Genomic DNA, 57,671 nt, shown 5'->3' on the forward strand with positions numbered 1-57,671 from the left:
TTCCGCTAAGCCCTTCTTCTATCTCTGCTTCATCAGCCATTACCAAGCTTTGCCCACAAATTGATATTGAGGGGAAGCCTTACATTGCTATGACTCAGCAAATTGCTGGAATCGACAGGTCTTCGCTTGGTAAAGAAGCATACGACCTTTCAGCTTATCGTTCCGAAATTATCGCAGCCTTGGACTTCGTGATTTCGGGCATATAACGCCTTAGTGAGCTGAACCTTCAGTGCTATTCAAGCCAAATTTCGATAACACACTGATTTAAAATAATTAATAGCAGCTATAGGTTATACATTCATCTGGCAAAAGCCGAAGGTTTCGAGATATCCAAGGACCAAATCACGGAACCTTCGGTATAACCCAAAAGCAAATACCGGAAGTTCCGGTATATCCAAGATTCACTCTCTTTGTTTAAGAGACTCTTGTCTACCGTAAATATACGCGAATTCGGAATCTGGCATTCACCCACTAACCCACCCACCTGCACAGTCTCCCCCTGACGCATCACCAGAATGCTATCGGCCTGGGTAATGGTCCAAAGACGATGGGCGATCACCACCAGGGTGATGTCGCATTTTAGTTGCAGCAGGGATGTTGTATGTGTACTTAGGCGGCGGCTCCGACTTCAACGCAAGGCAACAATCACCCCTTCGGCGCCCGCCTTACCAAAATATCCTTACTCATCTCCTCATTCACCGTGCCTTCTTTAAACGGCGTGCGCCGTTGCAGCGCCGCCTTCGCCACCATATAGGCCGACACCGGCGCGGTGATGAACAGGAACAAGCTGATGACCAGTTCCTGGATGCTTAAGCCCTCCCCCCGTAATGCGTGCAGCATGACCGAGGCCACCAGAATGCAGCCGATGCCCAATGTGGTGGCTTTGGTGGGCGCGTGCAGGCGGGTGTAAAAGTCCGGCAGTTTCACCATGCCCAGGGCGCCGATGAGGATGAACACGCCGCCGGTGAGCAACAGAAAAGATGCGAACGCTTCAAGCCAGAAAATCATGTTGCCTCCGTTGGGTGGGTTGCCTATTCAATGATGTCACCGCGCAGCATGTATTTGGCCAGGGCGGCGGTGCTGACAAAGCCCAGCATGGCGATCAGCAGGGCGGATTCAAAATACATGTCGCTGGCAAAGTACAGGCCGAGTAATACGATCAGGGCGATGCTATTGATATAGAGGGTGTCCAGCGCCAGGATGCGGTCGGCGGTGGAGGGGCCGATCAGCAGGCGGATGGTGTTCAGTACCAGGGCCAGTCCCACCATGACGGAGACGATCATCAATACGGTGGTCAGCATGCGAATATCTCCCTTAAGGGTGCTTCATAGCGGGTTTTGATCCGCTCAATCAGGCTGTGTTCGTCGTCTACGTGCAGGGCGTGGATGTATAGCCATTTCATGTCTTCGGAAAAGTCCACGCTCACGGTGCCCGGTGTCAGCGAGATGGTGCTGGCCAGTACCGCCAGGGGAAAGTGCCCGGTCAGGTCCAGTGGCAGGGCGATCAGGCCGGGTTTTAAATGTTTGTTGGAGCGCAGGATGCGGCCGGCCACTTCAAAGTTGGAGACCACGATGTCCCCCAGCACCATGAGGATGTAGCGCAGGGCGTGCAGGGGTTTTTTGACACGGGCGTGGGGATCACTCAAGGGGGCGGCCACCCAGGGAATGCTGATGGCCAGGATCAGGCCCAGCACCAGGTGGCCAACGCTGAGGTCGTTCAACAGCAACCAAACGATCAACAGCAATACGCTGTGCAATGGCATGGGGAAGAGTTTTTTAAGCACCGCTTTTCACCTCCATCCGCATTTCCTCTGCCGCCAGTTGGGTGAACTCGGTGATGGTGCCCGCCAGCACGACCATCAACGGCAGGCTCAGCATCAGTAACACCACGGCCACCAGTTGGGCGGGGTGGGCCCGGGCCGGGTCGGTGTTCTCGCCCCGGGTGCGCCAGAACAGGGTGCCACCGGCGCGGGACAGCATGATCAGCGCTGCCAGGCTGCCCACCAGGATGGGTGGCCAGATCCAGAGGATCTGGTGGCTGGTCAGGGCGGCCTTCAGCATGAGGGCTTTGCCGATAAAGCCGGAGATGGGCGGCATGCCGATCAGGGCCAATGCCCCCAGAAAAAATAATCCCCCCAGCAGCGCCGGTTGGGCCACCGGGCGCGATTGCACAAAGCGATCTTCGGCTTTGCCCCGTTGCTGCACAACCAAACCCGCCAGCAGGAACATCAGTGCGGTGGCCAGGGTGCTGTGCACCAAGTAATAGAGCGCACCGGCGGTGGCCTCGCGGGTGTTGAGGGCCACCATCAGCAACAGGCTGCCGATGGAGACGATCACCAGGTTGGCCACCAGTTCCCGCAGGGTTTTGCTGGCCAGGGTGGCGATGATGCCCAGCACCAGGGTGAGCCAGGCCAGGGGCCACAGCCAGGGTTGGGCAATGTTGGCCAGTTCACCGGCGCTGTCACCAAAGATGGTGCCGTGCACCCGCCACAGGCTGTAGATGCCCACTTTGGTCATGATGGCGAACAGAGCCGCCACCGGTGCCGGGGCGGCGGCATAAGCGCGGGGCAACCAGAAGTGCAGCGGCATCATGGCGGATTTCAGGCCGAACACCACCAGCAACAGCATGGCGCCGGCTTTGGCCAGTTGCACATCGTTGGCGTCGATCTGGGCGGCACGTTGTTGCATGTCCGCCATGTTGAGGGTGCCGAAGGTGCCGTACATGATGCCCAGTGCAAACAGGAACAAAGCCGACCCGGCCAGGTTGAGGATGACGTAGTGCACGTTGGCCAGGGTTTTTTGCGCGCCGCCGCCGTGGATCAACAGAGCGTACGAGGCAATCAGCAGCACTTCAAAAAACACAAACAGGTTGAAGATGTCGCCGGTAAGAAACGCCCCCTGAATTCCCAGGGCCTGAAACATCAGCAGCGGGTGTAAGAACTTGCCTTTCTGATCCTCGTTGGCGCTGCTGTACAGTTGCACGCACAACAACAGAAAGGCGGTGAGCACGCACATCATGGTGGACAGCCGATCGGCCACCAGCACGATGCCGAAGGGCGGGCGCCATTCCCCCATGGCATACATCAGGCTGCCGTGCTGATGCACTTGCAGCAACAAGGCCACGGCGGCGGCCAGTTGCAGCAGGGCAAACAGGGTGCCCGCCCAGCGTTGCCGCGGCAGCGTGTTGGCCAGGGGTGGCATCAGTAACAGGGTGCCCGCCAGCAGGGGAATCAGCAGCGGCAGAACCGGTAAATGCTGCAGCATCAGTTTCTGTTCCTTTTATTTTTTTTCTGGGCCGCGCTGTTCTTTTCGATCTTGCCGGCCAGGGCTTCTTCCATGGCGCTGCGTTCCGGCGGCAGTTCGCGGCCGTCCACCTGATCGTTGCCCAGGTCCGCCCTGGCCCGCAACGACAGGATCAGCACAAAGGCGGTCATGGCAAAGCCGATCACAATGGCGGTGAGCACCAGGGCTTGCGGCAGCGGGTCGGCGTAGTGTTGGCTCTGCCCCACGATGGCGGCGCCGTTCACGGTCAGGCGGCCGCTGGCGAACAGGAACAGGTTGACGGCGTACGAGAGCAAGGTCAGCCCCAGTATCACCGGAAAGGTCTGCGCCCGCAGCATCAGGTAAATGCCGGCGGTGGTGAGCACGCCAACCCCCAAAGAAAAGGTAAATTCCATCAGTGGCCTCCATCCCGCAGGCGCTCACTGGTGGTGAGCTTGCCCAGGTTCGCCAGAATCAACAGGGTGGCGCCGATCACCGTGAGGTACACGCCAAAATCAAACACCATGGCACTGGCCAGCTCAAACTCGCCGACTAACGGCAGGTGGAAATGATCAAACCAGGTGGTGAGGAAGTTGCGGCCAAAGGCCCAGCTGCCCAAGCCGGACAGGGTGGAAATCAACAGGCCGCTGGCGATCAGCCCCAGGTAGTTGATGGGCATGCGCCCTTTCATCCACACCACGCCGTGGGCCACGTATTGTTGAATCAATGCAATGGCGGTGATCAATCCGGCAATGAAACCGCCGCCGGGCATGTTGTGGCCGCGCAGGAAGATAAAGGCAGATACCAATAACGCCAACGGCAACAGACTTTGCGACACCACCGCCAGCAGGAAGGGGTGGGTTTCCTTCGACCAGCGATAGCCTTTGCTGTCCGCCGAGGGCATGAACACCAGCATCTGCGCCAGTACTTTGTAGATGCCCAGCGCGGCAATGCCCAGCACGGTGATTTCCCCCAGGGTGTCAAACCCGCGGAAGTCCACCAGGATCACGTTGACCACGTTGGTGCCGCCGCCACCGGGTTTGCTGTTCTCCATAAAGAAGTCGGAAATGCTGTCCAGGGGGCGGGTGAGCATGGCGTAGCAGATGGTGCCTATGACGCTGCCGAACAGGGCCGCCACGCTGAAATCGCGCACGATGATGGACAGCGGGCTGTCGATGGTGGGGCTTTTTTGCGGCAGGAAGAACAGCGCCAGCAGGAACAGCAGGATGGTGACCACTTCCACCGACAGTTGGGTGAGCGCCAGATCCGGTGCCGAGAAATAGGTGAACGCGATGGAGACGATCAGGCCCACCACCGACAGGGCGATCAGGGCCACCAGCCGGCGGTGGCTCCACCAGAGGGTGACAAAGGTGGCGGCGATCATCAGGGCGGCGCAGAAGCCCACCACCCAGTTGATGGGCAGCTGCGGGTGGGTGCCGATGGCGTCCACCAGGTTGAACAGGGGCATGGCGCTGACCATCAGGGCCAGCAGGATCATCAGGAACATGGCCCGCTGCAGGGAGCCGTTGTCGATCCAGCTGTGCAGGGTGGAGACCCGGTTGATCATCTGCTGCACCAGGCTTTCAAACACGTACTTGGCATCGTGATCCACAAACTGATCCTGAAAACTGAACAGGTGGCGCCGGTTCAGGTACAGGGTCAGCCCGCCGCCCACCGCCAGGGCGCTCATCAGCAGCGGAAAGTTGAAACCGTGCCACACCGCCAGGCTGTAACCCGGCTCTGCTTTTTGCAGTACCGCCTGTGAGGCGATGCTGAGCATGTCCCCCACCATGAACTGGGGGAAGATCCCCACCAGCAGGCACAGCACCACCAGGATTTCCACCGGCACCCGCATGTAGCGCGGCGGTTCGTGGGGGGTTCTGGGCAGGTCGATGGGCTCGCCGTTGAAGAACACGTCGTGCATAAAACGCAGGGAATAGGCCACGGCAAAGGCGCCGCCGGCGGTGGCCAACAGGGGAATCCACCAGGACAGGGCCCCCAGGGTGTATTGGTGCAGGGTTTCGGTGAACAGCATTTCCTTGGAGAGGAAGCCGTTCAGCAGCGGCACCCCGGCCATGGACGCCGCGGCCACCATGGCCAGGGTGGCGGTCCAGGGCATGTATTTCCACAGGCCGTTGAGTTTGCGCATGTCACGGGTGCCGGATTCGTGGTCGATGATGCCCGCCGCCATAAACAGGGAGGCCTTGAACACCGCGTGGTTGATGATGTGGAACACCGCCGCCACGGCCGCCAGCTCGGTGCCCAGCCCCAGCAGCAGGGTAATGAGCCCCAGGTGGCTGACGGTGGAATAGGCCAGCAGGCCTTTCAGATCGTGCTTGAACAGGGCGATGTAGGCTCCCAGCAGCATGGTGGCCATGCCGGTGAGGGACACCACCACAAACCAGTATTCGGTGCCCGCCAGCACCGGGTAAAAGCGGGCCATCAGGAACACCCCGGCTTTGACCATGGTGGCGGAGTGCAGGTAGGCGGAGACCGGAGTGGGTGCCGCCATGGCGTGGGGCAGCCAGAACTGGAACGGGAACTGGGCGGATTTGGTGAAGGCGCCCAGTAAAAACAGCGCCAGAATGTAGGGGTAGTATTCGCTGGCGCGGACCACGTCCCCCATGGCCAGCACTTCCCGCAGTTCGTAGGTGCCGGTGACGTGGGCAATCAGCATCAGCGCCCCCAACAGGGCCAGCCCCCCCGCCCCGGTGACGGTCAGCGCCATGCGGGCGCCCTTGCGGGCCTCGGTTTTATGCCACCAGAAGCTGATCAGCAGGAAGGAGCTGATGCTGGTGAGTTCCCAGAACAGCCACAGTTGCAGCAGATTGCTGGACAGCACCACCCCCAGCATGGCGGACATGAAAAACAGCAGGTAGCCGTAAAACAGCCCCATGTTGTCGGTATCGGACAGGTAATAGCGGGCATACAGGATCACCAGCAGGCCGATGCCCAGAATCAGCAGGCAGAACAGGAAGGCCAGGCCATCCAGATGCAGGGAGATATTGAGCCCCAGCAGCGGCACCCAGGGTAGGGTGAACATGGGCACCTGGCCGGAAAACACCATGGGGGCCATTTGCAGCAGCATGCCCAGGGCGGCGGCAGGCATGATGGCGGTGAGCCAGGCGGTGGGAGTGCGACCCGATTTGCCGAACAGCACGGGCAGCAAAATGCCCATCATGGGCAACAACAGAATCCATAACACACTCATTCGACCGGAGGCCTCGTCGTAATGAAATTATTCTTATTTATCAAACCGAAAAGATAACATGAATTTATGGCAACCGTCAGATTGCGGCGCTTGCCATTAGTGAAAGTGTAGCTGGGAAATGGGGCGGGACCGGGCTCAGGTTCCGCCATTATGCGCTGCTACCATTAAGTACCACAAAAAGTCCTGTGCACCCGTTGCTCCGGCTGCGGCGGTTCCTGGTAGGCCGCGAACTGGGGCAGTTCCGCATAAGGTTGTGCCAGGGCCGCCAGCAGGTTCTCGAACACGGAATAGTCACCGGCTTCGGCCGCTGCAATGGCTTCGGCCACCCGGTGATTGCGGGGAATGATGGCCGGATTGGCGGCTAGCATGCGGCTTTGCACGACGGTGGGGTCGGGCTCCCGCTGGCGCAACTGCTGTTGCCACTCGTCCAGCCATTCGTGCAGGTTGCGCTCCATGGCGGCGGAGTTGCGGCAATCCGGTAACGTCAGCAGGGCCAGCAGGTCACTGCGATCCTGCTCCGGCTGCGTCACCTTGCACAGGCGGCGGAAGAACAGGGTGTAGTCCAGCCCGCCCTGCTCCAGCAGCTCCAGCAGGGCCGAGATGCGTTGCAAATCCCCTGCTTCCACCCGGCCAAAGCCCAATTTTTGCCCCATGGCCTGCTGCCAGGCCTGGCCGTGCACATCGGCAAAGTCTTTCAGCACTGTGGTGGCCGCCGCCACCGATTCGTCTTCATCTCCGGGGAACAGGGTGAGCATGGCTTCGGCCAGCCGGGCCAGGTTCCACTGACCGATGGCGGACTGGTTCTGGTAGGCGTAGCGCCCCCCCTGGTCGATGGAACTGAACACTTTTCCAGCACTGAAGGCGTCCATAAAGGCACAGGGTCCATAGTCGATGGTCTCGCCGCTGACGGTCATGTTGTCGGTGTTCATCACCCCGTGGATAAAGCCCAATTGCAGCCATTGGGCGATCAGCTGTGCCTGGCGCTGGCAGATGGCGCTGAACAGTTGCAGGTAGCGATCGTCGGCGGTGCGATCGATGGTGGGGTAATGGCGTTCCAGCACGTGGTCCGCCAGGGCCTGCAGGGCCTCGCTATCCTGGCGCAGGGCAAAATACTGGAAGGTGCCCACACGGATGTGGCTGGCGGCCACCCGGGTGAACACCGCGCCGGGCTCGGCCCGTTCCCGCAGTACCGGCTCACCGCTGCTCACCACCGCCAGGGCGCGGGTGGTGGGAACCCCCAGGGCGTGCATGGCTTCGCAGAGAATGTATTCCCGCAGGGCCGGGCCCAGGGGGGAGCGCCCATCACCACCGCGGGAGAACGGGGTGCGGCCACTGCCCTTGAGCTGGATATCGCGCCGTTGCCCGTGCACGTCCACCAGATCCCCCAGCAGAATGGCCCGGCCATCCCCCAATTGAGGATTCAACTGTCCGAACTGATGGCCGCAATAAGCCATGGCCAGGGGGTCGGCCTGGGTGGGGAGACGGTTGCCGCTGAAGATGGCGGCGATGTCGCTGTCGGTGGCGTCGTCAAAACTAATGCGCAACTCGGTGGCCAGCTCGGTGTTGAAGCGGATCAGCCCGGGGGTTTGTACCGGTGTGGGGGCCAGTTTGGCAAAGCAGCTCTCTGGCAGCCGGGCGTAGGCGTTGTCGAAGGGGATGATCAGTGAAGCAGGCGTTTCAGTGGGCGTTGTCATACTGCAGAACCGGTTGCGTGTGCGTTGGCACCAGCATAACAGACTGATCAATAGGGTTGCCATTGCGATCCTTTTGGCCATTGTGGAAACCCCCGGCGTTTTCTAAGGTGCTGTGAGCTGCTGACAACAATATTGAAAAAGGCTGAGGATTAAGGACTGAGGACTATGGAAAACCTGGAACACTTCCGGCGCGACACCGCCGCCTGGTTGGAACAGAACTGCCCTGCTTCCATGCGCACCCCCATGAGCGAGGCCGACACCATTTGGGGTGGGCGCCGCTTTGAGTACCCCAGTGAGGACGCTCGCCTGTGGAAAGAGCGCATGGCCGAGCGGGGCTGGACCGCGCCCACCTGGCCCAAGGCCTATGGCGGTGGCGGATTATCGTCGGCGGAAGCCGCCGTGCTGAAACAGGAAATGCGGCGGTTGAATTGTCGGGTGCCCCTGTTCAGTTTTGGGTTGGGCATGTTGGGCCCTGCCCTGCTGGAATTTGGCAATGAGGCGCAGAAACAACAACACCTGCCCCACATCGTCAACGGGGACATTCGCTGGTGCCAGGGTTACAGCGAGCCCGGTGCCGGTTCCGATCTGGCGGGGCTGCAAACCAGTGCCGTCGACGCCGGCGATCATTTTGTGGTGAACGGCCATAAAGTTTGGACCTCGTACGCGGACAAGTCCGACTGGATTTTCTGCCTGGTGCGCACCGACAAAAACCACAAGCAGGGCGGTATTTCGTTTTTGTTGTTTGATATGGAAAGCGCTGGCGTGTCCACCCGCCCCATTCAATTGATCAGCGGGGCCTCGCCGTTCTGCGAAACCTTTTTTGACAACGTCAAAGTGCCGAAGGCCAATCTGGTGGGTGAACTGAACCAGGGCTGGACCATTGCCAAGCGGTTGCTGCAACACGAACGCGCCATGATTTCAGAAATCGGGTTTGCCGATCCCTCCGGCCAGGCGGCACCGTTGGCGCAACTGGCGCGGGAATATTTGGGGGAATCCCATGGCCGCATTGCGGATCGGGTGTTGCGGGCCGACATCGCGCGTCATGAAATGAAAACCCAGGCCTTTATGGCCACCCTGCAGCGAGCCAGTGCCGAAGCCAAAGCCGGTCAGTCGGTGGGGGCCACCTCTTCCATGTTCAAGTACTACGGTACCGAAAACAACAAAGCCAAGTTCGAGTTGATGATGAAGATCGCCGGGCATCATGGCCTGGGTTGGGAAGGCCCCGGTTTCAGCGAACGGGATCTGACCTCCACCCGCCGTTGGTTGCGTTCCAAAGGCAACTCCATTGAAGGCGGTACCTCCGAGGTGCAATTGAACGTGATTGCGAAACAGGTTTTGGGCCTGCCGGACTAGCACCAGGTTACGGATTAACGGAGCACATTAATATGAGCATGACATTATGAGCATGGTTTTGAATGCAGAGCAGTGCGCCACCCAGGCGGCTGCCAAAAAACTGATTCAGGCGCGGTCGCCGGTGTTGGCACTGCGCAAACTGCGGGATGAAAAAGCCGACCGGGGGTTTGATGAATCCCTCTGGCAGCAGATGGTGGAACTGGGTTGGGCGGGCATCCTCATTCCCGAGGAATACGGTGGCCTGGGATTGAGCCCCGGTTACCTGAGTGTGGTGCTGGAGGAATGCGGCCGCACTCTGGCAGCCTCGCCGTTGTGGAGCAGCAGTTTATTCGCCACCTATTTGCTGGTGCATTGCGCCGACAGTGCGATCCGGCGCGACACCCTGGCGGCATTGGCCGCGGGGCAATGCCAGGTGGCGGTGGCCCTGGAAGAGCGTGCCCGCCATGCCCCCTATGATATCGATACGGTGTTGTCTGCCGGTGAACACAGCACGTTGACCGGTCGCAAACATTTTGTGGTGAACGGCCATGTGGCGGACAAGTTCATTGTGAGCTGTCGCGATGCCCACAACCAATTGCGCCTGGTGTTGGTGGACGCCGCGCACAAGGGTGTGCGGGTGGAACGCAACTGGATGGTGGATTCCCATAATTCCGCCACGGTGTACTTTGATAACGTGACGATCACCTCTGAGCAGTTTCTGGGCTCCGCCGATACGGTGCAATTGTTTGACTCGGCCCTGGATGTGGCGCGCCTGGGTCTGGCGGCGGAAATGCTGGGCTCGGCCAGTGAAGCCTTCGAGCGCACCTTGGCGTATCTGAAAGAACGGGAACAGTTCGGCGTCATCATCGGTTCATTTCAGGGCTTGAAACACCGCGCTGCCAATATGTTTGTGGAATTGGAGCTGGCCCGCTCCTGCGTGCGGGCGGGTTTTTCCTATCTGGATGAAGGTGGCAGCGATGCAACCCAACTGGCGAAGCTGGCGTCCATTGCCAAAATGCAACTGAGCCAGACCTTGAACCTGGTGTCCAATGAATCGGTGCAGATGCACGGTGGCATCGGCATGACCGACGAACATGAGATCGGTTTCTTTCTAAAGCGGGCCCGGGTGTTGGAGCAGCTGTTGGGGGACGATGTTTTTCATGTGGATCGCTATGCGGAGTTGAACGGCTACTAGGTCAGCTCCGACTTGAACTGCAGCGACGCCAGCCGTTGATACAGTTCACTGGAGGCCATCAACTCCCCATGGGAACCGATGGCTTCCACCTGCCCGTGATTCAACACCGCAATGCGGTCGGCGTTTTTGACGGTGGCCAGGCGGTGGGCAATCACCAGGGTGGTGCGGCCCTGCATCAAAACATCCAGTGCCTGTTGCACCAGGAATTCGCTGTGGGCATCCAGGGCGCTGGTGGCTTCGTCCAGCAACAGGATCGGGCTGTTGGCCAACAGTGCCCGGGCAATGGCGATGCGTTGCTTTTGCCCGCCGGACAGGCCGATGCCGCCGTCCCCCAGGTGCGTGTGGTAGCGATCGGGAAACTCCGAAATGAATTCGTGGGCGTGGGCGGCTTTGGCCACCGCCTCCACCTGCTCCAGGCTGGCGTTGGGATTGCCGTAGCGGATGTTCTCCAGAATGCTGCCGTAAAACAGACTCGGGTTTTGGGTGACGATGGCAAAGCAGCTGCGCAGCGCTTGCAGTGACAGTTGCCGGATGTCCACGCCGTCCAGTGTAATGGTGCCGGCGTTGAATTCGTAGAAGCGCAACAGCAAATCGAACAGGGTGGATTTGCCGGCACCGGAGGGTCCCACCAAGGCCAGGGTTTCACCGGGGCGAACCTGCAGTGATAAGTGATCGATGGCCGGTTCATCCGGGCGGCTGGGGTAACTGAAGCACAGATCCTGAATGTCGATGGCCCCTTGCACGGCGCGTGAATATGCGGGAGGTTGGTGTTGGTTGCTGGCCGTGTCCGTTTCAACAATCTCTGAGTCGGATTGCAGCAACTCAAACAGCCGCTGGGTGGCGCCGGCGGCCCGTTGCAATTCTCCGATCACCTCCGAGATGGAGGCCACCGCCGAACCCACAATGACGCTGTAGAACACAAAGGCTGCCAGCTCACCGCCGCTGATGTTGCCGTTGATTACGTCCACTCCGCCCACCCACAGCATCAGCCCCACTGCACTCAGCACCAGGATGATCACCGAGGTGATCAAAAAGCCCCGTTGCACGTTGCGCTGAATAGCCACCTTGAAGGCGGTGTCCACAAAGGCTTTGAAGTTGGCCTTGTCGGTGTTCTGGTGATTGTAGGCCTGCACGGTTTTGATGTTGCCGAGGATCTCGCCGACATAGGAACCCACGTCCGCCACTTTATCCTGGCTGTGCTTGGACAGGCCGCGCACACGCCGGCCGAACAACAGGATGGGGGTGACCACCAGCGGCACCGACACGATGACAATGGCGGTCAGCTTGGCGTTGGTGATGAACAGCCAGATGAGCCCGCCCAGAAACATGATCAGGTTGCGCAATGCCATCGACAGGGAGGACCCAACCACCGACTGGATCAGGGTGGTGTCGGTGGTCAGGCGGGTCTGGATTTCCAGGGCCCGGTTGTGTTCAAAAAAGCCGGGATGCAGGTCGATGAGGTGGTTGAACACCCGCTCCCGCAAATCCGCCACCACCCGCTCCCCCAGCCAGGAGACCCAGTAATAACGGGTGAAGGTGCCGGCCGCCAGAATCACCGCAATGCCCACAAACAGAAAAACATACAGCCGCAGTTGCGTGGTGGAGGCGGTGGCGATGCCCTGGTCGATCAGCAGACGGATGCCCTGGCCGATGGAGAGCATGGCGGTGGAGGTCACCAGCAGGGCCAGCAGGCCGTAGAGGATCTGGCGCCGGTAGGGGCGGAGCACGCTGAGTGCCAGGGAGGCGGGGCTTGCACGGTGAGCCGTCATGGTGGTGGTTCGGATTCCTGTGGGTTGGCAGATTGTGACTGGGATGGCGCCTTATATTAGCGGGAACCGGTTTTGTATGGAATTCGTTACCGCCGTCACGCCCTGACCCTGGGGGACTATAATTGATCGAACTATTCATCCCGAACCGTTGTGGGTCCTGTGTCGACGCCCCATGTTAAGCCTGTTTCCGTCCGCGCGCGCGCCCTGGCGCCCCTGTGGGGGGTGTTGCTGGTTCTGGCCCTGGGCTGGAATCAAGCCGCCGCTGCCGTGGAGGCTGCCGATCATTCCGAGTCGGCGGCCCGGCTGCGCTTGACCGAAGCGCCCCTGCAGGCGGTGTCGGCGGAGTTTGCGTCCTATTGGATTGAAACCGAGCACATGGCGGACGTGCCGCGGGCTTCCCACTGGCAACCGGTGGAGTACGCCACCATCACCGCAGGCCCCCAGTCCCGGCCAGTGTGGTTTCGCGTTCCGGTGGTCAACGCCACCCGGCATACCCTGGAGCGAAAGTTAGAAGTGCGCTGGCTCAACATCGACGGCGTGGATTTTTACCTGCAACGGGCATCCGGCCGGGAACATCAGTTCCTGGGCTTTGATGACCCGCGTGGGCTGGTGCCGGTGCCGGGTTCCAGTTATGAGTTTTCCCTCACCCTGCTGCCTGGCGAACAGGCGGACCTGTTGTTCCGGGTGTCGACTCAGTATTTCAGTTTTCTGCCACTCTACATCTGGGAACCCGATGCTTATGCGACGCAGCAGCGCCAGGTCCACGGCTGGTATTTGCTGGGCTTTGGTGCCCTGCTTTCCCTGCTGTTCTACAACCTGTCCCTGGGCATTCTGGTGCGCGACCGCGCCTATCTTCTGTACTGCGCCTATGTGGTGTCCATCCTGATCTATGAATTGGCCTTCAATGGCATGGGCAACGCCTATCTTTGGCAGGGCAGCGTCTGGTTGCACAAGAATGGCTTGGGGCTGGGCATCTATCTGAGTTTTCTGGCGGGTACCCTGTTCTTCCGCGAATTCCTCAACATCGGTGCCTATAGCCTGTGGTTGCAGCGGATGGTGGATGCCTCCCTGCTGTATTGGGTGGTGGCGCTGCTGGCGCTGTTTGCCTTCGACAGGTTTTTCCAGAGCAGTATCTACATGAGCATGATCGTCTGCGTATTCGCTCTGGGAGGATCTCTGTACCTGTGGTATCTGGGCAACCCCCTGGCCAAGGTCTATCTGTTGGCCTGGGCCGCGCTGCTGTTTTTCACCGTGCTGATGCTGCTGATGATCACCGGCATCGTGTCGCATCACCCGTTGACGGAGCATGGCCAGATGATCGGTTTTGTGACCGAGATGGTGCTGCTGTCGTTTGCCCTGGCCACCCGCATCAAGCTGGAGCGGGATCAGCGGGAGCAGGCCCAGCAACAGGCTTTACGCCTGCAACTGGACATCAACCGGGAGCGGGAAAACACCATTGAGGCGCAGCAACAGGTGCTGCTGCTGGAAAAGCAGAACAATCAGGTGCTGGAACAGCGGGTGGCAGAACGTACCCTGGAGCTGCAGGAAGCGTTGGGCCATCTGTCGGCCGCCAATGAGGAACTGGCCCGGCTCACGGTGACCGACCCTCTGACCGGGGCCGCCAACCGTCGCCACTTTGACGAGGTGCTGGACCAGGAAATCCAGCGGGCGGCCCGTACCCGGCAGCCGTTGTCGCTGATCCTCATCGACATTGATCACTTCAAACAACTCAATGATCAGCATGGTCACATTGCCGGGGATGAATGCCTGAAGCGCTTTGCCGATCTGCTGCAAACCATGATCAACCGGACGACGGATCTGGTGGCCCGCTACGGCGGCGAGGAGTTCGCCATCATCCTGCCACAAACGCACCAGGAGGCGGCGTTCACCGTGGCGGAAAAAGTCCGTCTGGCGGTGGCGGCAATGGGCTTTTCCTTTAAAGGACAGGTGATTCCCATTACGGTAAGCCTGGGGGTGGTAGGACTGCAGCCCCAGCCGGGTATGTCAGTGACGGATTTTGTGGACGCGGCGGATAACGCTCTGTATGCCGCCAAGCACACCGGGCGCAATCGGTCGGTGCTGGCACAGGCGGTGTCTTGATGGGCTACAACTCAGCCAATTGACGCCGCAACAGATCGCAAAACCAGCGATGGGCCGGGTCTTGCTGCAGGGCACGGGGCCACAGCAGATACACCGGAATGGCGGGCACCGCCACCGGGAACGGCAGCACCTGCAATCCCAGGGTGGGTGCCAGCACCTGTGCCATGCGCAGGGGGACCGTGGCGATCAGGTCGCTGCCGGCAGCCACCGGCAACAGATTCCCATAGCTGACCACCTGGGCTCCCACCCGCCGGCGCCAGCCGGGCTTGCCCAGGATCTGATCCAGGGGCAGTACCTGCCGCTCCCGGGCCGGCAGCACCACATGTTCCGCGGCCAGAAACGCCTCCAGGGAAAGGCTGCCCTGAATCCGGGGGTGATCCAGTCGCGCCACCACCGCCAGGGTCTCTTCCATCACCACTTCCGCCTCCAGCCGGTCGTCGCCGGGTAACTGGGAGTCGATGGCGAAGTCCGCTTTGCCGTCCAGCAGCTGGCGCTGCCAGTCTTCCTGCTGAGGTTGCATGCGAACGCTGATGTGGGCACTGACTTCGCGCAGGTTGCGCATCAGGTGCCCCAGTACCAGGAATTCCAGAAAGTCCGGTGCCAGCAGTTGAAAGGCCCGTTCGCTGGTGGCGGGATCGAAGCAATGGGCCGGGTCCAGGGCTTGGGCCACATTTTGCAAGTGTGTACTTACTGCAGTGTAAAGCTCCAGGGCTCTTGGGGTGGGGCTCAGCCCGGAGCGGCTGCGGGTGAACAATGGGGCCTGCACGGTGAGTCGCAGTCGTTGCAGGGCGGCGCTCACCGCGGGCTGGCTCATGCCCAGTCGGTCCGCCGCCAGGGACAGCTTCCCAGCTTCCACCACCGCCACAAAAATCGGCAGCAGGTTCAGATCAACCGCTCGTAAATTCAGCTTCATGGATAATTAATATATGTAATATCGATTGGATGAATATTATAGGCGGGATCAGACTTATCTGCAGGCTTTGTACTGGAGAATAATAATGACATTGAATGATCTGGTTTCCCTTTCCATCGTGGCGTTTGTGGCCCTGGCGGCCATCACGGAATGGCTCAGCGGGCGCAGCGGCAACGGTGCCCGTACGGCTCGGGACTGGCAGATGGCCGGACTCACGGTGGGTATGATGGTGGCGGTACAGCGGCCCCTGGTGTTGCTCCTCATCGGTCTGGCGCTGACGGCGGTGTTTCCCGCCAGTGCCGGGTCCTTGGCCTGGTTGGAGCAATCCTATTTTTGGCCCACGCTGATCGTGTTCTTCTGCCTGGAGGAGCTGATCCATGGGGCCGGTCACTATTTCGCCCATTGCCGCCGACCCAAGGCCCGCTGGGCCCAGAAGATTCAGGCTGTGTTCAAGTTATCCCACCGCCCCCATCACATCAGTGGGGATGATGACCGTGGCCAGCTCAGCGTGGTGCAGACCTTTACCAACGGCTGGCTGTGGTGGTTCATTATGCCGAACTACTGGTTCCAGTTGCTGGCCTTGTATCTGGGGCTGACTGAGGTGTTCCTGTGGGGCACTGTGGTGAAGGGTTTGTGGTCTGCCCACACCCACGCCAACTGGAACTACGATCTGTATTTTCACAATCACCGTTGGGCCTGGGTGCGCAAAACCATGTGGGGCCTGAGCCATATCTTCACCTTTCCCACCCAACATCATCATCACCATGCCCGCGGCAAGAACTCCGCCAAGAATGTGTGTGGGACCCTGGCGTTGTATGACTGGCTGGTGTTCGGCACCCTGGCCATCGAAACCCGGCGCCCGGAGGTGTACGGCTGGCGCCAGTCCGAGCGCGAACAGAAGAGCGCCCTGTATCGCTATTTCAACACGGATCTGAAACCCTATCTGCGTTAAGGCGTGCGCCACTCATTGTATTGACCGCCGATGGTGGACCAGCACAGGGTCTCACCATCGGTTCCGGCTTCACCTGCCCCTTCATCCACACAGATGGCGTGACCGTCGCGGCGCAAATTGCGGGGGTCGACCAACTCCGGTACTTGGGCTGCAGCCTGCCCCTGCCAGCAGGTGACGTCACCCAACGCCAGAGCGCAGCCGTAATAACCGAAGCGCACGGCAATGGCCTCCACCTGTTGCAGGCCGAAATGCGCGCTGGGTTCTGCAAGCATGCGCTCCGGTTTATCCGACCAGCAATGCACACCGCTTTGATCCAGGGCGCAGGCCATATTGCCGGCACCGGATATGGCGGTAGGTTGATTCAACACCGGCGCGGCGGTGCGCTCAAAATGCCGGTAAAGCTCCACGGTGGTTTGCCAGCATTGGGCAATGCCTGGCTGTTGCAGTACACACAGAGCGTCGCTGGCGCGATCCCAATCGATCAATGAATCCTTAAGCACGGTGACCGGACGCAGCTCCAGATCGTTGATGCTGTTGGCCACACAGACCACGGGTATGGGCAGAGAAACGGCGCAGGTCTCCTGCATCACCACTTCGCACACAGGATCATCGTCACAGGGATAATCGAAGGACACCAGATCGCGGTTGGAGGCGAGCCAACCCAGGAACTGGCTGTCCTCCGCGGCACTGGCCTCGGCTGTGAAGTGGCGCGTGTTGCTGACCAGGCTGTTGGTTTCGAGCGTGCTGAACGTGATCAGGTGCTCGCAATCCTCGGTGCATTGCAGGTCCTCACTGTTGACCTGGGCGCTGCCGTTACCCAGGAAGCGGATTGAGAATTTGCCTTCGTCGTCCAGGTCGCTGCTGCCGCAACCTGTAAGCGGTCCAACTATCAGGATCAGATAGAAAAGAGATAGAAACTTGTTCATGGTGAGGCTCCCTGTTCCAGCGTGTGTGACGTCGTGTCTTCGAGGGTTGTAACATGAGGCGTGTGCCGGCAACTCTATAAAATCCGCAAACTGTGAATTGCCGCAAAAACCCCTTTACCGCTGCGGAGCGCGCGGGTTTCAATAAGGCCACTTTGAAAATTGATGGCCTTTTTGGAACGCTATGCCCATGGCTGTAATCATGAATCCTGGCACCCGCGCGGCACTGTGGATGCTGGGCACCTTATGCTCGTTCACCGCCATGGCGATCGCCGGCCGCGAGTTGTCTGCGGATTTTGGTACCTTTCAGATTCTGGCCGTGCGCAGCGCCATTGGCCTGACCTTGATGGTGTTGTTGCTGAGCGCGCTGGGCTGGCATCGAATTACCCATGCCGATGTCACCACTCACCTACTGCGCAACCTGGCTCATTATGCCGGCCAGTTCGGTTGGTTTTTTGCCATCGCTTATCTGCCCCTGGCGGCGGTGTTCGCCATTGAATTTACAGTACCGCTGTGGACTCTGGTGTTTGCTGCCCTGATTCTGAAGGAACGCATTACCCTGGTGCGGGTAACGGCGTTGGCGGTGGGCCTGGCGGGTGTGATGCTGATTCTGCGACCGGGTGGTGACCTTCTGCAAGTGGCTGCGCTCGCCATGTTGGGGGGTGCATTGGCGTATGGCCTGTCCCACACTCTCACCAAAAAGCTGGCGGCCAGGCACTCCGCCCTGAGCATTCTGTTTTACATGATGTTGATACAGCTGCCGCTGGGATTGTTGCCCGCCTGGCAGGATTGGGCGCCACTGCAAACCCGGCACTGGCCCTGGTTTCTGCTGGTGGGGGTGACCGGGTTGACCGCCCACTATTGCATGGTGCGCGCGCTGGCCCTGGCGGATGCCTCGGTGGTGGTGCCCATGGACCTGTTGCGGCTGCCGTTGATTGCGTTAGTGGGTTATCTGCTGTATCAGGAAAGAGTGGACCTGTGGCTGGTGATCGGCTCTGGGTTGATTGTGGCCGGGAATATGCTGAATGTGTTTTGGAATCGGGGTTGAAGAGGTTTAATAGGTTTGTGATGGATGCTAGGTCTACCTTGATCCAAGATCGATAGCGTTATTGTAAAGGAGTCAAGATTACTTCAGCGTTCGCACCACTGAACTCATCTACAAAATAATATCTGAATCCACTGATGGTAATCTCAGTTCCAGAAACGTGCGTAGTTTTACCATTTTCGGTACTAACTCTCCGATCAGAACGAAATTGTTGTCCTTCAAACTCTGCAACAATTCCATTGTGAGTATTGATGCCGTGGTTTCCTTCCCAGAAGAATTCTTCGATCGTGTAGCTGCTAATAAGATGATCTATATCGACGTCACTGGTCGTGAGGTCACTTGTGTAGATGCCTATTGCTTCCTCTTCGTCATTGCTAACCTTTACCCACTTGGTCATTCTCATGTAACTACGATGGCTATCTGAATTTGTGTCACTCTCATTCTGAATGCTTGAAATGAGCGTGATCACTCGATTTTCTTCGATCGATATCTCCAAGTCTTCCGAACTGCGAGAGGATAGGTTTTTTAGATATGTTTTGCCATCTCGCTCCACTACTTCATAGTTCAGAGGTGAGAAGGAATTAGTTGTTGCAAGTATGATGGCGCCGGTATCTTGTGATACACGAACAAAAGACTCACTAAGCCGCCGTGTATTCATGACTTGATAGTAAGGCTTATCATTATCGTAAATAATCAGGCTCACAGATCCTTCAAGTTGTATCCATAAGCCGGTCAGAGAATCTTCGCTCAAATCTTTGGTCGAAGTGATTGCAATCACTTCATTATAACGATCTTGAAGATCAGTGTTCACCAGATCAATGTCTGATTGTCGGACTTCCAAGTCGTCTGTAAATCTAGTCGGCGTCGTCGTGCCTCCGCGATCACTGTCGCTGTTATTGCCACCGCCACCACCACCTCCTCCACAAGCGGTGAGCAGGGTGATGATAAAGATGGTAGTGAGTGTCGATAGTTTTCGATTGTTAGTCATAATGAATTACACCTTGTAGAAACAGAAATTCCCTTTACTCGATGAGCTGGATATTCAAGTAAGCAGCGTTACGTGAACAAAGACATCCGTGGCGAAAAGAAAGCAGAGAAATTTAAGGGGTGAGAAAACAGCGTGGCAAAAACAGTGTTGTGAAAACTGTGTGCCGAACCAGTGCAGGTTTCGGCACACAGTATCCAGTGGTGTTACGATTCCTGCAGCATGGCCTGCAAAATGTAGTGTGCAGCCAACCGCCCACTCTGCGCGGCGCCGTTCATGAAACCATAGTATTCATCACTGGTGTGCTCACCGGCGAACACCAAGTTGTCCAGGGCAAAGTGCTGGGCTTCTTCCGGGTCATCCGCTTCGATGTACAACAACTCCTCCGCCAACTCGGTGTACTGGCCCGGTTTGAAATTGGTGTAGCCGCCGCCGATGTACGGTGTGGTATGCCAGGCGCTGCGCAGGAACTTACCGTTGCTCACGTGCGCCAAACCGGGAATCAGGGGAGTGTACTCACTGAGCAGGGCCTGGCCCTGCTCGACGGCGGTGCCGGAACTGATGGCATCCACTTCACTGGCGCCGGCAAAAAATGTAAGGGCACCTTGCGCCAGTTCCGGTTGCCGTTGGCTGGCGTCCCACAGGAGGGAAACGCTCTGGTCGCTCCAGGCTTCCAGTTGAAAACCGGCTTCACCCAGCCACACCCGCTGGTTGACACCGGCAATCAGTTTCTCGTTGCGGCCCAGGTCCACTTCGTGAATAAAACGCTGCAGGGTCTCGGGCAATTCCAGTGCCATTTCCACTTGGCGCAGGGCGGTGAAGGGCAGCGCCAGGATGACGTAATCCGCCTCCACGTCACGGCCTTTGCTAAAACTGAGGCGATAGCCCGATTCGGTTTTGCGAATCCGGGTGAGGGCCCGCTGGGTGTGCAGTTGCCCTTGCAATACCGAGCGCAAGCTCTCCACCACGGCTTCGGAACCGCCGTTGATGGCGTACATCTCATCACTGGTGCTCAACACTTCCAGGTGGTCGCCGTCCACCACCGGCAGCAGATACAGCAGTTGCAGGGCGGAGGAGTCCATTGGCTCGACACCGTATTCCACCCGCACCGCGCCTTCGATCAGGTCGCGCACGTTGGGATCGGCAGGCAGCTTGTTTTGGTGCTGGTCCAGGTACTGGGCCAGGGAAAGGTGATCAAAGATGGGGGCGTAGGTGTCCCAATCCTCATCCAGTAATTCAGCGTCCTGCATCAATTGGGCGGCCAGTGGTTGCAGTGCAGCCGCCATTTCCGCCTCGCTGCGTTTGCGCCCGCCGTAGTAATAGGCCACTGCGTCCAGCTCGGACGGCACCTTGCGGTTGGTGAGGCCGATGCCGAAGGTCTCTGCCAGGGCCAGCATGTCGTCATGATCGCTGTTCACCAGCTCGGCGCCAAGATCGGTGTAAAGGCCATCCCCTGCGGCGTTATGCACGGTGTGAATCCTTCCGCCGACGCGGCGGCGGGCTTCGTAGACGTTGACCTTGAGGCCGGCCCGCCCCAGATGATAGGCGGCGCTCAAGCCCGCCAGGCCGCCGCCGATGATGGCCACCCGTTCGCTTTTGGCGCCGATGCAACCGGCCAGGCTGCCGGAGGCGACGAGCGCTGTGCCGCCCAGGGCGCTGTTGCGCAAAAAGGCGCGACGATCGGTATCGACGGCCCGTGGTGTCTGGCCGCTGGCCGCCAGGTTGGCGTCGCGGGCCTGGATAAGGAGTTTTCTGAACAGGGTGAAATGGGTGCTGTGGGCCATAGGGAGTACCGCCTTGTTTGATCTAATCGGGTTAGGTTTGCCGATAGAGAGACAGGCCAGGGTTAAACTCGGGCTGGATAAGCTGGATCTATTCTGCCCCCTATTTTACCCACTGGGCCCGTAATTGGTTGGGCGCCAGGCCGGTCCAGCGCTTGAAGCAGCGACGGAAATTGGCGGCATCGTTGATGTGCAGCAGGCGCGCCACATCCTCGTTGCTGAACTGCTTCCATTGGATCAGTTGCAGGGCGGTGAGCTTGCGGACCTGGTCGAGCTGTTGTTGATAGCTGGTATGGTGTTTCTTCAGCAGGCGTTTCAGGCCCGAGGTACTCATCCCCAGTTGCGCCGCGATGCGCTCCTGGCGCGGGTTTTCCACTTTCAGGGTGGTCTCCAGCAGCAGGTACAGGTGTTGCAGAAACCCCTGGATGTGGCTCAGTTGCTGCAGTTGGCCCTGGGCCTGCTGCCGGATCATCTGTGCCGTGAGGCCACTGCCCGGGGTCAGGGGGTGATGCAGGTATTGGCGGGGAATGCGCATCATGTCCATGGCCTGGTCGAAGCGGATCTGTTCCCCCAGGTGCAGCCAGTACTGCTCGATATGGCGGGGCTGGGGGTAGCTGAAGCGGCATTCCCAGGGCAGCTTGCTGGCAAACAGTTGGCGGCTCAGGGCGTACACCGCCGTCATGGCGGCTTCCACCAAAAAACGCCGCTGGTGCCCCGGGCGGCAGGTATCAACCCAGAACAGATACCCGTAATGGTCGTCCAGCACCAGTCGCGGAGCCAGCAACGGACTGAACAGCGCCGCGCCGGTGGTCAGGCATTCCAACGCCTCATGCAGGGTATGGGCCTGCCGCAGTTGCTCGCTGACCGCCCCATAATGGCCGGGCAAAATCCGTTGCCCGAACAGGAACGCGGTGTCCGGGTTGTCCAACAGCCGGATGCCGTTATCCATCAGCTGGTAAAACTGATCCGGCGTAATGCGGCGCCCCGGCTCCAGCAGTTGATCCTGGAACAGGCGGGTGCCCCGCAGCAAGCGGTCCAGGTTGACGCCCCGCGCCAGCGCCAGGTCGATCAGGGCGGCGGGTTGCTGGTGCAGGGGGATGATGGGGGTGTCCAGTTCGTAGACCCGGTGCAGCGCGCTCATGGGCAAAACCTCAGGCCCGCTGCAGGCGGGGTGGCTGCTTGGCGTGGGCCAAGGCCAGGTGCAATCGCTCCATGAGGTGTGCGCTGTTTTCATCCTTGGCGACAACCAGCGCCGAACAGCAGGTTAAGGGAATGCGTTCACCGTTTTGCTGGTTGTGATAGGCAAAGTGGTCGACGGCAGATTTCAGGGCCTGGGCCATGGTGGTGGCTTGTTGTTCGCCGGTGTTGGGCAGCAGCATCACAAAGCGATCCCCCGCCAGGCGGAAAATCAGATCGTGGGTGCGCAGGTTCAACAGCAGGAGTTGGGTCAGTGCCCGCAGCACCGCATCCCCTTCCTGAAACCCGTGCTGGTGATTGATGCGGTTGAAGTCATCGATGTCGAGGATCACCACCGCCAACGGCAGTCGTTGCTGGCGTGCCTCCACCAGGGCCAGGTCGAGATGCTGCTTGAGGTATTCCGCGCCGCCCAGGGGCGTGACCGGGTCGAACAGGCGGTGCTCGCGAAAGGCCTTCTCCCGCTTCACCATTTGCTGGTTGATGGCCAGTTGCTCGTGATGCCAGTGGAAGATGCCCAGGGTCAACAGCAACATGCCCACCGGCATGGGAATGGACTCCAGCCAGTGATCCCACTGCACGGACGCCGGCAGACGGATGAACTCGTCCAGGGTATCCACCCACCAGGAAAAAAACAGGCAGCCCAGGCCCAGGCTCAGCAATTGGGTGACCAGTCCGGCGGGGCGGCTTTTCAGCACCAGAATGATCCAGGCCAGGGCCAGCAGCGCGGTGCCGCCTTCGCCGATGATGTCACTCCACGACCAGAGTTCCAGCGGCTTGAAATCACCGGCACTGAGGAACGCCACCAGCGCAGCGTTGGCCAGCAGGAACAGGGCGCCCAATTTCATGGCATGGAGTTGCAACAGGGTTTTCATCGTCTGACATGAATCTGTAATCCAGTTGGCGCCAGCAAAGCAGAACTCCATGACGGTTTGGTGACAGTTCGTGAATTCGCAGAAAGAACCCAGGCCGGCGCAGCGGGGGTCAAATCAGCTCAGCGTAAATGGAGGAAGAGTACGAATTTTTGCAGCGGTTGACGGAAGGCGCCGGTGGCGTCCGGGTTTGCCGCAAACGGATCAGGTCGAATTAGCTCAAACGCCCGTGTTTTGGCGTTGTATCGTGCCGTTTCCGCCGCGTCTGCCCAGTGGCTGTAACATTTTTGTCACCGGTGAAAACTAGCGTGCCCCACCAATATCGATCAGCCAACGCATCCTGGGGAATCCGTTATGAAATTTCGTCTTGCACTGTTACCGGCCTTGATTGCAGCCCAGACCGCTGCTCAAAGCTCTGCCTGGGCGGAGGCGCCCGCCACAGAACATCTGGATGTGGTGGGTCAGGCCGTGAGTATGGACCGTGCCATCAAAGAACAACGCAATGCGGACAGCATCGAAAGTGTGGTGCACGCCGACGGCATTGCCCAGTTGCCCGACGACAATGCGGCCGAAGCCCTGCAACGGATTCCCGGCGTGTCGGTGGAACGGGATCAGGGTGAAGGTCGTTTTGTACGGGTTCGGGGTCTGGCGCCGGACCTGAACAGCGTCACCATCAACGGCACCCTGGTGCCGGCACCGGAAGCGGACCGGCGTGCCGTGGCACTGGATGTGTTGCCTTCGGAGCTGGTGCAGTCGCTGTCGGTGATCAAAACCCTGACGCCGGATATGGACGCCAATTCACTGGGCGGCACCATTGAGGTGGAGAGCCTGTCGGCGTTCGATCATGACGGCCTGTTTTATACCGCCACCGTGGAAGGCAGTTACGATGACAACACCGGGGAAACCAGCCCCAAACTGTCCGGCGCGGTGAGCAACCGGTTCAGCGTCGGTGCCGGCCAGGACAACCTGGGTGTGGCACTGGCCCTCAGTTGGCAGGATCGGGATTTCGGTTCCGACAACGTGGAAACCGGCGGCGCCTGGGATTTTGCGGACGGCGCCCGCCTGGAAGAGTTTGAACTGCGGGATTACCAGCTGACCCGTGAACGCATGGGTGTGGGTTTGAACTTCGATTACAAAGCGGATAGCACCACCCGTTATTACCTGCGCACCCTGTACAGCGAATTCACCGACACAGAAACCCGCCAGTCCGCCATCATCGGCTTTGATGACGCCATCGCCGAAGGCGATAGCACAGACCTGGAAGCGGAACGGGAGTTGAAGAACCGTAAAGAAACCCAGGAAATCACCAGCATAGTGTTGGGTGGCGAAAAGATGCTGGGCCTGTGGACCCTCTCCGCCCAGGCCGGTTTCAGCGAAGCCAGTGAGGATACGCCGGATCATATCGCCGGTGCGGTGTTCACCCGGGAGGATGTGTTTGCCGATGCGTCGTTCCGCAATACCCGCGAACCCAGCCCCATCGTGGCTGCCGGATTTTATGATGCCGCCGAGTATGCCCTGGACGAAGTGGAAATCGAAAACCAGATTGCCGAGGATGAAGAGCACAACATCAAAGTGGATCTGCTGCGGGATTATGCCTGGGGCAATCATCCTTCCCAATTGAAGTTCGGTGCCAAAATCAGCCGGCGGGAAAAGACCAACGATCTCAACATCGTGACCTACGGCGATTTCACCGATGCCGGCTTTACCGATCAACAACTGAACCTGAGCCAATTCAGCAACGCTAACGTGGATTATGCCCTGGGTCAGTTTGGTCCGGCCATCAGTGCTTCGGCGGTGGAACGCTTCCTGGCCGGTGCTGAAGGAGAAGTGGATGAAGAAGGTTCCCGTTTGGAGGACTACCGCATCCGTGAGGACATCAATGCCGCCTACATCATGAATAGCGTGGACATCGCCGACTGGCGGGTGATGGTGGGCCTGCGTTACGAGGGCACAGAACAGGAATCCAAAGGCACGGGGTTTGAGAACGACGAGTTTGTCGAGCTGAATTCCGACAACGATTACGACAACTGGCTGCCGGGTCTGCACCTGCGTTACCGAATGGGCGAAGACACCCAGTTGCGGTTTGCCTGGACCAACGTGGTGGTGCGCCCCACCTTCGACCAGATCCGACCGGGCGTGTACGACGCCGATGATGAATACGAAGCGGGTAACCCCAACCTGGACCCGTTGGAATCCAGCAATTTGGATCTGGGCATTGAACATTACCTGGGGCGCGCTGGTGTGGTGTCTGCGTTTATCTTCTACAAGGATATCGAAAACTTTATTTATGAAACGGACCTGGCGGGCTCGCCGGCGTTTGCGGATTACGATGAGGCAATCACGTACGCCAACGGAGACAGCGCCAGTCTGTACGGCATCGAGTTGGCCTATTCCCAGAAACTGGAGCAACTGCCGGCACCCTTCAACGGTGTGATTGTGGGTGCCAACCTCACCTTCACTGAATCCGATGCGGACATCAGCGGTTATGCCGACGGCGAGTATCACAAGCGTTCCATCGAACTGCCCAACCAGTCGGACACCGTGGGCAACCTGATGCTGGGCTGGGAAAACGAAAGCCTGAGCATGCGACTGTCGGCCAACTACAAATCCGAATACCTGGATGAAGTCTCCGGCTTCGGTTCGGATCAGAACGATGTGTTTGCGGAAAGCCAGACCATTGTCGATTTCAGTGCCAGCTATTTTGTCACGACCCAGCTGCAGGTGAAGTTTGAAGCGTTGAATATTACTGACGAGCCCTACTACACCTATGTGAATCGCAATCGCTACAACGCGCAATACGAAGAATACGGACCCACCTACAAACTGGGCCTGACCTTCACCCAATTCTGAAACAGGATACGATTCGAACCATGAACATCAGGTACACAGTTTGTAATGGAATGGGTTCTCCGCTGGCATCTTTACGGGTATGGCTGCTGGCGTTGAGCCTGGCGGGTTGTGCCGGTAACGCTGTGTCGCCGTCAGCGCACACCTGGGCGCCGCAATCACCCTGGCCCATCGAAGACATCCGCCTGTTGCCTCAACCGGTGGGGCATGCTGGCGGGGATCGGGTCATGGTCAGTGAGCAGGCCGGGCTGCTGCTGCTGAATCCAGAGGGCGCCGCCGTGGCGCAACTGCCCGGCAGTTTTGAGCGCCTGGATGTGCGGGTGCAGTTAGAGCAACAGGAACAAGTGCAAGTAGCCACCTATGACCGGGATCGTCAACAGGTGATGTTGGTGACTTACCGCGCCGCCGAAAACCAGTGGCAAGCACCGCACTGGATACCGGCCCAGGCGTTCGCCGTGGAGGGATTGTGCCTTTACCAGCGGGAGCAATTGACGTTTGTGTTCGTTTTGGGAACCGAGGGACAGGGAAGTCAACTTTTGGTGGCAGACGCAAATGGTTGGTTGGCAACGCCGCGTTCGGTTCGAGCCATTGGCGTCCCGCCGGGGGCAGAGCATTGTCAGGTGGATGACCGCGGCCAGTGGCTGTACATCAGCGAACCCCATGCCGGTGTCTGGCGTTATCCCGCACACGAAGAAGTGGAAGTGCAACGGCATCCGGTGGCGATGCGGGCACCGTTCGGGCAGTTGAGCCAGGGCGCCGATGCGTTGGCCTTGAGTGCCGAAGGCATGCTGCTGCTGGACGCGGCCGCCGGCAACCTGTACCGGATTACTGGCCAGGATGCGGAGCATTGGCAGGTACAACAATCCTGGCAGGTGCAACAACAGTCCTCCCTGCAGGCGGAGATTGCCATGGCCGAGCCACAACAGGTGTCCCTGCGTGAAGAGGACAACACCTGGTTGTTGTTGTTACTGGATGACGCTCAACAGGCGTGGCAACTGCGGTTGCCCAAGCCCACCGTTCCGTCATCGCAGCAGACCACCCCCGCAGGCAATCCTGTGATCCCCGTGCTGCAACCCAGTGCCCAAACCGCGCCGGTCCAGCAACGGGGTGATGCAGCAGACGATCCCGCCATCTGGGTACACGCAACGGACCCCGCACAGAGTCGGGTGGTGGGCACCAACAAGCAGCGCGGGCTGCTGGTGTACGACCTGGCAGGCAACCTGGTGCAGAGCCTGCCGGTGGGCCGCCTTAACAATGTGGACCTGCGTTACGGTGATGAATTCGATGTGGCCGTGGCCAGTAACCGCGATCTGAATTCCGTGTCGGTGTTCCGCATCGAGCATGGCAGCGGTCACTTCACACATGTGGGGGAGATGCCCACCAATTTAACGGCCATCTACGGCATCTGCCTGTATCAACCGGCCGCCAATGAATGGCAGGTACTGGCCAACGACAAAGATGGCACCTTCCAACAGTATCGTCTTGCCATTATCGACCAGCAGGTGCAGGGAGAGCTGGTGCGGCAGTTCGCCCTGGACAGTCAGCCGGAAGGCTGTGTGGTGGATGATGCCCGGCATGCCCTTTTTGTGGGGGAAGAGGACACCGGTGTCTGGCGTTTGGATGCGCGCCCGAACCAAGCTGAGCCACAACCTTTGCAAAAAACGCCGGTGCTGATGGTGGGTGAGGTGTTGCAAGCGGATGTGGAAGGTCTGGCCCTGTATCAGGGAGACCGATCCTATCTGGTGATCTCCAGCCAGGGCAACGACAGCTATGTGGTACTGGACAGCGAGCCGCCCTATGCGCTGCAGGGTGTGTTCCGCATCGGGTTGAACGCAGAACTGGGCATCGACGGTGCATCGGAAACCGATGGCCTGGAAGTCACCGCCGCCAATCTGGGGGCGCCCTATGAGGACGGTTTGCTGGTGGTGCAGGACGGGCGCAAACGCATGCCGGACGGCAACCAGAATTTCAAACTGGTGCCCTGGTCTGCGGTGAAGGCGGGTCTGCAGCTTGCCCCTTAACGGTTTTGTCATGAATCAGACATGCAAATGCAATAGTGTAATGTTCGAGGTATAGAAACGTGTCGACGGTGGTGGAAAATATGTCGGTGTCCAGCCTGATCGCGGATGCCAGCCCCTTGGTGCAAGGGGTGATGCTGGTGTTGTTGCTGGCATCCCTGGTGTCCTGGTTTTTTATTGTGTTGCGGGCCGGCAGTCTGCGGGGGGATGTGCGGGATCTGCAGAGGTTCCTGCAGCACTTCCGCGATGGCGACGGCATCAGTGAACTGCGGGCGGACCCGCGTTCCGCAGTGGCGCAGATCTTCAACGCCGGTATGGACGAGTACAGCCATTTGAGCGCTCACGCCGGAGTGCCCCCTGAGGCCGTTCTGGAAGGAGCCCAGCGGGCCATGCGCATGGCCATCGCCCACCAGGAGGAGCGCCTGGATCAGGCATTGCCGTTCCTGGCCACGGTGGGCTCCACCAGCCCCTACATCGGCCTGTTCGGCACCGTATGGGGCATCATGAATTCCTTCATCGGTTTGTCCGGCGCCCAGCAGGCCACCCTGGCTGCCGTGGCCCCGGGCATTGCCGAAGCACTGATCGCCACCGCCATCGGCCTGTTTGCAGCGATTCCGGCGGTGATTGCCTACAACCGGCTCAGTTCCCGCTCGGAAATGCTGTTGAGCCGTTACCTGAGCTTTGCCGACGAAGTGCTGGCCCGGCTGCACCGGCGCCTGCATACGGCGAAGGCCTGAAGGAGCACCCTATGGGAGTGTATCGAGCCGGGCGCAAACCCAAAGCCGAAATGAACGTGGTGCCCTACATCGACGTGATGCTGGTGTTGCTGGTGATTTTTATGGTGACGGCACCCATGCTGACGCCTCAACATGTGCCGGTGGAGTTACCCAAAGTGGCCAGTGCGGCGTTGCCTTCCCTGGCGCCGCAGCAGATTGTAACGCTCACCGTGCAGGAGGACGGAGGCTACCATTGGCATGTGGGCAGCGAGTTGAATGAGCAAGACGTTACCGACAGCGCCATGTCCCTGCCGCAGATGAGTCAGCGGATTCAAATGCTGGTGGCGTCCGACCCGCAGACCCGGGTGTTTATCCGCGCCGACACCCACGCCGACTATGGTCACGTGGTGGCCGCCATGTCTGCCCTGCAGAACAACGGGATCACCCGCCTGGGCCTGTTGACGGAAACCCCCTGATGATCAGCGCCGGCAGCACCGTTTCCCTGTGGGACCGAATCGATTTGCTGGGCGCCGGCCTGGTGTCGGTGATGCTGCATTTTGTGCTGGGGCTGGTATTGTTCTGGAGCTGGCAACCCCTGCCGGCTCCCCCCAGTGCCCAGCAGGTGTTGCAGGCGGAGTTGTACCGGCCGGCACCAGCCCCGGCGCCACTCCCGACACCACCCCCGGCGCTGCCGAGGCCCGCCCCTCCTCCCGAGCTCGCGCCCGAACCTCCTCCAGAACCCGCTGCAGCGGAACTGGCGCGCCTACGAAAAGAGCGTTTGGAGCAGGAACGCTTGGAAGAGCAGAAACGTAAGCAGCGTGAGCGTGAGGAACAGGCTAAACAAGAACAAGCCAGGAAGGAACAAGAGAAAGCCGCACAGCTCGCTGCACAACAAGCCGCACAACAGGCTGAAGAGCAGGCTCGCCTGGCTGCAGAGCGCTGGGCCGCCAACAACCACAGTTATGCCGCCCTGGACAAGCCGACGCCGGACTATCCCCCCCAGGCCCTGGATCGGGGCATTGAAGGGGATTGCACGGTGGAGTATACCGTGACCGCCCAAGGGTCTGTTGCCGCCCCCAAAGTGGTGGGACAATGTCATCCCCTGTTTATCCAGCCTTCCCTGCGGGCCGCCCAGGCGTTTCGTTATCAGCCCGCCCGGGTGGACGGTAAAGCCCAGCCGGTAAGCGGGGTACGCAACACCTTCCATTACCGTATTGAAGCGGTTCAGTGAAGATGAAAAAAACCTGTGTGAAAAAGCCCTGTGGGGTTTAACCCGCACGTTCTAACCAGAGTACGTTCAAAAAAGGAGCCAGCGTGACGGCCACTGACGATACCGACCACCAGCCGGTCAACCCCAGACCCCAACTCCGCCTGACGCGACGGCAGGTATTGCAGGGCGGCCTGGGTGCGTCGCTGTTGGGGATGCTGGGGGCCTGCAGTACCGGTCAGGATGCCGCCGGTCAGCCGCTGCTGGGCTTCACCTCGGTGCCGGTGCAGACCGATCCCCGGTTTGATCAGGTGCGGGTGGCGCCTGGCTATCAGGCCCGCCCCTTCTTCTCCTGGGGTGATCCGGTATTGCCGAACGCAGCACCCTGGCGCGCGGACGCCAGCAATAGCTGGCAGGAACAGGAGGGCCAGGCCGGCCAGAACCACGATGGCATGCATTTCTTCCCGTTTCCGGAAACCCTGTCCGCTGCAGGCCTGGGTTCGAGTTCAGGTGCAAGTTCAAATTCAAATCCAGGCCGAGGCCTGCTGGTGGTCAATCACGAATACGTGAATCCCACCCTGCACCCCAACGGCTTTTCCTGGGTGGAGGGCAAACGGCCCGCGGATGAGGTGCGCAAAGAGCAGGCCGCCCACGGGCTCAGCATCATTGAAATTCACCAGGATGCCGCCGGCCAATGGCAGACCGTGCCCGGCTCCCGTTTTAACCGCCGCCTCACCGCCAACACCCCCATGGCCATGGCGGGCCCGGCAGCAGGTCACCCCTGGCTGCGCACCGTCGCCGACCCGAGTGGCCGCCGGGTATTGGGCACCCTGAACAACTGTTCCATGGGGGTCACCCCCTGGGGCACCTACCTGATGTGCGAAGAAAACTGGCACCAGTATTTCTATAACGGCGATGCGGCGGATCACCAGGGGCGACCCTCCCATTGGCGCAACGGCGTGCCCACCCGCGGTGGCCGAACCTACCAGGGCTGGGAAACGGCGGACCCCCGTTTTGATGCCACACCGCGCCCTGGGCAGCCCCATGCCGGCTACGTGAACGAACCGCACCGCTTTGGCTGGGTGGTGGAGGTGGACCCGTTTGACCCCACCAGCACCCCCATCAAGCGCACGGCCCTTGGCCGGTACAGCCGGGAATGCGCCACCGTCGCCGTGGGTGCGGATGGCACCATGGCGGTGTACTCCGGTGACGACACCCGGGGAGAATATATCTACAAATTCGTGCCCCGGGAGGCCTACGCTCCCCAGCAAACCGAGCACAATGGGTCACGGCTCGACCGCTCCCTGCTGGATACCGGCACTCTCTATGTCGCCTGTCTCAACGAAGACGGCAGCGGCCAGTGGCGGGCGCTGGTGTGGGGGCAGAACGGACTCACCCCGGAGCACGGCTTTGCCGATCAGGCCCAGGTGCTGATCAATGCCCGGCTGGCGGCGGACCAACTGGGGGCCACCCCCATGGACCGGCCGGAATGGGTGGCCATCCATCCCCACAGCCGGGATGTGTATGTCTCGCTCACCAACAATAAAGACCGCGGTAACAAGCAGCCCCTGCACCCGGCCAACCCCCGGGCCAACAACCTGCATGGCCAGATCCTGAAACTGCAGGAGCAGGATGCTAACCCCGCGGCCACCGGGTTCCGCTGGGAGCTCTTCCTGTTGGCGGGGGACGCCCCCGGGGATTCCGCGCAAGCACTGGATAACCATGTCGGCAACATCCGCGGGGATGTATTTTCCTCCCCCGATGGCCTGGCCTTTGATCAGGCAGGCCGCCTGTGGATTCAAACCGATTACGATGATGAGGCGCCGCAGAATGCCAACATGGGCTGCAACCAGCTGCTCTGTGCCGACCCGGTGAGCCGCGAGGTGCGGCGCTTTCTGGTGGGCCCCCGGGGCTGCGAGATCACCGGTATTACCTTCGCCCCGGACCAGCGCACCCTGTGGATCAACATCCAGCACCCGGGCATCAACTACCCCGCCAGCGACGGCAAAACCCGCCCCCGCTCCACCACCGTGGTCATCACCAAGGACGATGGGGGCGTGATCGGGTCATGAGGGTGTGCTCGTCCTGACGGGCTCGGCACCATTACCACCTGACCGATTCGCTCACCTCGACAGTAACAATGACCAATTGGCCACCCCCGGCAAATTGTATACAATCTTTTCCTTTTTTTGAGGGAAGTAAAGATGACTGCAGACACCCTGTTGAGCCGGGAAGACCGCGAGCTGTTCCGGGACACCTTCCGTAAGTTCCTGAAAAATGAAGTGGAACCCTACTACGCCCAGTGGGAGAAGGAAGAGATCTTCCCCCGCGAGCTGTGGCACAAGCTGGGTCAGAATGGCTTCCTGGCGGTGGATGTGCCGGAAGAGTACGGCGGTTACGGGGCCGACTTTGCCCTGTCGGCCATCATCATCGACGAATTCGCCCGCAACAACTACATGGCACTGGCCTCCAGCGTGTCGGTGCATTCCGACATCGTCACCCCCTACATCCTGCATCTGGGCAGCGAGGAGCAAAAACAGCAGTGGCTGCCGAAGATGGTGAGCGGGGAAGCGGTGGGGGCCATCGCCATGACCGAACCCGGTGCCGGTTCCGACCTGCAGGGCATGCGCACCTCCGCCGTGTTGAAAGACGGCCAGTACAGCATCAACGGCCAGAAGACCTTCATCACCAACGGCCAGCATTGTGACGTGATTGTGGTGGCCGCCAAAACCGATCCCAACGCCGGCGCCAAGGGCATCACCCTGTTCACCGTGGACGCCACCCTGCCCGGCTTCGAGCGTGGCCGCAACCTCGAGAAAATGGGCCTGCACTGCGGCGACACCTCCGAGCTGTTTTTTGACAACGTCACCGTGCCGGAAGCCGAAATCCTGGGTGGTCTGGGCAAAGGCTTTGCCAACCTGATGAACGAACTGCCGCGGGAGCGCCTGATCCTCGCCATCAGCGCCATCATGGCCTGTGAAGGCATGATCGAATCCACCGTGGAATACGTGAATGAGCGCAAGGCGTTCGGCATGGCGGTGTCCCAGTTCCAGAACACCCGCTTCAAACTGGCGGACCTGAAAACCCAGGTGGAAGTGAACAAGGCCTACATCCAGCAGTGCATCGGCAAGTATGAACAGAACGCACTGTCGGCGGTGGAAGCCTCCATGGCCAAGCTGTCCACCACCGAACTGCAATCCAAAGTGGCGGATGAATGTCTGCAGTTGTTCGGCGGCTACGGCTACATGATGGAATACGGTATCTCCCGTGCGTATATGGATGCCCGCATCCAGCGCATCTACGGCGGCACGTCCGAGATCATGAAGGAAATCATCGCCCGCTCTTTGGTGGGCAAATAAGGCAGCCGGATAACATCAGCCTATGACCGATGCCCTGAAATCCACCCGCTCCCTCAACGTCACCGAAGCCCTGCGGGAATTATTGCTGCAGGGTGAGTTTGATCCCGGCACCCGTCTGCAGGAAACCTGGCTGGCGGAACGCATGCAGGTGTCGCGCACGCCGATCCGGGAAGCGTTGCGGGTGCTGGCCAAGGATGGCCTGCTGGAATACGCCCCCAACAAAGGCTATTCCGTGCGGCGCTTTTCCCTGGAGGACATCGTCAGCGCGTTCCGGGTGCGCTCCGTGCTGGAAGGACTGGGCTGTCGTTTGATTGCGGAACGGGGCCTGTCGGAGGCGCTGCGCACCACCCTGCAGTCCACCCTGCAAAGCGGTGAAAACCTGTTGCAAAGTGGCCAACTGGAGCGGGGGGAATTTGATGAATGGCGGGAGATGAACAAAGCTTTTCACCTCGCCATCCTGCTGGAGACCCACAATGATTTACTGGTGCGGTTCGCCAAACAGTCGCGCAATATTCCCATCGTGTTCAACGGTTCGTTTCGCTGGTACAGCCTGCGGGAATTTCAGCGGGCCCACGATCACCATCAGGTGATTTTCGACGCCATGAACCAGCAGCAACCGGAGCGGGCGGACTTCATGATGCAGGAACACGTCATGCACGCTGCCCACATCCTGAAAAAAAATTACAAAGATTGAAGGCTATCAGAGAGGAAACCCTATGAGTTCGTTGTTTACTGTGGAAGGTCGCGTTGCCCTGGTCACCGGGGGCACCAGCGGCATCGGCTACATGATTGCCCAGGGACTGGTGAAGAACGGCGCCAAAGTCTATGTGGCGTCGCGCAAGGCAGAAGCCTGCGCCAAGACCGCCGAAGAGCTGTCAGCCTTCGGCACCTGTATTGGCATCCCTGCTGACCTGTCCAGCGAACAGGGTTGTCTGGATCTGGTGAACGCCATCCAGCAGCAGGAAGGCAAATTGAATATTCTGGTGAACAACGCCGGAGTGACCTGGGGTGCGCCCTTGGAGCAGTATCCCGGTGAAGCCTGGGATAAAATCCAGAACCTGAATGTGAAATCCGCCTTTGTCATGACCCAGAAATGTTTGCCCATGCTGGAAGCGGCCGCCAGTGCCGACGATCCGGCGCGGGTCATCAACATCACCTCGGTGGCCGGGCAAATGTATGGCAGCATGCAAGCCTACGCCTACGGCCCCAGCAAGGCGGCCCTCAACCACCTCACCAAAATTCTCGCCGGTGAACTGGCGGCCAAGCACATTACGGTCAACGCCATTGCCCCCGGCGTGTTCCCCAGCCGCATGACCACCTTTGTGTTGAAGGATGAAAAGATGGCGGAGCAGCAACGTCAGGCGGTGCCCCTGGGTCGCTTGGGCGAACCCCGGGACATGGAAGGCCTGGCCGTGTTCCTGTCCTCTCCCGCCGGTGCCTATATCACCGGGAACGTGATTGCCCTGGACGGCGGCACCGCGGTCAAATCCCCGGACATCATCTAGCTCTCGGTTCATCCAGGTATTTATTCTTTCATCAGGGCCAGCGCATCGACCACCACCCGCTGGCCCGGTGGTTTGTGCTCACTGTTTGCGGTCCACCACATCCCCTTTGTGAACCCCCTCACGTTCCTGGCCTGGTGCGGCTAAAAAACACCGCTTTTATTGAGCTGGATCGGTATTCGCTCTTTCCGTGCTGGAGCACGGTAGCCCCCCGACTATATTGACAGTAACCGAAGCGCAGTAAGCAAGGAGGCAAAGACGATGAACTTACAGTGGTCTTCCGAACTGGAAATTGGCATCCCCGTAATCGACAGCCAGCATCAACGCATTGTGGAATACATCGGCAAAGTGGAGCTGGCGCACCAGCATCACAGTCAGGCGGAACTGATGGAAGTGTTGGACGAGCTGGTGGACTACACCCTGTCCCACTTTGCGTTTGAAGAATCCCTGATGGAAGAGGCCGGCTACCCTTTCCTCAAAGCCCATCAGAAAGTGCATGCCCTGTTCACCCGCCGGGTTGACAGTTATCAGCAACAGGCCCGCGCCGGGGCGGATATCACCGATGAATTGTTGCATACCCTGAAAGCCTGGTTGGTGAATCACATCAAGCACGACGATCGTGACTATGGCGATGTGGTGAAAGCCAATATGGAAGAGGCCACCCGTCGGGTCAGAGCACGCAAGGCCGGTTGGGTTGCGCGCCTGTTCGGATAATCAGGAGGATTCTCATGCCGCATTTTGTCTGGTCCAGTGAATTTGAACTGGGTATCCCGGTCATCGATGGCCAACACCGGCGCATCATTGATTACATCAATCGTGTTTATGACGTGTTGGAGCATGATCCCGACCAGGCCCGGATCAACGCCGTGCTGACCGACCTGGTGGACTACACCTTTTCCCATCTCACGTTTGAGGAAGCCATGCTGGAGGAAATTGGCTACGGCGACTTTGACAGTCATCAGCTGGCCCACCGAACCTTCACCAAGCTGATTGAAACCCTGCGGCAGCGGGCGTTACAGGGGGAGTCGGTGGGGGCGGAGCTGGCGGCTTTCCTCAACAACTGGCTGATCACCCACATCATGGCGGAAGACGCTGGTTATGTGGATGCGGTGCAGGCGCACCTGGCGGGCAGCGAAGCGGGCCGGCGCCGCTACTGGTTGCACAAGGCCGTGACCCGTTATTTTCAATAGACGCGGCACCCGCTGAGGGTCAGCCTGCGTCCACCTGGTCGGAATTATGATTGTGGTGTTTGTCGGCGTACATCCGCTCATCCACCAGTGACACCATACGGTCGATGGCGGTTAACTCCTCCACCCCGAACAGACGATAGCCGATACTGACGCTGGGCTTCAGCGCTTCCAGCTCCCCACTGCAGAGGTTGGTCAGCTCGGAACGGATGCGGGCCGCCATTTTCGGCAGAGCCTGGGCATCACCGGGCATCATCACCACCACAAACTCGTCACCGCCGATGCGGCCCGCCACATCGCTGTCCCGCAGCACATTGTGAATGGCCGTGGCCAGGGCCGAGATGGTTTTGTCTCCCAGGCGGTGGCCGTACTGGTCGTTGATCTGCTTGAGCCGATCCAGATCCAGGTACATCACCCCTACGCTTTGTTTCAGGCGCTGGGCCAGGCGCACGTGCTTTTCCGCCTGGATAAAAAAGCCACGACGATTGAGCAGGCGGGTCAGTTCATCCTTGGTGGACAATTCCAGCAACTGTAAAAACTGGCTATTGAGGAGCAGATCCCCTTCCACCAGATCGCGGAACTGCCACAGCAACTCCTGATAGGTGCGGTTGTAGTGGGTGACGGCAAAATCCAGCACGCAAATCGTGCCGAAACAGGCGCCGTCAGGCCAATAGATGGGGACCCCGAGAAACGAATTGATACGGTGGGACTGCACCACCGGGTTATCCTGCCATTCCGGCATGGTGGTGGCGTGATTCACGTACAGAGGTCCGGCCAGGCGGATCACCTCGGCACTGAACAGCTTCGCCTCTTTGGCAAAACGTTCGCCGGCCTGATAGGGCGAGTTCGCATTCTTGTTGCCGATGACAACCTGGTAGCCGTGGGAGGTGGACTGGATGATATAAACTGCAGGGGATTCATACAGTTTCGCTACCAGATCCACTGTGGTCTGCCACTTTTTCAGGGAAATCATCGGATTCTGTTGTTCAAGAATCCATTCGTCACGATTGAACATAACCGATGATCATCTTGGTGGGTGTTATTCCGAGTATAGCCAGATTTGCTGATGGCAGGCGTATTCTGCTCGCAAATTGGAAAAAAATCACAAAAAACCGAACTTAATGACGCCAGAACATGGGGGTAAACAGTACCAGCAAGGTGAAAATCTCCAGTCGCCCCAACAGCATGGCGAAGCACAGTATCCATTTGGCGGTGTCGCTGATCTCCCCGTAGTGCACCGAGACCGTGCCGATACCCGGACCCAGGTTGTTGAGGCAGGCGGCCACCGCGGAAAAGCCGCTGATGAAATCCAGCCCGGTGGCCAGCATGGCCAGGAACAGAACGCAGAAGCTGATCAGGTAAATCCCGAAAAACCCCCAGACCGCCTCGATCACCCGATCCGGTACCGCTTTATTGGAGAGCTTGATGATCATCACCGCATTGGGGTGGATCAGGCGGCGGATTTCCCGCAGGCCCTGCTTGAACATCAGGTACACCCGAATCGCCTTGATGCCGCCGCCGGTGGAAGCCGCACAGGCACCTACAAAGCTGCCCATGATCAGGGCGGTGGCCAGCAACGGGTGCCAGGCCGAGAAATCCGCCACCCCATAACCGGTGGTGGTGCCGATGGAGACGGTTTCAAACAGGGCATGGCGGGCCGCCAGCAACGGATCGGAATATTCATTGGTGAGCAGCAATCCGACAAACACCAGCAGGCTGATGCTCAACAGCACCGTGATGTAGAAGCGGAATTCCGGATCCTGGAAATAGGAAAAAACATTACGCCGCCGCCAGGCCAGAAAATGCAGGCCGAAGTTCACCCCCGCCAACAGCATGAACAGCACCGTCACCAGCTCGATGCTGGTACTTTGGAAATAGCCGATGCTGGCGTCGTGGGTGGAAAACCCGCCGATGGCCACGGTGGAAAAGCTGTGGCTGATGGCATCGAACACACTCATGCCACAGAGCCAGTACGCCAGGGCACAGGCCAGGGTCAACGACACATAGATGTACCAGAGGGCCTTGGCTGTCTCGGTGATGCGCGGGGTGAGTTTGTTGTCCTTCACCGGGCCGGGGGCTTCCGCCCGGTACAACTGCATACCGCCCACACCGAGCATGGGCAGGATCGCCACCGCCAGCACGATGATTCCCATGCCACCCAACCATTGCAATTGCTGGCGATAGAAGAGGATGGACTTGGGCAGCGCGTCGATGCCGCTGATGACGGTGGCACCGGTGGTGGTCAAACCGGAAATGGATTCAAACACCGCATCCGCCACATCCATGTGGGGTTCATCCCCCAGCATAAACGGAATGGCGCCGAACAACCCCAGCACGGTCCAGAACAGCACCACCACCACGAACCCATCCCGCACCCGCAAATCCTGTTTGCGATTCTGCACCGGCAGCCAGCACAGCAGGCCTGCCACCAGGGTGATGGCAAAGGCGTAGATGAACTGTTGGGCGCCACCGTCGTTGTAGATCAGGGCCACCAGGGCCGGCAACAGCATGGTGCTGCTGTAGACCATCAGCAGCAGGCCAAGAATGCGAAGGATGACGGCTGGATGCATGGTTGCGTTGGGTTCCCCGGTTTAAAAGAAAGTAATGCCCACCTGGAAGAGCCGTTCCACATCCTGGATACGACGCTTGTCGATCAGGAACAGCACCACGTGATCGTCGGATTCCACCACAATGTCGTCGTGGGCGATCAGCACCTGATCCTGGCGCACAATGGCGCCGATGGTGGTGCCTTCCGGCAGGTCAATGTCGCCGATGGCCTTGCCCACCACCTTGGAGGACTTCTCGTCACCGTGGGCAATGGCCTCGATGGCTTCCGCCGCACCCCGGCGCAGGGAATGCACGTTGGCCACGTCACCGCGCCGCACGTGGGTGAGCAGGCTGCCGATGGTGGCCTGTTGCGGTGAGATGGCAATGTCGATATCACCGCCCTGCACCAGGTCCACATAGGCGGGGTTGTTGATCAGCGTCATCACCTTGCGTGCGCCCAGGCGCTTGGCCAGCATGGAAGACATGATGTTGGCTTCGTCGTCGTTGGTGACGGCAATAAAAATATCCGTGTCTTCCACGCTTTCTTCCAGCAGCAGATCCTGGTCCGAGGCGTTGCCGCGGATGACGATGGTTTTATTGAGTTTCTCCGCCAGGAATTCGCAACGGCTCTGGTTGCGCTCGATGATCTTCACCTGATAGCGGCTTTCCAGCGCCTCACACAGGCGCTCCCCGATATTACCGCCGCCGGCGATGATGATTTTTTTGTAGTTGTGTTCCAGTCCCCGCAACTCGCTCATCACCGCCCGGATGTGATTTTTGGCGGCGATGAAGAACACCTCGTCGTCGGCTTCGATGATGGTGGTGCCTTCGGGAATGATGGGACGATCACGGCGGAAGATGGCCGCCACCCGGGTGTCCACCGCCGGCATGTGCTGGCGCAGGTAGCGCAGCTCACGCCCCACCAGTGGGCCGTTGAAATAGGCCTTCACCGCCACCAGCTGCAGTTTGCCCTCGGCAAAGTCCAGCACCTGCAGGGCGCCGGGGTGTTCGATCAGGCGGGTGATGTGGTTGGTCACCACCTGTTCCGGAGAAATAATGACGTCGATGGGAAAGGCTTCGTTGCCAAACAGGCCTTTGCTTTTGGCCAGGTAACTGGCTGCCCGCACCCGGGCGATTTTGGTGGGGGTACGGTGCAGGGAATAGGCTACCTGACAGGCCACCATATTGATCTCGTCACTGTTGGTGACGGCGATCAGCATATCCGCGTCGTCGGCACCGGCCTGCCGTAGTACGCTGGGATAGGAGGCCATGCCATTCACCGTGCGGATGTCATAACGGTCCTGCAGTTCATGCAAACGTTCGGAATCGGTATCCACCACGGTGATGTCGTTGTGCTCACTGGCCAGGTTGGCAGCCAGTGTGCCGCCCACTTGGCCGGCCCCAAGAATAATGATCTTCATGCTGCTCTATCGCTGTTTTGGTTGGGTTTCATGGCAACGGTCACATCCTATCACGATCGGCATTTCGGCAGCACTGCGCTTGTGTGACCTCATGTTGCAGCAGGCTCACGCTGGCGTGGCGCTGTGCAGTATTCTGGCATAGTAAAAGCCGTCGTGACCCTGGCGGCTGGGGAACAACTGGCGCCCGGCTTCGCAGGCCTGGCCCCAGGGTGCCTCGATGATGGATTCCACGGCGCGCGGCTGATGCTTGAGGAACGGGTTGACCACCCGGCTGTTCTCCTGGGGCAGGACGGAACAGGTGGCGTACAACAGGGTGCCGCCGGGCTTTAACAGGGCAAAGGCAATCTGCAACAGGCGCTGTTGGGTGTCTGCCAGTTTGCCGATGTCGGCCCGTTTGCGCAGCCACTTGATGTCCGGATGACGCCGGATCACACCGGTGGCAGAGCAGGGTGCGTCCAGCAGAATTCGATCGAACCGCGCATGGGGATGATCCTGGGCGTACTGTTCCAGGCTGCTGTGCTGCAGGGTGGCGTTGAGGTGGAGCCGGTTCAGGTTGTCCTGCACCCGGGTCAGGCGGCGGGCGTCCATGTCCAGGGCCACCAATTCCGCCAGCGCCGGTTGTTGTTCCAGCAAGTGACCGGTCTTGCCACCGGGGGCCGCGCAGGCATCCAGAATGCGCTCGCCGGGCTGGGGGTCCAACAGGAACGCACTCAGTTGCGCTGCTTCATCCTGCACTGACACCGCCCCCTCATCAAACCCGGGCAGCTCGCTGACCTCCCTGGCCTTCTCCAGATAAACGGCGCTGGCAGCCCATTGCCCGGCGCGGGCGCTGATATTGCGTTCCCTCAGCCGTGCCAGATATTGCTCGCGGCTGCCCTGGCGGACGTTGACCCGCAGGCACATGGGGCCCGGCTCGTTGTTGGCGTTAAACACGCTGGGCGCCTGCTGGGGCCAGGCCGCTTCAATGGCATCCACCAGCCATTTGGGGTGGGCGGTCTGAATGGGGGTGGTGTCCGGCAGTCCGGATTCCAGCAGGGCCTTGTCCCGTTGCGCGGTGCGCAGCATGCCGTTGATGACCTTTACCGCCCAGTCCTGTTGCAGCTGGCGGCAGGCTTCCACGGTTTCAGAAATGGCGGCGTGATCGGGAATGCGCAGGTAGAACATCTGGTACAGGCCCACCAGCAACAGGGCATGGAGTTGCGCGTCCTTGGGTTTGAACGGTTGGCGAATCAATGGCGCCGCCAGCTTGTCCAGGCGGGTGTACCAGCGGCACACTCCAAAACAGAGCTCCTGCAGCAGGCCCTGGTCTTTTTCCTCACTGGCCACCTGGGGCAGCAGGTCTGACAGGGAGCGCGGCTGGTGCTGCTGGCGGTTGAGGGGCAGTACCTGCTCCAGCAGTACCGCAGCGCGGGCGCGGGTGTTTAAGCTCGGCGAGAGCCGGGTTTGCGCGCTCAAAGGAAGCGGGCCCCCAATGCAAACCAGTCCGCCCTGGCGTTCAGAATGTCTGCCACCGGCAGGCGTTTTGCGCCCGGCAATTGCAGTTCCAGCAAGCGCAGAACACCGCTGCCGGTGGCCACGTCCAGGCTGTCCTTGTTCACCGCCAGCAAGGTGCCGGGGATGGTGTCCTCGACGGCTGGCGGTGCGGGCTGCTCCAGTGCCTGGCTGCGCCACACCCGCAGGGTGTTACCGTTCAGTTCCGTGTGGGCCACCGGCCAGGGGTTAAAGGCCCGCACCAGATTGTTCAGCTCGAAGGCGGAGCGGCTCCAGTCCAGGCGGCCCTCCTCTTTGCTGAGTTTGTGGGCGTAGGTGGCCAGGCTGTTGTCCTGGGGTTCCAGGGTGGCGCTGCCGTCGGCGATCTGTTCCAGGGTGTCCAGAATGGCCTTGCCGCCCATGTCCGCCAGGCGGTCGTGCAGGCTGCCGCCGGTATCATCCGCCGCAATGGGCGTGCAGGCTTTCAACAGCATGGCGCCGGTGTCCAGGCCCACGTCCATCTGCATGATGGTGACCCCGGACTCGGTGTCACCGGCGGCGATGGCGCGCTGGATGGGGGCGGCGCCGCGCCAGCGGGGCAGTAGGCTGGCATGCACGTTGATGCAGCCCAGGCGGGGTGCTTCCAGCACGGCCCGGGGCAGGATCAGGCCATAGGCCACCACCACCATCAGGTCGGCGTTGAGGGCAGCCAGTTGGGCCCGGTCGGGTTCGGCTTTGAAATTCAGGGGCTGGTACACGGCAATGTCCTGCTCCTGGGCGAGGGCTTTCACCGGGCTGGGGGTAAGTTTGCGGCCGCGGCCGGCGGGCCGGTCCGGTTGGGTATAGCAGGCAATAACCCGGTGGCGGGAGCCCAGGATGGACTGCAGCACTGTGGCGGCAAAATCAGGGGTGCCCGCAAAGACGATGTTCAGGGGTTCACTCACAGGGGGTCCTTAGCGATTGGCGGAGCGCATCAGCGGGCCTTGACCCGCTCCTTCTGTTCTTTCACCAGCTTCTTGCGGATGCGCTCCCGCTTCAGCTTGGAGATGTGGTCCACGAACAGTTTGCCGTCCAGGTGATCCAGTTCGTGCTGGATACAGACCGAGAGAATCCCGTCGCATTCCATCTCGAAGGGCTCCCCATCACGGTTCAGGGCCTGCAGCCGGATTTTCTCAGCCCGGGTCACGGTTTCGTAATAACCGGGCACCGACAGGCAGCCTTCATCGAAATCCTGTTCGCCGGAGATCACTTCATATTCCGGGTTAATCAGTACCAGAGGCTGGTTTTTTTCTTCGCTCACATCGATCACAACAATCCGCTGGTGTACGTTCACCTGGGTGGCGGCCAGGCCGATACCGGGGGCTTCGTACATGGTTTCCAGCATGTCGTCGGTGAGCTTGCGTATATTGTCGTCAACTTTTGTGACCGGCTTGGCCTTTGTACGCAGACGAGGGTCAGGAAATTCAAGAATATCCAGTATTGCCATCTTGAGAATGCCACTTTTCTAGTATAACTATAGATATTGTTGCTAAGATTATGATCATACAGGATTTGCTGTGTTGGTTTTTGCCAAACTTGGCTAAACTGTTAGTCAGATTGCGTAAAACACAACACCGTAAAACCGGTCTATAGTGAAATGAAGGCTGATTCCAGGGTGCTGGTGTTTTGCCGTTTCCCATATGCCAAAATTTGCCTGGGTTATCAGGCACCGATAATGATAAAGGGATTCTCACCATGATGAAATCATTTCTCAGGCTGGCTGGTGGCTGTTTGCTCGGCATCGCCATGCAGGTCTCCGCGGTTGAATTGAAGCCCGGTCACCCTGATGTGTATCCGGTGAAGCAAGGCGACACCCTGTGGGACATCTCCAATGCCTTCCTGAGCGATCCCTGGTTATGGCCCGAACTGTGGCATGTAAACCCCCAGATCAACAACCCGCACCTGATTTATCCCGGCGATCTGATCAAGCTGGTGTATGTCAACGGCAAGCCCGGCCTGACTGTGGAGCGTGGCCCCATGGTGTTCAAAAAAGGCGACACCGTGAAGCTGACTCCCCAGGTGCGCTCCGAACCCCTGAAATCCGTGATCCCCGCCATCCCGCTGGAGCATATCCAGAGCTTTCTCAAGAACAACCGGGTGATGACCGAAGAAGAGATCGACGCCTCCCCTTATATCCTGTCCGGTGATGAGGACCACATCGTCATGGGTCTGGGTGACTATATGTACGCCCGCTACCAGCCCGGCTGGGAGGATGCGCAGCAGGCCTATGGTGTGTATCGCAAGGGCCCTGCCTATATTGATCCGGAAACCAAGGAGTTGCTGGGCTTTGCGGCCCTGGACCTGGGTCTGGCCCGCTTTGAAAGCAGCGAAGATGAAGTGGCCCGCTTCAAGATCACCAACTCCAACGAAGACATCCGCCCCAACGACCGGTTGATTCCCACCGAAGAGCGTAAAGTGGATTCGGTGTTCTATCCCAAATCACCGGATATGGAAGTGAACGGGGAAATCCTGCATGTGTTCAGCGGCGTGCGCAATGTGAGCCAATATGATGTGGTGGTGCTGAACCGCGGTGACCGCGACGGCATGAGCATCGGCGATGTGCTGGCGGTGCACACCAAGGGCTCCATCGTCAAAGACCGCATCACCAAGGAGCTGGTGAAACTGCCGGATGAACGGCGCGGCATTCTGATGGTGTTCCGCACCTTTGAAAAAGTCAGCTATGGCCTGATTTTGCGGGCGGAAGCGCCGCTGAAAGTGGGTGACTTTGTGAAGAACCCCACCTGATACCGGTTTGAATCCGAAATCCCCAAAAGCCCGCTCCTACGTGCGGGCTTTTGCGTGTCTGGGCTTCCGGTAAGCTTGTACCTGGGAACCAACCGGATTAGTTTTTCGCGCGCAGAAGATAACCTTGTCTATACTCTGATAAGGCTCTTCAACGATATGTTCTTATTCCATGCCAAATCCCTCTGCGTCCAGCGTGCACAGCGTATCCAGACAGCTCACTGAAGCCTATGTGGCGTTGTCCAAGTCCGAATCGGTGTGGCACGCCACCCTGATTCAGGCGCTGCGGCACATCACCCAGACCTGCGCCGGTGTGATGGGCGTGGAGCGGGCCAGCGTCTGGCAGACCTCCCCGGATCTGAAGACCATGGAGTGTTTGTGCCTGTACTGCGAAGAGACCAACAGTTTCGAGCAGGGGATGCAGCTGGAAGCCAATACCTTTCCCCGTTACTTCAGCGCCCTCTCCCTGGAGCGGGTCATCAATGCCACGGACGCGGTGAATGATCCCCGCACCCGGGAGTTCGCAGAACCCTACCTGATTCCCCTCAACATCAAATCCATGCTGGACGGCACCTTGCGGGGTGAGGGCCAGATCAAAGGAGTGATTTGCCTGGAGCAGGTGGGTCAGCGCCGGTTCTGGACCGAAGACGAGCAAATATTTGTGGGCTCGGTGGCGGATCTGGTGTCCCAGGTGCTGTTGTTCAATTCGTTTCGCGATCGGGAAACCCGTTTTCGCGCCTTATTCGAAAGTTCCGGCGATGCTGTGTTTGTGTTGCGGGGGGCGTCCGTTATTGAATGCAACCCGGCCGCGCTGCGCATGTTTCGCGCCCAGCGGGAGCAGCTCATCGGGATCAAGCCGTCGGACATTTCGCCGGAAACACAGCCGGACGGTGTCAACTCGGCCGAGAAGGCCACCGATTACATCGACCGGGCCCTGGCCGGGGAGAACCAGTTTTTCGAGTGGACCCACCGGCGCTTCGACAACACCTTGTTTGCGGCGGAAGTCAGCCTGACCTCGGTGGAGCTGGACGGCAACAATTGCATCATGGCCTCGGTGCGGGACGTAAGTGACCGCAAGCAGGCGGAAGACGCCCTGATCCAGTCCCAACGGCAACTGGCTTACCGTACCTCCCATGACAGCCTGACGGAGCTGCCCAACCGGGATTCCCTGCACCAGAACGCGGCACGTTTGCTGGCCCAGGCCCGCAAGCAGGGTGGGCAACTGGCCATCGTGCTCCTGGACCTGAACCGCTTCAAGGATGTGAACGATACCCTGGGCCATCGCATTGGTGACTTCATCCTGCAGCAGGTGGCGCGACGCCTGTCAGCCCTGGAGCAACAGGGTAATCTGGAAGTGTACCGTCTGGGGGGCGACGAATTCGCGCTGATCCAGTCCGAGGTTTCCCAGCTTGAGGCGGTGATCGAGCGGGTGGAGGAAGTGATTCGGGTTTTGAGCAAACCCCTCGAAGTGGAAGGCATGTCCCTGGAAATGGGTGCCAGCGTTGGAGTGGCCCTGTTCCCGGAGAACGGCGACAACAGCCATGCCCTGCTCCGTTGCGCGGATGTGGCCATGTACCAGGCCAAGACCCACGGCGAGCGTTATCAGATTTACGATACCCACATGGACGCCAACAGCACCCGCCGCCTGACCATATTGGCGGACCTGGGGGTGGCGATTCGGGAGAATCAACTGCAACTGCATTTTCAGCCGCGCATTGATATCGCCACCGGCGCCTGCAACGGCTGCGAGGCGCTGTTGCGCTGGCAGCATCCAGAACAGGGCATGGTGCCACCCGGCGACTTTATTCCCCTGGCCGAGATGACGGAGATCATTCACCCCTTGAGCCTGTGGGTGCTGCGCGCAGCCCTGCAACAGATCCGTTGCTGGCTGGACCAGGGCGTGGAAATGGCGGTGGCGGTGAACCTGTCGGCACGCAACCTGATCGATACCCGCTGCCCGGGACAGATCAAGGCGTTGCTGGCGGAATTCGATGTTCCCAACCACCTGCTGGAGATTGAAATCACCGAAAGCGCCCTGATCACTGACCCGGAGCGGGCGCTGCAGGTGGTGCAGTCGTTCCATGATCTGGGGCTGCACCTGGCCATCGACGATTTTGGTACCGGCTATTCCTCCATGAGTTATCTCAAGCGCCTGCCGATCCAGACCTTGAAGGTAGACCGCTCCTTCATCAAAGACATGCTCACTGACGAGGCGGATGCGGTGATCGTGCGCTCCACCATCGGGCTGGCGCACAGCTTTGGCCTGAATGTGGTGGCCGAAGGGGTGGAGGATGGTGAAACCCTGCAGGCTCTGCGTCACCTGCAGTGTGAGCAGGCTCAGGGGTATCACATCAGTCGGCCCCTGCCGGCCACCGAATTCGACCGCTGGTATCAAGCCCGCGGCAAGACACCCCCGGAGCCGGATTTTAACATCTGATTTTTGCCCGCCCCCCGTCTCTATAGCCAGATTCCGGAATTGTCGATGGAGACGGACTTCCATGCTCGAAGAATTGCCCTACTGGCTGGCGTTGTGGCGGGTGCCCGGCGTGGGGCCCAGTCATTTTCGCCAGATCACCGATCGCTATCCCAGCATGCTGAGTTTCTTCGACCAGTCGCTGGCGGAGCTGGAGCAGCTGGGCTTTTCCACTCGGCAAAGCCAGTTGATCCACGGCTTCCAGCGTGGCCACGAACGCAAACTGCTGGAAGGGGTCAGCGCCGACCTGGAATGGTTGGAGCAAAGCGAAGAGCATCATATCCTCACCTGGGCGGACGATGATTTCCCCCCTCTGCTGCGGGAGATTCAAGGTTCACCGCCGCTGCTGTTCGTCAGGGGGGATGTGGGCCTGCTCTCGTTGCCGCAGATTGCCATGGTCGGCAGTCGTCATTCCAGTCGCCAGGGTCGCAAACTGGCCCAGGATTTTGCCGCCTGCTTCTCCAGCAATGGATTTGTCACCACCAGTGGCCTGGCGTTGGGGATTGACGCGGCGGCACACTCCGGTGCCATTCAAGGGGGTGGCAAAACCATTGCCGTACTGGCCCATGGCCTGGACGACATCTACCCGGCCCGTAACCGCGCCCTGGGTCTGGAGGTGGTGAACCACGGGGCGCTGGTGTCGGAGTTCCCCATCGGTGTTTCCCCCCGGGCTGAGTTTTTCCCCCGCCGCAACCGCATTATCAGCGGCCTGAGTCTGGGGGTGCTGGTGGTGGAAGCGGCCCTGAAGAGCGGGTCACTGATCACTGCCCACGAAGCCGTCGACCAGGGGCGTGAGGTGTTTGCCATACCGGGTTCCATCAATGATCCCCTGGCCAAGGGTTGCCATGCCCTGATCCGCAACGGAGCCCGCCTGGTGGAGACGGCACAACAGGTGGTGGATGAGCTGCTGCCGCTGCTGGGCTTCCTGCAACAGCAGTTGCAGCTCCCTGAACCGGTAGACTGGCCTCAAGCGGAGCCCTTTGATCATGCGTCGCCGGAAGGTCGCCTGCTGGCCGCCCTGGAATACGACCCCACCCCCATGGACCAGCTGGTGGATCTGACCGGCCTGTGCGTGGCGGACATCAGTTCGGCGTTGGTCATGCTGGAGATCGAGGGGATGGTGCGCCAGCAGCAGGGAGGGTACTGCCGGGTGTGACTTGCATCCGGCCAACAGCTAAGGTAGTGTCGCGCCTCCATCGAATATCCTACTCCGCCGGTAAGATTCACGAGGTGTGACCATGCCCCAGCCATTTGTTGCCGTCTTAATGGGCTCCGACTTTGATCTGCCCGAGGTCGAACCCACCCTCGATGCCCTCACCAAGCTGAAGATCCCCTACGAAGTCAAAGTGACCTCCGCCCACCGTTCCCCGGACATGACCCAGAGCTATGTGCGCGAAGCGGACAAGCGCAACTGCTCGGTGTTTATCTGTGTGGCGGGTATGGCGGCCCATCTGGCGGGTACCGTCGCCTCTTACACCACCAAGCCGGTGGTGGGCATCCCGGTGACCGGAGCCATGAACGGTCTCGACTCCCTGTTGTCTACTGTGCAGATGCCCGCCGGTGTGCCGGTGGCCACGGTGTCGGTGGGCAAGGCCGGTGCCAAAAATGCAGCCTATCTGGCAGCCCAGATGATGGCCCTGGCGGATGGGGAGCTGGCGCAACGGTTGAAGGAAGAGCGGGTGGCCAACGCCAAAGCCATGCAGGAAAAAGACGCCGCCCTGCAGGCCCGCCTGGCGCAGAAAGACTGATATGTTGTCCTTGCGCCATCGGTTGGGAGCCGTGCATGCACTGACCCGCGGGGAGGTGATTGCCTACCCCACCGAGTCGGTGTTCGGCTATGGTTGTGACCCCTACAACGGTGCGGCGGTGCAACGATTGCTGGATCTGAAACAGCGCCCAATGCACAAGGGGCTGATTCTGGTGGCGGCCGACATGGGGCAGATTGCGCCGCTGCTGGCGGGCCTCACCCAGGCACAGCGGGATCAGTTACAATCCACCTGGCCGGGCCCGGTGACCTGGATCATTCCCGATACCCTGGATGTGGTTCCGGTCTGGGTGAAAGGTAATTTCGATAGCGTTGCAGTGAGAGTGAGCGCTCACCCAGTGGTCCGGTCCCTGTGCCAGGCCTGGGGTGGCCCCATCGTCTCCACCAGCGCCAACCGCAGCGGGCAGGACCCGGCGCGCAGTGAATACCCACTGCGGCTGATGCGGGCCCGATATGGGGTGGGTGCGGATTACATCCTGCCGGGCTGCACCCCACGACACACCAAACCCACTGAAATACGGGATTTACAGAGCGGCCGTATCCTGCGGTCTGCCTAGAGGGAAACCTATGCACAGCATCGACACCGACGCGGTCAAACACTACCTTTTATCCCTGCAGGATGACATCTGCAGCCAACTGGCCGCCGAGGAAACCGGTGGTCAGGCGTTTCTGGAAGACAGTTGGCAGCGGGAACAGGGTGGCGGTGGCCGCTCCCGGGTGCTGGAAGGGGGCGCGGTGTTTGAAAAGGCCGGGGTCAACTTTTCCCATGTGTTCGGTGATGGCCTGCCCAAGTCCGCCACGGCCCATCGGCCGGAGCTGGAAGGGCGGCGTTTCCAGGCCATGGGGGTGTCCCTGGTGATTCATCCCCGCAATCCCATGGTGCCCACTTCCCACGCCAACGTGCGCTTTTTCATCGCCGAGAAGGAAGGGGCTGATCCGGTGTGGTGGTTTGGCGGCGGTTTCGACCTGACCCCCTATTACGGCTTCGAGGAAGACTGCGTGCATTGGCACCGCACTGCCCAGGCCGCTTGTGCTCCCTTCGGCGAGGACGTCTATCCCCGCTATAAAAAGTGGTGTGATGACTATTTCTACCTGAAGCACCGGGATGAGACCCGGGGTGTGGGCGGCCTGTTTTTTGATGACCTGAACGATTGGGAATACGAGCGCTGCTTCGCCTTCATGCGTTCGGTGGGGGATGCCTACATCCAGGCCTATCGCCCCATTGTGCAGAAACGCAAGGCCCTGCCCCACACGGAACAGCAGCGCGAGTTCCAGCTCTATCGACGGGGTCGTTATGTGGAATTCAATTTGGTGTATGATCGCGGCACCCTGTTTGGCCTGCAGACCGGCGGCCGCACGGAGTCCATTTTAATGTCGTTGCCTTCCCTGGTGAGCTGGAAGTACAACTGGCAGCCGGAGCCCGGCTCCGCAGAGGAAACGCTCTACACCCGCTTTCTGGGTGCCAGAGACTGGATCTAACGGATTGTAGAAGACCATGAGCATTGATCGATACGCGGTGATGGGGAATCCCATCAAGCACAGCAAGTCACCCCTGATTCATAAGGCCTTTGCGGATCAAACCGACCAGCACATGACCTACACCAGCATGCTGGTGGCCGAGCCGGAGTTCGAGGACAGCGTGCGGCGCTTTTTTGCCGACGGGGGCAAGGGCCTGAACATCACGGTGCCGTTTAAGCTGCGCGCCTTTGAGCTGGCGGATGAACTGACGGAACGGGCCCAGCGGGCCAAAGCGGTGAATACGCTTTGGCAAAGTGCCGATGGCCGCATCGTGGGGGATAACACCGACGGCGTCGGCATGGTACGTGACATCATGCATAACCACGATGGCCGTATTGCCGGCAAAAAGATCCTGATGGTGGGGGCTGGTGGTGCGGTGCGTGGCGTGCTGGCACCGGTGCTGGCAGAAAACCCCGTGCAACTGGTGCTCGCCAACCGCACCTTCGACAAAGCGCATCAACTGGCTGAAGAATTTATGGACCTGGGCCGGATTGAAGCGCTGCACATGAACGAGTTGAAAGGCCCCTTTGACTGGATCATCAACGGCACCGCGGCCAGCCTGCAGGGGGATGTGCCCGAGTTGCCCGAGTCGGTGATCGGGGCGCACACCCGCGTCTATGACATGATGTACAGCAAAGAGCTGACGCCCTTCAACGCCTGGGCCCTGGACTACGGCGCGGAAAAAGCCTTCGACGGTTTGGGCATGCTGGTGGAACAGGCGGCGGAATCGTTTCGCAAGTGGCGCGGTCTCATGCCCTCCACCCCCACGGTCATTTCGGATCTGCGGGCGGCCATGTAAATCCGCCTACCTTCAGCGGGCCGGGCGCCACTCCAGTGACAATGAGCCATTGATGCCGTTGTCCGGGGCGCCACCCAGGCGGTCGGAATAGCTGGGCATATAGTTTTCCCGGTCGAACAGGTTGCGGATCGCCAGCCGGGTTATCAGGTTTGGCACGGGGCTCCACGCCAGGGTCAGATCGGTGCGGAAAAAGTCATCGCCTTCCAGGTGCGGCTCTGCACCGTATTCCGGCTCCGAGGCCGTACGACGATGCTGGTAACGACCCAACAGGTAAAGATCCCACTGGGGCGACCAGCGATAGCCCACCCCCAGGTTCAGCATCCAGTCGGGAAAGGCTTCGTAATCCAGGCCCAGATCCACGTTCTTGCTCAGGATGTGAGAGGCATTGGCATCCAAGCGCCAATGCTCCCATTCCCCCATGGCTTCCAACTCCAATCCCCAGGATTCATTGTCGTCGGTGTTTTTATACTGGCCGATGATCCCGTTCACGGGCGCCTCGTAACTTTCCACACGAATGGAATCGTGCCACCAGTTCTTGAACAGAGTGACCGAAGTGAACAGCTGCTCACCGGCGTGCTGTAATACCAGCTCCACGCTGTCCAGGGTTTCCGGCTCCAGATCCATATTGCCCAGCACGGAACTGGAGCCGTACATTTCAAAGGTATTGGGCTTGCGATAGGATCGGCCCAGCATCAATTTGGCCACATACTGATGATCCAGCGGCTGAATCCAGCCCAGGCGGGGGCTGTTCTGCCAGTTAAAATACTTGTAGTGGTCCAGCCGGGTGCCGTACACCAGGGTGGAATCCCGTGCGCCAAACAGTTGGACGTTGTAACGCCCATCCACAAACACGCTGTGGTTGTCATCCTTCGCGCCCTGCTCGGGGGCGTCGCTGGTGCTGCTGGCGCCATTGATCTGGGTACGGGTGACGGTGAAACGATCGTTCTTGGCCTGGTGATAGGCGTAACCGTAGGCCAGATTGCTGCCCTGGCTGAACTGGTGCCGGTTCACGGCTTTCATGCCCCAGTGGTGTTCTTCAGTGCGGGTTTCCTGATAGAAGGCAAAAGGGGTTACGGCTTCCCGCAAATCGACGCTGCCCTCGTCTTCTGTTTGCCAGTAATAGACGAAGGCGGAGCTGGAAAAGTCCGGGTTGTAATGGTGTTCAAAGCCGGCTTTGACCAACGCCAACTGGGATTGATAATCCGACCAGTCCTGGTCGGCCATGGCGTCTCCGCCCAGGCGCCGGCCCACCCCCAGCAGTTGATCGGAATCCAGGGTCATCAGATAGCCGGAGAGTCGGTATTGGGTCTGGGCGCTGGCATCGAGTTGGTATTTCAGCACCAGGTTCTGGCTCTCCAGGCTGTTGCGGCGGTGACCGGTTTCCGGCTCGCCGCTGACGGGGTCCTGGTAGGGGTATTCCAGGTCCTGATCGCCGATATTGCGATAGGCCAGGGCGGCGGTCAGGTGATGGCGGTCTTCGTGGAAACGGCCCACGAGGGAGGCGGCCTGCTCATCCTCACTGCCGGCGCCCAGGCGGGTGGTGATGCCGGTGTCACCATGCTGTGCCGTGTTCATCGACAACACCCCATGGAAGGCATCGGAGCCATACAATGAGGAGGCGGGCCCGCGAATGACTTCCACGGATTCCAGGGCGGTGAGGTCAAAGCCATCGATGGACTGGCTGCCGGTGCCGTAGCGCAAAGTATTGATGGGCACATCGTCCAACAGGGTCGCCACTCCGGTATCAATGGAGTAGTTGTAATAACCGCGGATGGCGATCACCCGGGTTTTGCCGTAGCCCGGGGTGGCCACGGTGGACGGCAGGGTGTTGAGCCACTCCCCCAGGTTGCGGGTGCCCAACTCATCCCAGCGTTCCTGATCCCCATAGGACACACTGCTGGCGCTTTCCAGCAGCGTCTGGTCAAAGTAGGAGGTGCTGGTGATGTTGATGTTCATGAGCGATTCCAGGGACAGGTCGAACAGGTCCTCGGCCCGCGCAGAGGGGGCCGCCAGGATCAGCGTCACCAGAAAAATTCGGTTCCATCGGGTATGGCTCATGACTATCCTTGAAATGCTTGCAGATTAAATATAGCAACGGAGTGGGGTCTGATAAACCTTCAGGCCGGCAATTACGATACCACAGGCAGCGGCTGGCAAACCCAGGGGGAAGCAGGATGGCAGGCGGAGCAAAGCGCAATGGGGCGGTGTGGCTGTTACTGGGTCTGTTGCTGTGGGGCTGTGGCAATGGTGGAGGTGATGACGGCGGGCAAGAACCGGCGCCTGTGGCACTACCGGGCGTGCTCTCGGTCTCTGCGTATTACTACACGGATCCGGTGGCCAACAATGACCTGGAATGGCTGCAACGCTTTCTGGAGGCCCGGCAACGGATTCAGGATGCCGGTGCCAACGGCCAGTTCCAATCCTACCCCTGGTCGCAACTGGAACCGGCACTGGGCAGCTATGACTCGCAGCGCCTGAACGATTTCAACAACACCATGCTCAGCGCAGCCGAGCAACAGTTTACCCAGTTGCTGGGATTGCAGGTGATCAATACGGTGACCCGGGAGGTGCCCGCAGAACTGGCCACGGTGGCGTGGGACGATCCGGCCATGATCGGCGCCATGGAGGATCTGCTGGACCAGTTGCTGCCCGCCATGGCTGGCCGGGTCCGTTATCTCTCCATGGGCAACGAAGTGGATGTGTATTTCGCCGCCGGCCGCCTGGCTGAAGTGACAGCGTACCGGACGTTTGTGCGCGCCGTGCAGGACTATCTGAGCACGCGCCTGCCGGAAATCCAGGTGGGCATTACCGTGACGGCGGATGCCTGGCTGGGGCCACAGGTGCAAACCTGGCTGGACCTTACTGCCGACAGCGATGTGATCATCACCACCTACTACCCGTTGCACAGCGACTTCAGTGTGCGCCCGCCAGACAGCGTGCAGGCGGATTTTCCGGCGCTGTTGTCCCTGGTGACGGACCGGCCCTGGGTGTTGCAGGAGGTGGGCTACCCGGCCTCGGAGGTGGGGGCCAGTTCAGAAGCCCTGCAGGCGGAGTTTGTGCATCAGGTGTTTGCTGCCTGGCGCAATGCCGAGGGGCGGATTCCGTTCCTGAACTGGTTTCTGTTGCACGACCTGTCCAGTGAATTGGTGGCGGAGCTGGTGTTGTATTACGGCGTGGACAATGCACGCTTCACGGCCTATCTGGACAGCCTGGGACTGCGGAACCGCGACAATACCGATAAAGCGGCCTGGTCTGCCTTTGTGGAAGAAGCCGCCGGCTGGAGGTGATGGCCACGGTGCTGGACCGTGGCCGGGTTGGGATACTCGTGCAGGCGCCTGATCTAGCGCGCGCCCATATTGGATCGCAGTTGTGCCTCGATCTTGCTCAGGTTGAAGGAGCCCGGTGACTGCGATGGCGGATACTCTTCCATGGACTTGAGGAATTTGGCCGCCAGGGCCTGGATGGGCACGATCATATACGGCCGGGACAGGAACCAGTCTTCGTAGACGTTGGCGTTGTGTTGTGATTTCTCGAAAGGGTCCCGCCGCAGGTTGAACAACAGGGGCACCCGCAGTTCCACGAAGGGCTCACGCCAGACGCCGAAGGCCTTGCCACGGTTCTCCAGAAACACCACTTTCCAGTCGTCATAACGGGCGGCCACCACCTGACCGTCATCGTTCACATACCAGAATTCGTGCCGGGGGGATTGCTCCGCTTTGCCGCTCAGGTAATCCAGCTGGTTGTAACCATCCAGGTGATTCTTGTATTTGCGGCCATCGATCTTGGTGCCCTTCAACAGACGCTCTTTGACGTCGGTATCACCGGCCACGGCGGCAAAGGTTACCAGCCAGTCTTCGTGGGCAACGATGCCGTTCAGGGTTTTATCCGCCGGGAAAGTACCAGGCCAGCGCACGAAGGTGGGTACCCGATAGGCGCCTTCCCAGTTGGAATTCTTCTCGCTGCGGAAGGGGGTGGTGCCGGCATCGGGCCAGGTGTTGTAGTGAGGACCGTTGTCGGTGGAGTACATCACCAGGGTGTTGTCGGCGATCCCCAGTTCATCCAACAGTTTCAGGAACTGACCGATGTGCAGATCGTGTTCCACCATGCCATCGGAATACTCATCCTGCCCGGATAGGCCGCGGTGCTCCTGTTTGACATGGGTGCGAAAGTGCATGCGGGTGCCGTTCCACCAGACAAACCAGGGTTTGCCGGCCTTGTGTTGCTCGCGGATGAATTCCATGGCGCGTTTGGAGGTTTCATCGTCGATGGTTTCCATGCGCTTTTTAGTGAGCGGGCCGGTGTCGGTGACTTTCTGGCCGCCCTTGCCATCGGCCCAGGAGTGAATCACACCGCGGGGGCCGAACTGCTCGAGGAAGGTTTTGCCGTTGGCCAGCTTCATGTCACCGGGATAGTCCTCGTTTTCCGGCTCCTCCTCCGCATTCAGGTGATACAGGTTGCCGAAGAACTCGTCGAAGCCGTGCATGGTGGGCAGGTGTTCGTCCAGGTCCCCCTGGTGATTCTTGCCGAACTGGCCGGTGGCATAGCCGGCGTTGTTCAACACCGAGGCCATGGTTACGTCCTTCTTGTTCCAGCCTTCTTTGGCACCGGGCAGACCCACCTTGGTCATGCCGCTGCGTACCGGAACCGAGCCACCGATAAAGGCAGCACGGCCGGCGGTGCAGCTCTGCTGGGCGTAGTAATCGGTGAACGACAGCCCTTCGTTGGCAATGCGGTCAATGTTGGGGGTCTGGTAGCCCATCATGCCACGGTTGTTGTGACTGATGTTCCAGGTACCGATGTCGTCACCCCAGAGTACCAGGATGTTGGGTTTGGCGGCTTCGGTGTCGGATTCCGCGGCGCAAGCCGTGGTGGCAAACAGGGAAAAGAGGATGCCAAGCAGTATGGACAGGGTGGGCGTGGGAACGGTTCCTGTTCCTGGTGGGGCACTGTTCTTCATGGTAACTCCTTTACAAGGGCGAAGGTGGGACTGGAGGGGGAATGAAGAGTGTAAAGAATGTTTATGACAGCAACAATCTTTGTAGGATTGTTTATTAATGACCGGTTTCCACCGACAATATAAATTCCATATCCATTGTGACGTTGCCCCCGCTGAGGACGTCTACAATGCACCCATCTGCAATGCCCGGCGCAACAGGATTCCTCTATGACCGAAGAACTTTCCGATCTCATTGGCGAACTGGTCGATACCACCCCTGAACAGCAGGATCAGGTGATACGTCAGGTGGTGGCCACGCGAGAGCCGGAAGAAGTGGCGTTGTTGCTGGAGTCGCTGCCGTTGCCGGTGCGTCTGGAAGCCTGGAGCAAGGTGCCGGCGGAAGAGAAACTGGGCATCCTCCTCACCATGCGCGGTGATCCCCGGGAAACCCTGCTGGACAACATGACCCTGGAGCAGCTGGATGCGTTGTTCCAGGGCATGGCGGCGGAGGATCTGGTGGAGCTGTCCGAATCCCTGCCCCGGCGCATGGTGGACCGGGCCCTGTGGGTGATGGACGAGCAGCAGCGCCATTACTTCAAGGAAGCCAAAGTCTACCGCGATGACCAGATCGGCCGCTGGGTCAGTCATGAAATTCTGGTGCTGCCCACCAACGCCAAGGTACGGGATGGCATGCGCCTGTTGCGGCGGGAGTTGCCGGAGTACGCCGACACCCTGTTTCTGGTGAACCGGGCCGGTCATTTCTCGGAAGCGGTCCGCATCGGCAAGATCATCGGCTCGCCGGATCACATTCCCCTGGTGGATCTGTCCGAGGATGTGTTCACCGTGCTGGAAGGCCAGGAGGATTCCGTGGATGCCTCACTCAAGGTGCAGCAGTCCGGCTTCACGGCCCTGCCGGTGGTGGACGACGGCGGCAAGCTGCTGGGTCGCATTGATGTGCAAACCGCGGCGGAGCTGGTGAACACCTATTACGAGGGGCAGTTGATGGCCGGCGCCGGTATGGACGAGGACGAGGACTTGTTCTCGCCGGTGGTGAAAAGTGCCCGTAACCGGGCCCTGTGGCTGGGGATCAACCTGCTGACCGCGTTTCTGGCCTCCTGGTTCATCGGCCTGTTTGAAGCCACCCTGCAACAGGTGGTGGCGCTGGCGGTATTGATGCCGGTGGTGGCCAGCATGGGTGGCATCGCCGGCAGCCAGACCCTGACCCTGATCATCCGCGGCCTGGCCATGGGCCAGGTCACCAAAGCCAACCTCAAGGCGCTGGTGAAGAAGGAGCTCAGTGTGGGCAGCCTCAACGGTGTTCTGTGGGCGATCGTGATCGGCGTGGTGGCCAGTCTCTGGTTCAGCAGCCCGGTGATCGGCCTGGTGATTGCCCTGGCGATTTTGGTGAACATCGCGGCGGCGGCCCTGTCCGGGGTGGCCATCCCGGTGTTACTGGACAAAATGAAACTGGACCCCGCGTTGTCCGGCTCGGTGGTGCTGACCACCGTGACGGACATTGTGGGGTTTGTGGCGTTCCTGGGTTTGGGCACCCTGCTGCTGGTCTAGCCCCGGCTGCCTTTGCCTGGGCGCCTGGCCCAGTTCATCCTGGCCCAATGCACCCTGGCCCAATACAGCCCACTGAGCAGGGTCAGCAGCCACCAGGACAGTGCGCCGGCGTATTCCCCCCGGGCCTCGTTGTTCTCCGGCTGATAGTCCACCTCGTCGGCGAAAGCGGAGGACACCACCAGGTGTTTATCCGAGGCGTTGGGGACACCCATGACGATGTCCATCACCTTTTCCTCGCCCACGGGCAGCGACGGCAGTGTGCAGTCCAGGCGGCCACGGGTGCTGATGCAATTCACGGCATCGTTCTCTTGCCGGATGTAGGTCAGGTAGAGG

General features: G+C 59.8%; 49 protein-coding genes (1 of these 49 running past the window's edge). 26 read left to right on the forward strand and 23 right to left on the reverse strand.

Annotated features, from left to right (window positions below; all coding sequences use genetic code 11):
• Positions 1-206: CcdB family protein (locus D9N14_RS08785; protein ID WP_290578998.1), on the forward strand; the 206-nt coding region annotated here is incomplete at its 5' end.
• A 439-nt stretch (positions 207-645) separates the two neighbouring features.
• Here the strand turns inward: D9N14_RS08785 and D9N14_RS08790 are convergent.
• From D9N14_RS08790 to D9N14_RS08820, 7 genes are all read right to left on the reverse strand, one after another.
• Complete coding sequence (locus D9N14_RS08790; RefSeq protein WP_290578999.1) at positions 646-1,008, reverse strand: Na+/H+ antiporter subunit G; 363 nt, start codon at positions 1,006-1,008, stop codon at positions 646-648.
• Positions 1,009-1,031: 23 nt separating this feature from the next.
• Positions 1,032-1,301 carry a K+/H+ antiporter subunit F gene (locus D9N14_RS08795; protein ID WP_290579000.1) on the reverse strand — a complete coding sequence of 90 codons (270 nt, stop codon included), beginning with the start codon at positions 1,299-1,301 and terminating at the stop codon, positions 1,032-1,034.
• Positions 1,295-1,783, reverse strand: a complete 489-nt coding sequence (locus D9N14_RS08800; protein ID WP_290579001.1) for a Na+/H+ antiporter subunit E — start codon at positions 1,781-1,783, stop codon at positions 1,295-1,297. Before D9N14_RS08800 ends, D9N14_RS08795 begins: the two co-directional genes overlap by 7 nt.
• The gene (locus tag D9N14_RS08805; protein ID WP_411267928.1) at positions 1,776-3,260 is read right to left on the reverse strand and encodes a monovalent cation/H+ antiporter subunit D; all 1,485 of its coding nucleotides are present in this window, start codon (positions 3,258-3,260) and stop codon (positions 1,776-1,778) included. The genes D9N14_RS08800 and D9N14_RS08805 overlap by 8 nt, the downstream gene beginning before the upstream one ends.
• Positions 3,261-3,262: 2 nt before the next feature.
• Complete coding sequence (locus D9N14_RS08810) at positions 3,263-3,676, reverse strand: Na+/H+ antiporter subunit C (RefSeq protein ID WP_290579003.1); 414 nt, start codon at positions 3,674-3,676, stop codon at positions 3,263-3,265.
• Positions 3,676-6,471, reverse strand: a complete 2,796-nt coding sequence (locus tag D9N14_RS08815) for a monovalent cation/H+ antiporter subunit A (protein WP_290579004.1) — start codon at positions 6,469-6,471, stop codon at positions 3,676-3,678. Before D9N14_RS08815 ends, D9N14_RS08810 begins: the two co-directional genes overlap by 1 nt.
• Before the next feature lie 164 nt (positions 6,472-6,635).
• Entirely contained in the window at positions 6,636-8,165 is a 1,530-nt protein-coding gene (locus D9N14_RS08820; RefSeq protein ID WP_290579005.1) for a protein adenylyltransferase SelO, read from the reverse strand.
• A 165-nt stretch (positions 8,166-8,330) separates the two neighbouring features.
• On the opposite strand from D9N14_RS08820, the gene D9N14_RS08825 reads away from it, so the two are divergent.
• Complete coding sequence (locus tag D9N14_RS08825; RefSeq protein ID WP_290579006.1) at positions 8,331-9,518, forward strand: acyl-CoA dehydrogenase family protein; 1,188 nt, start codon at positions 8,331-8,333, stop codon at positions 9,516-9,518.
• Positions 9,519-9,564: 46 nt separating this feature from the next.
• Complete coding sequence (locus D9N14_RS08830; protein ID WP_290579007.1) at positions 9,565-10,692, forward strand: acyl-CoA dehydrogenase family protein; 1,128 nt, start codon at positions 9,565-9,567, stop codon at positions 10,690-10,692.
• On the opposite strand, the gene D9N14_RS08835 is transcribed toward D9N14_RS08830, so the two are convergent.
• Positions 10,689-12,461 (reverse strand): ABC transporter transmembrane domain-containing protein, encoded by a 1,773-nt coding sequence (locus D9N14_RS08835; RefSeq protein WP_290579008.1) that lies wholly within the window; start codon positions 12,459-12,461, stop codon positions 10,689-10,691. The two genes, D9N14_RS08830 and D9N14_RS08835, sit on opposite strands and share 4 nt — an antisense overlap.
• Positions 12,462-12,620: 159 nt before the next feature.
• Here D9N14_RS08835 and D9N14_RS08840 point away from each other — a divergent pair, with 159 nt between their 5' ends.
• Entirely contained in the window at positions 12,621-14,561 is a 1,941-nt protein-coding gene (locus D9N14_RS08840) for a diguanylate cyclase (RefSeq protein WP_290579009.1), read from the forward strand.
• 4 nt (positions 14,562-14,565) lie between these two features.
• Here the strand turns inward: D9N14_RS08840 and D9N14_RS08845 are convergent, their stop codons facing one another.
• A complete protein-coding gene (locus D9N14_RS08845) occupies positions 14,566-15,474 on the reverse strand; it encodes a LysR family transcriptional regulator (protein ID WP_290579010.1) in 909 nt (302 codons plus the stop codon).
• An 85-nt stretch (positions 15,475-15,559) separates the two neighbouring features.
• Here D9N14_RS08845 and D9N14_RS08850 point away from each other — a divergent pair, with 85 nt between their 5' ends.
• On the forward strand, positions 15,560-16,426 hold the full coding sequence (locus D9N14_RS08850; protein WP_290579011.1) for a sterol desaturase family protein: 867 nt from the start codon (positions 15,560-15,562) through the stop codon (positions 16,424-16,426).
• Here D9N14_RS08850 and D9N14_RS08855 read toward each other — a convergent pair.
• Positions 16,423-17,352, reverse strand: coding sequence for a hypothetical protein (locus D9N14_RS08855; protein WP_290579012.1), 930 nt, complete (start codon positions 17,350-17,352; stop codon positions 16,423-16,425). The two genes, D9N14_RS08850 and D9N14_RS08855, sit on opposite strands and share 4 nt — an antisense overlap.
• 187 nt (positions 17,353-17,539) lie before the next feature.
• Between D9N14_RS08855 and D9N14_RS08860 the strand changes: the two genes are divergently transcribed.
• On the forward strand, positions 17,540-18,397 hold the full coding sequence (locus D9N14_RS08860; RefSeq protein WP_290579013.1) for a DMT family transporter: 858 nt from the start codon (positions 17,540-17,542) through the stop codon (positions 18,395-18,397).
• 58 nt (positions 18,398-18,455) lie between these two features.
• On the opposite strand, the gene D9N14_RS08865 is transcribed toward D9N14_RS08860, so the two are convergent.
• The 4 genes from D9N14_RS08865 to D9N14_RS08880 all read right to left on the reverse strand — a co-directional run bounded on the left by D9N14_RS08865 (position 18,456) and on the right by D9N14_RS08880 (position 23,229).
• On the reverse strand, positions 18,456-19,382 hold the full coding sequence (locus tag D9N14_RS08865) for a hypothetical protein (protein ID WP_290579014.1): 927 nt from the start codon (positions 19,380-19,382) through the stop codon (positions 18,456-18,458).
• Positions 19,383-19,585: 203 nt separating this feature from the next.
• Entirely contained in the window at positions 19,586-21,163 is a 1,578-nt protein-coding gene (locus D9N14_RS08870) for a flavin monoamine oxidase family protein (protein WP_290579015.1), read from the reverse strand.
• Positions 21,164-21,263: 100 nt separating this feature from the next.
• Positions 21,264-22,301 (reverse strand): AraC family transcriptional regulator, encoded by a 1,038-nt coding sequence (locus D9N14_RS08875; protein ID WP_290579016.1) that lies wholly within the window; start codon positions 22,299-22,301, stop codon positions 21,264-21,266.
• Positions 22,302-22,311: 10 nt separating this feature from the next.
• The gene (locus tag D9N14_RS08880; RefSeq protein ID WP_290579017.1) at positions 22,312-23,229 is read right to left on the reverse strand and encodes a GGDEF domain-containing protein; all 918 of its coding nucleotides are present in this window, start codon (positions 23,227-23,229) and stop codon (positions 22,312-22,314) included.
• A gap of 351 nt (positions 23,230-23,580) precedes the next feature.
• Between D9N14_RS08880 and D9N14_RS08885 the strand changes: the two genes are divergently transcribed.
• The 11 genes from D9N14_RS08885 to D9N14_RS08935 all read left to right on the forward strand — a co-directional run bounded on the left by D9N14_RS08885 (position 23,581) and on the right by D9N14_RS08935 (position 36,065).
• The gene (locus D9N14_RS08885; RefSeq protein ID WP_290579018.1) at positions 23,581-26,076 is read left to right on the forward strand and encodes a TonB-dependent receptor; all 2,496 of its coding nucleotides are present in this window, start codon (positions 23,581-23,583) and stop codon (positions 26,074-26,076) included.
• Positions 26,077-26,096: 20 nt separating this feature from the next.
• The gene (locus D9N14_RS08890) at positions 26,097-28,094 is read left to right on the forward strand and encodes a phytase (protein WP_290579019.1); all 1,998 of its coding nucleotides are present in this window, start codon (positions 26,097-26,099) and stop codon (positions 28,092-28,094) included.
• A gap of 80 nt (positions 28,095-28,174) precedes the next feature.
• Entirely contained in the window at positions 28,175-28,828 is a 654-nt protein-coding gene (gene tolQ, locus D9N14_RS08895) for a protein TolQ (protein WP_317622600.1), read from the forward strand.
• A gap of 11 nt (positions 28,829-28,839) precedes the next feature.
• Entirely contained in the window at positions 28,840-29,283 is a 444-nt protein-coding gene (gene tolR, locus D9N14_RS08900) for a protein TolR (RefSeq protein ID WP_290579020.1), read from the forward strand.
• On the forward strand, positions 29,283-30,038 hold the full coding sequence (locus tag D9N14_RS08905) for an energy transducer TonB (protein ID WP_290579021.1): 756 nt from the start codon (positions 29,283-29,285) through the stop codon (positions 30,036-30,038). The genes tolR and D9N14_RS08905 overlap by 1 nt, the downstream gene beginning before the upstream one ends.
• A gap of 83 nt (positions 30,039-30,121) precedes the next feature.
• Positions 30,122-32,086: a PhoX family protein gene (locus tag D9N14_RS08910; RefSeq protein WP_290579022.1), complete on the forward strand. Its 1,965-nt coding sequence runs from the start codon at positions 30,122-30,124 to the stop codon at positions 32,084-32,086.
• Between the two features lie 132 nt (positions 32,087-32,218).
• Positions 32,219-33,373 (forward strand): acyl-CoA dehydrogenase family protein, encoded by a 1,155-nt coding sequence (locus tag D9N14_RS08915; RefSeq protein ID WP_317622598.1) that lies wholly within the window; start codon positions 32,219-32,221, stop codon positions 33,371-33,373.
• Positions 33,374-33,395: 22 nt separating this feature from the next.
• Entirely contained in the window at positions 33,396-34,067 is a 672-nt protein-coding gene (locus D9N14_RS08920) for a GntR family transcriptional regulator (protein ID WP_290579023.1), read from the forward strand.
• 22 nt (positions 34,068-34,089) lie between these two features.
• Positions 34,090-34,878 (forward strand): SDR family oxidoreductase, encoded by a 789-nt coding sequence (locus tag D9N14_RS08925; protein ID WP_290579024.1) that lies wholly within the window; start codon positions 34,090-34,092, stop codon positions 34,876-34,878.
• A gap of 258 nt (positions 34,879-35,136) precedes the next feature.
• A complete protein-coding gene (locus D9N14_RS08930; RefSeq protein ID WP_290579025.1) occupies positions 35,137-35,589 on the forward strand; it encodes a bacteriohemerythrin in 453 nt (150 codons plus the stop codon).
• 14 nt (positions 35,590-35,603) lie between these two features.
• The gene (locus tag D9N14_RS08935) at positions 35,604-36,065 is read left to right on the forward strand and encodes a bacteriohemerythrin (RefSeq protein ID WP_290579026.1); all 462 of its coding nucleotides are present in this window, start codon (positions 35,604-35,606) and stop codon (positions 36,063-36,065) included.
• A 19-nt stretch (positions 36,066-36,084) separates the two neighbouring features.
• Here the strand turns inward: D9N14_RS08935 and D9N14_RS08940 are convergent, their stop codons facing one another.
• The 6 genes from D9N14_RS08940 to def form a co-directional block, all read right to left on the reverse strand.
• Positions 36,085-37,077, reverse strand: a complete 993-nt coding sequence (locus D9N14_RS08940; RefSeq protein ID WP_290579027.1) for a sensor domain-containing diguanylate cyclase — start codon at positions 37,075-37,077, stop codon at positions 36,085-36,087.
• Positions 37,078-37,180: 103 nt separating this feature from the next.
• Complete coding sequence (locus tag D9N14_RS08945) at positions 37,181-38,632, reverse strand: TrkH family potassium uptake protein (RefSeq protein WP_290579028.1); 1,452 nt, start codon at positions 38,630-38,632, stop codon at positions 37,181-37,183.
• 21 nt (positions 38,633-38,653) lie between these two features.
• Positions 38,654-40,030: a Trk system potassium transporter TrkA gene (gene trkA / locus D9N14_RS08950; RefSeq protein WP_290579029.1), complete on the reverse strand. Its 1,377-nt coding sequence runs from the start codon at positions 40,028-40,030 to the stop codon at positions 38,654-38,656.
• A gap of 105 nt (positions 40,031-40,135) precedes the next feature.
• Positions 40,136-41,485, reverse strand: a complete 1,350-nt coding sequence (gene rsmB / locus D9N14_RS08955; RefSeq protein ID WP_290579030.1) for a 16S rRNA (cytosine(967)-C(5))-methyltransferase RsmB — start codon at positions 41,483-41,485, stop codon at positions 40,136-40,138.
• A complete protein-coding gene (gene fmt / locus D9N14_RS08960; RefSeq protein WP_290579031.1) occupies positions 41,482-42,444 on the reverse strand; it encodes a methionyl-tRNA formyltransferase in 963 nt (320 codons plus the stop codon). Before fmt ends, rsmB begins: the two co-directional genes overlap by 4 nt.
• Positions 42,445-42,473: 29 nt before the next feature.
• On the reverse strand, positions 42,474-42,986 hold the full coding sequence (gene def / locus D9N14_RS08965) for a peptide deformylase (RefSeq protein WP_290579032.1): 513 nt from the start codon (positions 42,984-42,986) through the stop codon (positions 42,474-42,476).
• A gap of 248 nt (positions 42,987-43,234) precedes the next feature.
• Between def and D9N14_RS08970 the strand changes: the two genes are divergently transcribed.
• From D9N14_RS08970 to aroE, 7 genes are all read left to right on the forward strand, one after another.
• A complete protein-coding gene (locus tag D9N14_RS08970; RefSeq protein ID WP_290579033.1) occupies positions 43,235-44,284 on the forward strand; it encodes a LysM peptidoglycan-binding domain-containing protein in 1,050 nt (349 codons plus the stop codon).
• A 169-nt stretch (positions 44,285-44,453) separates the two neighbouring features.
• Entirely contained in the window at positions 44,454-46,718 is a 2,265-nt protein-coding gene (locus D9N14_RS08975) for a putative bifunctional diguanylate cyclase/phosphodiesterase (protein WP_290579034.1), read from the forward strand.
• A gap of 61 nt (positions 46,719-46,779) precedes the next feature.
• Entirely contained in the window at positions 46,780-47,910 is a 1,131-nt protein-coding gene (gene dprA / locus D9N14_RS08980) for a DNA-processing protein DprA (protein WP_290579035.1), read from the forward strand.
• An 82-nt stretch (positions 47,911-47,992) separates the two neighbouring features.
• On the forward strand, positions 47,993-48,502 hold the full coding sequence (gene purE, locus D9N14_RS08985; protein ID WP_290579036.1) for a 5-(carboxyamino)imidazole ribonucleotide mutase: 510 nt from the start codon (positions 47,993-47,995) through the stop codon (positions 48,500-48,502).
• A 1-nt stretch (position 48,503) separates the two neighbouring features.
• Positions 48,504-49,076, forward strand: a complete 573-nt coding sequence (locus D9N14_RS08990) for an L-threonylcarbamoyladenylate synthase (RefSeq protein WP_290579037.1) — start codon at positions 48,504-48,506, stop codon at positions 49,074-49,076.
• A 10-nt stretch (positions 49,077-49,086) separates the two neighbouring features.
• Positions 49,087-49,998 carry an oxygen-dependent coproporphyrinogen oxidase gene (gene hemF, locus D9N14_RS08995; RefSeq protein WP_290579038.1) on the forward strand — a complete coding sequence of 304 codons (912 nt, stop codon included), beginning with the start codon at positions 49,087-49,089 and terminating at the stop codon, positions 49,996-49,998.
• A gap of 22 nt (positions 49,999-50,020) precedes the next feature.
• The gene (aroE, locus tag D9N14_RS09000; protein WP_317622601.1) at positions 50,021-50,836 is read left to right on the forward strand and encodes a shikimate dehydrogenase; all 816 of its coding nucleotides are present in this window, start codon (positions 50,021-50,023) and stop codon (positions 50,834-50,836) included.
• Positions 50,837-50,848: 12 nt separating this feature from the next.
• On the opposite strand, the gene D9N14_RS09005 is transcribed toward aroE, so the two are convergent.
• Positions 50,849-52,894, reverse strand: coding sequence for a TonB-dependent receptor plug domain-containing protein (locus D9N14_RS09005; protein WP_290579040.1), 2,046 nt, complete (start codon positions 52,892-52,894; stop codon positions 50,849-50,851).
• A 116-nt stretch (positions 52,895-53,010) separates the two neighbouring features.
• On the opposite strand from D9N14_RS09005, the gene D9N14_RS09010 reads away from it, so the two are divergent.
• On the forward strand, positions 53,011-54,123 hold the full coding sequence (locus D9N14_RS09010) for a hypothetical protein (protein ID WP_290579041.1): 1,113 nt from the start codon (positions 53,011-53,013) through the stop codon (positions 54,121-54,123).
• A gap of 53 nt (positions 54,124-54,176) precedes the next feature.
• Here D9N14_RS09010 and D9N14_RS09015 read toward each other — a convergent pair whose 3' ends face one another.
• Entirely contained in the window at positions 54,177-55,793 is a 1,617-nt protein-coding gene (locus tag D9N14_RS09015; RefSeq protein WP_290579042.1) for an arylsulfatase, read from the reverse strand.
• Positions 55,794-56,000: 207 nt separating this feature from the next.
• On the opposite strand from D9N14_RS09015, the gene D9N14_RS09020 reads away from it, so the two are divergent.
• On the forward strand, positions 56,001-57,338 hold the full coding sequence (locus D9N14_RS09020; protein ID WP_290579043.1) for a magnesium transporter: 1,338 nt from the start codon (positions 56,001-56,003) through the stop codon (positions 57,336-57,338).
• Here the strand turns inward: D9N14_RS09020 and D9N14_RS09025 are convergent.
• Positions 57,335-57,671 carry the end of a M4 family metallopeptidase gene (locus tag D9N14_RS09025; RefSeq protein ID WP_290579044.1) on the reverse strand. 5,078 nt of this gene lie beyond the right edge of the window, so 337 of the gene's 5,415 nt are visible here — the last part of the coding sequence; the start codon falls outside the window, past its right edge; it ends in the stop codon at positions 57,335-57,337. The two genes, D9N14_RS09020 and D9N14_RS09025, sit on opposite strands and share 4 nt — an antisense overlap.

It is taken from the genome of Ketobacter sp. (genome assembly GCF_003671495.1).
Lineage (GTDB): Bacteria > Pseudomonadota > Gammaproteobacteria > Pseudomonadales > Ketobacteraceae > Ketobacter.

Excerpts from the sequence above, each read along its gene's own strand:
- D9N14_RS08790 (WP_290578999.1), bottom strand. The coding sequence starts at position 1,008 with ATGATTTTCTGGCTTGAAGCGTTCGCATCTTTTCTGTTGCTCACCGGC.
- D9N14_RS08795 (WP_290579000.1), bottom strand. The coding sequence starts at position 1,301 with ATGCTGACCACCGTATTGATGATCGTCTCCGTCATGGTGGGACTGGCC.
- D9N14_RS08810 (WP_290579003.1), bottom strand. The coding sequence starts at position 3,676 with ATGGAATTTACCTTTTCTTTGGGGGTTGGCGTGCTCACCACCGCCGGC.
- D9N14_RS08815 (WP_290579004.1), bottom strand. The coding sequence starts at position 6,471 with ATGAGTGTGTTATGGATTCTGTTGTTGCCCATGATGGGCATTTTGCTG.
- D9N14_RS08820 (WP_290579005.1), bottom strand. The coding sequence starts at position 8,165 with ATGACAACGCCCACTGAAACGCCTGCTTCACTGATCATCCCCTTCGAC.
- D9N14_RS08825 (WP_290579006.1), top strand. The coding sequence starts at position 8,331 with ATGGAAAACCTGGAACACTTCCGGCGCGACACCGCCGCCTGGTTGGAA.
- D9N14_RS08830 (WP_290579007.1), top strand. The coding sequence starts at position 9,565 with ATGAGCATGGTTTTGAATGCAGAGCAGTGCGCCACCCAGGCGGCTGCC.
- D9N14_RS08835 (WP_290579008.1), bottom strand. The coding sequence starts at position 12,461 with ATGACGGCTCACCGTGCAAGCCCCGCCTCCCTGGCACTCAGCGTGCTC.
- D9N14_RS08845 (WP_290579010.1), bottom strand. The coding sequence starts at position 15,474 with ATGAAGCTGAATTTACGAGCGGTTGATCTGAACCTGCTGCCGATTTTT.
- D9N14_RS08850 (WP_290579011.1), top strand. The coding sequence starts at position 15,560 with ATGACATTGAATGATCTGGTTTCCCTTTCCATCGTGGCGTTTGTGGCC.
- D9N14_RS08855 (WP_290579012.1), bottom strand. The coding sequence starts at position 17,352 with ATGAACAAGTTTCTATCTCTTTTCTATCTGATCCTGATAGTTGGACCG.
- D9N14_RS08860 (WP_290579013.1), top strand. The coding sequence starts at position 17,540 with ATGGCTGTAATCATGAATCCTGGCACCCGCGCGGCACTGTGGATGCTG.
- D9N14_RS08865 (WP_290579014.1), bottom strand. The coding sequence starts at position 19,382 with ATGACTAACAATCGAAAACTATCGACACTCACTACCATCTTTATCATC.
- D9N14_RS08870 (WP_290579015.1), bottom strand. The coding sequence starts at position 21,163 with ATGGCCCACAGCACCCATTTCACCCTGTTCAGAAAACTCCTTATCCAG.
- D9N14_RS08875 (WP_290579016.1), bottom strand. The coding sequence starts at position 22,301 with ATGAGCGCGCTGCACCGGGTCTACGAACTGGACACCCCCATCATCCCC.
- D9N14_RS08880 (WP_290579017.1), bottom strand. The coding sequence starts at position 23,229 with ATGAAAACCCTGTTGCAACTCCATGCCATGAAATTGGGCGCCCTGTTC.
- D9N14_RS08885 (WP_290579018.1), top strand. The coding sequence starts at position 23,581 with ATGAAATTTCGTCTTGCACTGTTACCGGCCTTGATTGCAGCCCAGACC.
- D9N14_RS08890 (WP_290579019.1), top strand. The coding sequence starts at position 26,097 with ATGAACATCAGGTACACAGTTTGTAATGGAATGGGTTCTCCGCTGGCA.
- tolQ (WP_317622600.1), top strand. The coding sequence starts at position 28,175 with ATGTCGGTGTCCAGCCTGATCGCGGATGCCAGCCCCTTGGTGCAAGGG.
- tolR (WP_290579020.1), top strand. The coding sequence starts at position 28,840 with ATGGGAGTGTATCGAGCCGGGCGCAAACCCAAAGCCGAAATGAACGTG.
- D9N14_RS08905 (WP_290579021.1), top strand. The coding sequence starts at position 29,283 with ATGATCAGCGCCGGCAGCACCGTTTCCCTGTGGGACCGAATCGATTTG.
- D9N14_RS08915 (WP_317622598.1), top strand. The coding sequence starts at position 32,219 with ATGACTGCAGACACCCTGTTGAGCCGGGAAGACCGCGAGCTGTTCCGG.
- D9N14_RS08920 (WP_290579023.1), top strand. The coding sequence starts at position 33,396 with ATGACCGATGCCCTGAAATCCACCCGCTCCCTCAACGTCACCGAAGCC.
- D9N14_RS08925 (WP_290579024.1), top strand. The coding sequence starts at position 34,090 with ATGAGTTCGTTGTTTACTGTGGAAGGTCGCGTTGCCCTGGTCACCGGG.
- D9N14_RS08930 (WP_290579025.1), top strand. The coding sequence starts at position 35,137 with ATGAACTTACAGTGGTCTTCCGAACTGGAAATTGGCATCCCCGTAATC.
- D9N14_RS08935 (WP_290579026.1), top strand. The coding sequence starts at position 35,604 with ATGCCGCATTTTGTCTGGTCCAGTGAATTTGAACTGGGTATCCCGGTC.
- D9N14_RS08940 (WP_290579027.1), bottom strand. The coding sequence starts at position 37,077 with ATGTTCAATCGTGACGAATGGATTCTTGAACAACAGAATCCGATGATT.
- D9N14_RS08945 (WP_290579028.1), bottom strand. The coding sequence starts at position 38,632 with ATGCATCCAGCCGTCATCCTTCGCATTCTTGGCCTGCTGCTGATGGTC.
- trkA (WP_290579029.1), bottom strand. The coding sequence starts at position 40,030 with ATGAAGATCATTATTCTTGGGGCCGGCCAAGTGGGCGGCACACTGGCT.
- def (WP_290579032.1), bottom strand. The coding sequence starts at position 42,986 with ATGGCAATACTGGATATTCTTGAATTTCCTGACCCTCGTCTGCGTACA.
- D9N14_RS08970 (WP_290579033.1), top strand. The coding sequence starts at position 43,235 with ATGATGAAATCATTTCTCAGGCTGGCTGGTGGCTGTTTGCTCGGCATC.
- D9N14_RS08975 (WP_290579034.1), top strand. The coding sequence starts at position 44,454 with ATGCCAAATCCCTCTGCGTCCAGCGTGCACAGCGTATCCAGACAGCTC.
- dprA (WP_290579035.1), top strand. The coding sequence starts at position 46,780 with ATGCTCGAAGAATTGCCCTACTGGCTGGCGTTGTGGCGGGTGCCCGGC.
- purE (WP_290579036.1), top strand. The coding sequence starts at position 47,993 with ATGCCCCAGCCATTTGTTGCCGTCTTAATGGGCTCCGACTTTGATCTG.
- D9N14_RS08990 (WP_290579037.1), top strand. The coding sequence starts at position 48,504 with ATGTTGTCCTTGCGCCATCGGTTGGGAGCCGTGCATGCACTGACCCGC.
- hemF (WP_290579038.1), top strand. The coding sequence starts at position 49,087 with ATGCACAGCATCGACACCGACGCGGTCAAACACTACCTTTTATCCCTG.
- D9N14_RS09005 (WP_290579040.1), bottom strand. The coding sequence starts at position 52,894 with ATGAGCCATACCCGATGGAACCGAATTTTTCTGGTGACGCTGATCCTG.
- D9N14_RS09010 (WP_290579041.1), top strand. The coding sequence starts at position 53,011 with ATGGCAGGCGGAGCAAAGCGCAATGGGGCGGTGTGGCTGTTACTGGGT.
- D9N14_RS09015 (WP_290579042.1), bottom strand. The coding sequence starts at position 55,793 with ATGAAGAACAGTGCCCCACCAGGAACAGGAACCGTTCCCACGCCCACC.
- D9N14_RS09020 (WP_290579043.1), top strand. The coding sequence starts at position 56,001 with ATGACCGAAGAACTTTCCGATCTCATTGGCGAACTGGTCGATACCACC.